At 69.3% G+C, this 56,386-nt stretch carries 54 protein-coding genes and 1 tRNA gene (2 of these 55 only partly in view); 28 read left to right on the top strand and 27 right to left on the bottom strand.

Annotated features, from left to right (window positions below):
- A protein-coding gene (locus D3230_RS02855) for an ABC transporter substrate-binding protein (RefSeq protein ID WP_202343475.1) crosses the window boundary here: on the bottom strand, window positions 1-287 show its 5' end (the start). Its footprint begins 919 nt before the window's first position; 287 of the gene's 1,206 nt are visible here — the first part of the coding sequence; it begins with the start codon at window positions 285-287; the stop codon falls past the left edge of the window.
- A gap of 362 nt (window positions 288-649) precedes the next feature.
- Between D3230_RS02855 and D3230_RS02860 the strand changes: the two genes are divergently transcribed.
- Window positions 650-1,117 (top strand): AsnC family transcriptional regulator, encoded by a 468-nt coding sequence (locus D3230_RS02860; protein WP_202343476.1) that lies wholly within the window; start codon window positions 650-652, stop codon window positions 1,115-1,117.
- 2 nt (window positions 1,118-1,119) lie between these two features.
- Window positions 1,120-2,514, top strand: a complete 1,395-nt coding sequence (locus D3230_RS02865; RefSeq protein ID WP_202343477.1) for an aspartate aminotransferase family protein — start codon at window positions 1,120-1,122, stop codon at window positions 2,512-2,514.
- Between the two features lie 347 nt (window positions 2,515-2,861).
- On the opposite strand, the gene D3230_RS02870 is transcribed toward D3230_RS02865, so the two are convergent.
- Both D3230_RS02870 and rpsO read right to left on the bottom strand, forming a co-directional pair.
- Window positions 2,862-3,875 (bottom strand): hypothetical protein, encoded by a 1,014-nt coding sequence (locus D3230_RS02870; protein WP_202343478.1) that lies wholly within the window; start codon window positions 3,873-3,875, stop codon window positions 2,862-2,864.
- Window positions 3,876-4,373: 498 nt separating this feature from the next.
- A complete protein-coding gene (gene rpsO / locus D3230_RS02875) occupies window positions 4,374-4,643 on the bottom strand; it encodes a 30S ribosomal protein S15 (RefSeq protein ID WP_202343479.1) in 270 nt (89 codons plus the stop codon).
- A gap of 295 nt (window positions 4,644-4,938) precedes the next feature.
- On the opposite strand from rpsO, the gene D3230_RS02880 reads away from it, so the two are divergent.
- The 3 genes from D3230_RS02880 to D3230_RS02890 all read left to right on the top strand — a co-directional run bounded on the left by D3230_RS02880 (window position 4,939) and on the right by D3230_RS02890 (window position 8,339).
- Complete coding sequence (locus D3230_RS02880; RefSeq protein WP_202343480.1) at window positions 4,939-6,165, top strand: ammonium transporter; 1,227 nt, start codon at window positions 4,939-4,941, stop codon at window positions 6,163-6,165.
- A gap of 9 nt (window positions 6,166-6,174) precedes the next feature.
- On the top strand, window positions 6,175-7,044 hold the full coding sequence (locus D3230_RS02885; RefSeq protein ID WP_202343481.1) for an inositol monophosphatase family protein: 870 nt from the start codon (window positions 6,175-6,177) through the stop codon (window positions 7,042-7,044).
- 95 nt (window positions 7,045-7,139) lie between these two features.
- Complete coding sequence (locus D3230_RS02890; RefSeq protein WP_202343482.1) at window positions 7,140-8,339, top strand: ABC transporter substrate-binding protein; 1,200 nt, start codon at window positions 7,140-7,142, stop codon at window positions 8,337-8,339.
- A 19-nt stretch (window positions 8,340-8,358) separates the two neighbouring features.
- On the opposite strand, the gene D3230_RS02895 is transcribed toward D3230_RS02890, so the two are convergent.
- From D3230_RS02895 to D3230_RS02905, 3 genes are read right to left on the bottom strand one after another with little or no spacing between them, the layout of a single operon-like run.
- Window positions 8,359-8,637 (bottom strand): DUF6457 domain-containing protein, encoded by a 279-nt coding sequence (locus D3230_RS02895; RefSeq protein WP_202343483.1) that lies wholly within the window; start codon window positions 8,635-8,637, stop codon window positions 8,359-8,361.
- On the bottom strand, window positions 8,634-9,284 hold the full coding sequence (gene mobA / locus D3230_RS02900) for a molybdenum cofactor guanylyltransferase (RefSeq protein ID WP_202343484.1): 651 nt from the start codon (window positions 9,282-9,284) through the stop codon (window positions 8,634-8,636). The genes D3230_RS02895 and mobA overlap by 4 nt, the downstream gene beginning before the upstream one ends.
- Window positions 9,281-10,609, bottom strand: a complete 1,329-nt coding sequence (locus tag D3230_RS02905) for a molybdopterin molybdotransferase MoeA (RefSeq protein WP_202343485.1) — start codon at window positions 10,607-10,609, stop codon at window positions 9,281-9,283. The genes mobA and D3230_RS02905 overlap by 4 nt, the downstream gene beginning before the upstream one ends.
- Window positions 10,610-10,677: 68 nt before the next feature.
- On the opposite strand from D3230_RS02905, the gene fdhD reads away from it, so the two are divergent.
- From fdhD to D3230_RS02920, 3 genes are read left to right on the top strand one after another with little or no spacing between them, the layout of a single operon-like run.
- Complete coding sequence (fdhD, locus tag D3230_RS02910; protein ID WP_202343486.1) at window positions 10,678-11,595, top strand: formate dehydrogenase accessory sulfurtransferase FdhD; 918 nt, start codon at window positions 10,678-10,680, stop codon at window positions 11,593-11,595.
- On the top strand, window positions 11,592-13,916 hold the full coding sequence (locus D3230_RS02915; protein ID WP_202343487.1) for an FdhF/YdeP family oxidoreductase: 2,325 nt from the start codon (window positions 11,592-11,594) through the stop codon (window positions 13,914-13,916). The genes fdhD and D3230_RS02915 overlap by 4 nt, the downstream gene beginning before the upstream one ends.
- A gap of 30 nt (window positions 13,917-13,946) precedes the next feature.
- On the top strand, window positions 13,947-14,594 hold the full coding sequence (locus D3230_RS02920) for a helix-turn-helix domain-containing protein (RefSeq protein ID WP_202343488.1): 648 nt from the start codon (window positions 13,947-13,949) through the stop codon (window positions 14,592-14,594).
- On the opposite strand, the gene D3230_RS02925 is transcribed toward D3230_RS02920, so the two are convergent.
- The 3 genes from D3230_RS02925 to D3230_RS02935 all read right to left on the bottom strand — a co-directional run bounded on the left by D3230_RS02925 (window position 14,595) and on the right by D3230_RS02935 (window position 17,623).
- Entirely contained in the window at window positions 14,595-15,809 is a 1,215-nt protein-coding gene (locus D3230_RS02925) for a globin domain-containing protein (protein WP_337249056.1), read from the bottom strand.
- Between the two features lie 176 nt (window positions 15,810-15,985).
- Window positions 15,986-17,248, bottom strand: coding sequence for a formamidase (gene fmdA / locus D3230_RS02930; protein WP_202343489.1), 1,263 nt, complete (start codon window positions 17,246-17,248; stop codon window positions 15,986-15,988).
- 87 nt (window positions 17,249-17,335) lie between these two features.
- Window positions 17,336-17,623: a zinc ribbon domain-containing protein gene (locus D3230_RS02935; RefSeq protein ID WP_202343490.1), complete on the bottom strand. Its 288-nt coding sequence runs from the start codon at window positions 17,621-17,623 to the stop codon at window positions 17,336-17,338.
- A gap of 229 nt (window positions 17,624-17,852) precedes the next feature.
- Here D3230_RS02935 and D3230_RS02940 point away from each other — a divergent pair, with 229 nt between their 5' ends.
- Genes D3230_RS02940 through moaA form a run of 4 tightly spaced genes read left to right on the top strand, consistent with a single transcriptional unit; the run spans window position 17,853 to window position 21,027 of the window.
- Window positions 17,853-18,251, top strand: coding sequence for a TOBE domain-containing protein (locus tag D3230_RS02940; RefSeq protein WP_202343491.1), 399 nt, complete (start codon window positions 17,853-17,855; stop codon window positions 18,249-18,251).
- Window positions 18,248-19,075, top strand: a complete 828-nt coding sequence (gene modA, locus D3230_RS02945) for a molybdate ABC transporter substrate-binding protein (RefSeq protein WP_202343492.1) — start codon at window positions 18,248-18,250, stop codon at window positions 19,073-19,075. Before D3230_RS02940 ends, modA begins: the two co-directional genes overlap by 4 nt.
- A complete protein-coding gene (locus D3230_RS02950; RefSeq protein WP_337249057.1) occupies window positions 19,072-19,884 on the top strand; it encodes an ABC transporter permease in 813 nt (270 codons plus the stop codon). Before modA ends, D3230_RS02950 begins: the two co-directional genes overlap by 4 nt.
- Window positions 19,885-19,929: 45 nt before the next feature.
- Window positions 19,930-21,027 (top strand): GTP 3',8-cyclase MoaA, encoded by a 1,098-nt coding sequence (moaA, locus tag D3230_RS02955; RefSeq protein ID WP_272928969.1) that lies wholly within the window; start codon window positions 19,930-19,932, stop codon window positions 21,025-21,027.
- Window positions 21,028-21,033: 6 nt separating this feature from the next.
- On the opposite strand, the gene D3230_RS02960 is transcribed toward moaA, so the two are convergent.
- Together D3230_RS02960 and D3230_RS02965 are read right to left on the bottom strand one after the other, a co-directional pair.
- Complete coding sequence (locus D3230_RS02960; RefSeq protein WP_202343493.1) at window positions 21,034-21,450, bottom strand: molybdenum cofactor biosynthesis protein MoaE; 417 nt, start codon at window positions 21,448-21,450, stop codon at window positions 21,034-21,036.
- Window positions 21,451-21,500: 50 nt separating this feature from the next.
- Complete coding sequence (locus D3230_RS02965) at window positions 21,501-22,673, bottom strand: ThiF family adenylyltransferase (RefSeq protein ID WP_202343494.1); 1,173 nt, start codon at window positions 22,671-22,673, stop codon at window positions 21,501-21,503.
- Window positions 22,674-22,753: 80 nt separating this feature from the next.
- Here D3230_RS02965 and D3230_RS02970 point away from each other — a divergent pair, with 80 nt between their 5' ends.
- From D3230_RS02970 to D3230_RS02985, 4 genes are read left to right on the top strand one after another with little or no spacing between them, the layout of a single operon-like run.
- The gene (locus D3230_RS02970) at window positions 22,754-23,002 is read left to right on the top strand and encodes a MoaD/ThiS family protein (RefSeq protein ID WP_202343495.1); all 249 of its coding nucleotides are present in this window, start codon (window positions 22,754-22,756) and stop codon (window positions 23,000-23,002) included.
- A 2-nt stretch (window positions 23,003-23,004) separates the two neighbouring features.
- Entirely contained in the window at window positions 23,005-24,270 is a 1,266-nt protein-coding gene (locus tag D3230_RS02975; RefSeq protein WP_202343496.1) for a molybdopterin-binding protein, read from the top strand.
- Window positions 24,263-24,745 carry a cyclic pyranopterin monophosphate synthase MoaC gene (gene moaC / locus D3230_RS02980; protein ID WP_202343497.1) on the top strand — a complete coding sequence of 161 codons (483 nt, stop codon included), beginning with the start codon at window positions 24,263-24,265 and terminating at the stop codon, window positions 24,743-24,745. Before D3230_RS02975 ends, moaC begins: the two co-directional genes overlap by 8 nt.
- On the top strand, window positions 24,742-25,281 hold the full coding sequence (locus D3230_RS02985) for a molybdopterin-binding protein (protein WP_202343498.1): 540 nt from the start codon (window positions 24,742-24,744) through the stop codon (window positions 25,279-25,281). Before moaC ends, D3230_RS02985 begins: the two co-directional genes overlap by 4 nt.
- Window positions 25,282-25,367: 86 nt before the next feature.
- Here the strand turns inward: D3230_RS02985 and D3230_RS02990 are convergent, their stop codons facing one another.
- Window positions 25,368-26,840: an NCS2 family permease gene (locus D3230_RS02990; protein ID WP_202343499.1), complete on the bottom strand. Its 1,473-nt coding sequence runs from the start codon at window positions 26,838-26,840 to the stop codon at window positions 25,368-25,370.
- Window positions 26,841-27,072: 232 nt separating this feature from the next.
- Here D3230_RS02990 and D3230_RS02995 point away from each other — a divergent pair, with 232 nt between their 5' ends.
- The 5 genes from D3230_RS02995 to D3230_RS03015 all read left to right on the top strand — a co-directional run bounded on the left by D3230_RS02995 (window position 27,073) and on the right by D3230_RS03015 (window position 33,744).
- Complete coding sequence (locus D3230_RS02995; RefSeq protein WP_202343500.1) at window positions 27,073-27,828, top strand: IclR family transcriptional regulator; 756 nt, start codon at window positions 27,073-27,075, stop codon at window positions 27,826-27,828.
- Window positions 27,829-28,196: 368 nt separating this feature from the next.
- Window positions 28,197-29,678, top strand: a complete 1,482-nt coding sequence (locus tag D3230_RS03000) for an FAD binding domain-containing protein (protein WP_202343501.1) — start codon at window positions 28,197-28,199, stop codon at window positions 29,676-29,678.
- On the top strand, window positions 29,675-32,047 hold the full coding sequence (xdhB, locus tag D3230_RS03005; RefSeq protein ID WP_202343502.1) for a xanthine dehydrogenase molybdopterin binding subunit: 2,373 nt from the start codon (window positions 29,675-29,677) through the stop codon (window positions 32,045-32,047). Before D3230_RS03000 ends, xdhB begins: the two co-directional genes overlap by 4 nt.
- A 3-nt stretch (window positions 32,048-32,050) precedes the next feature.
- Window positions 32,051-32,971 carry a xanthine dehydrogenase accessory protein XdhC gene (gene xdhC, locus D3230_RS03010; RefSeq protein ID WP_202343503.1) on the top strand — a complete coding sequence of 307 codons (921 nt, stop codon included), beginning with the start codon at window positions 32,051-32,053 and terminating at the stop codon, window positions 32,969-32,971.
- Complete coding sequence (locus tag D3230_RS03015) at window positions 32,968-33,744, top strand: SDR family NAD(P)-dependent oxidoreductase (protein WP_202343504.1); 777 nt, start codon at window positions 32,968-32,970, stop codon at window positions 33,742-33,744. Before xdhC ends, D3230_RS03015 begins: the two co-directional genes overlap by 4 nt.
- Before the next feature lie 42 nt (window positions 33,745-33,786).
- Here D3230_RS03015 and D3230_RS03020 read toward each other — a convergent pair whose 3' ends face one another.
- On the bottom strand, window positions 33,787-34,320 hold the full coding sequence (locus tag D3230_RS03020; RefSeq protein WP_202343505.1) for a nucleoside deaminase: 534 nt from the start codon (window positions 34,318-34,320) through the stop codon (window positions 33,787-33,789).
- A 362-nt stretch (window positions 34,321-34,682) separates the two neighbouring features.
- Between D3230_RS03020 and D3230_RS03025 the strand changes: the two genes are divergently transcribed.
- On the top strand, window positions 34,683-36,791 hold the full coding sequence (locus tag D3230_RS03025; RefSeq protein ID WP_202343506.1) for an S-layer homology domain-containing protein: 2,109 nt from the start codon (window positions 34,683-34,685) through the stop codon (window positions 36,789-36,791).
- Between the two features lie 220 nt (window positions 36,792-37,011).
- On the opposite strand, the gene D3230_RS03030 is transcribed toward D3230_RS03025, so the two are convergent.
- Window positions 37,012-37,383 carry an FKBP-type peptidyl-prolyl cis-trans isomerase gene (locus tag D3230_RS03030; RefSeq protein WP_176387125.1) on the bottom strand — a complete coding sequence of 124 codons (372 nt, stop codon included), beginning with the start codon at window positions 37,381-37,383 and terminating at the stop codon, window positions 37,012-37,014.
- Window positions 37,384-37,505: 122 nt separating this feature from the next.
- Between D3230_RS03030 and D3230_RS03035 the strand changes: the two genes are divergently transcribed.
- Window positions 37,506-38,372: a fumarylacetoacetate hydrolase family protein gene (locus tag D3230_RS03035; RefSeq protein ID WP_202343507.1), complete on the top strand. Its 867-nt coding sequence runs from the start codon at window positions 37,506-37,508 to the stop codon at window positions 38,370-38,372.
- A gap of 98 nt (window positions 38,373-38,470) precedes the next feature.
- Here D3230_RS03035 and D3230_RS03040 read toward each other — a convergent pair whose 3' ends face one another.
- The 7 genes from D3230_RS03040 to D3230_RS03070 all read right to left on the bottom strand — a co-directional run bounded on the left by D3230_RS03040 (window position 38,471) and on the right by D3230_RS03070 (window position 45,909).
- A complete protein-coding gene (locus tag D3230_RS03040) occupies window positions 38,471-39,955 on the bottom strand; it encodes an aspartate ammonia-lyase (protein WP_202343508.1) in 1,485 nt (494 codons plus the stop codon).
- An 85-nt stretch (window positions 39,956-40,040) separates the two neighbouring features.
- The gene (locus D3230_RS03045; protein ID WP_202343660.1) at window positions 40,041-41,492 is read right to left on the bottom strand and encodes an MFS transporter; all 1,452 of its coding nucleotides are present in this window, start codon (window positions 41,490-41,492) and stop codon (window positions 40,041-40,043) included.
- A gap of 59 nt (window positions 41,493-41,551) precedes the next feature.
- Entirely contained in the window at window positions 41,552-42,424 is an 873-nt protein-coding gene (locus D3230_RS03050) for a M48 family metalloprotease (RefSeq protein ID WP_202343509.1), read from the bottom strand.
- A 12-nt stretch (window positions 42,425-42,436) separates the two neighbouring features.
- On the bottom strand, window positions 42,437-43,006 hold the full coding sequence (locus tag D3230_RS03055) for a LemA family protein (RefSeq protein WP_202343510.1): 570 nt from the start codon (window positions 43,004-43,006) through the stop codon (window positions 42,437-42,439).
- Window positions 43,007-43,099: 93 nt separating this feature from the next.
- Window positions 43,100-44,404 (bottom strand): D-arabinono-1,4-lactone oxidase, encoded by a 1,305-nt coding sequence (locus tag D3230_RS03060; RefSeq protein ID WP_202343661.1) that lies wholly within the window; start codon window positions 44,402-44,404, stop codon window positions 43,100-43,102.
- A gap of 23 nt (window positions 44,405-44,427) precedes the next feature.
- Entirely contained in the window at window positions 44,428-45,678 is a 1,251-nt protein-coding gene (locus tag D3230_RS03065; protein WP_202343511.1) for an alanine racemase, read from the bottom strand.
- A gap of 78 nt (window positions 45,679-45,756) precedes the next feature.
- Complete coding sequence (locus tag D3230_RS03070) at window positions 45,757-45,909, bottom strand: hypothetical protein (protein ID WP_202343512.1); 153 nt, start codon at window positions 45,907-45,909, stop codon at window positions 45,757-45,759.
- Window positions 45,910-46,146: 237 nt separating this feature from the next.
- Between D3230_RS03070 and D3230_RS03075 the strand changes: the two genes are divergently transcribed.
- The 4 genes from D3230_RS03075 (at window position 46,147) to D3230_RS03090 (ending at window position 48,588) form a co-directional block, all read left to right on the top strand.
- Window positions 46,147-46,995, top strand: a complete 849-nt coding sequence (locus tag D3230_RS03075) for a transporter substrate-binding domain-containing protein (protein WP_202343513.1) — start codon at window positions 46,147-46,149, stop codon at window positions 46,993-46,995.
- A 66-nt stretch (window positions 46,996-47,061) separates the two neighbouring features.
- Window positions 47,062-47,730 carry an amino acid ABC transporter permease gene (locus tag D3230_RS03080; protein ID WP_202343514.1) on the top strand — a complete coding sequence of 223 codons (669 nt, stop codon included), beginning with the start codon at window positions 47,062-47,064 and terminating at the stop codon, window positions 47,728-47,730.
- On the top strand, window positions 47,727-48,461 hold the full coding sequence (locus D3230_RS03085) for an amino acid ABC transporter ATP-binding protein (protein WP_237466664.1): 735 nt from the start codon (window positions 47,727-47,729) through the stop codon (window positions 48,459-48,461). Before D3230_RS03080 ends, D3230_RS03085 begins: the two co-directional genes overlap by 4 nt.
- Before the next feature lie 53 nt (window positions 48,462-48,514).
- Window positions 48,515-48,588, top strand: a tRNA-Leu gene (locus D3230_RS03090).
- Window positions 48,589-48,656: 68 nt separating this feature from the next.
- Here the strand turns inward: D3230_RS03090 and D3230_RS03095 are convergent.
- Window positions 48,657-48,962 (bottom strand): hypothetical protein, encoded by a 306-nt coding sequence (locus D3230_RS03095; protein ID WP_202343515.1) that lies wholly within the window; start codon window positions 48,960-48,962, stop codon window positions 48,657-48,659.
- Between the two features lie 129 nt (window positions 48,963-49,091).
- A complete protein-coding gene (locus D3230_RS03100; protein ID WP_202343516.1) occupies window positions 49,092-50,939 on the bottom strand; it encodes a phosphoenolpyruvate carboxykinase (GTP) in 1,848 nt (615 codons plus the stop codon).
- Window positions 50,940-51,060: 121 nt separating this feature from the next.
- Here D3230_RS03100 and D3230_RS03105 point away from each other — a divergent pair, with 121 nt between their 5' ends.
- Complete coding sequence (locus tag D3230_RS03105) at window positions 51,061-52,530, top strand: helix-turn-helix domain-containing protein (RefSeq protein ID WP_202343517.1); 1,470 nt, start codon at window positions 51,061-51,063, stop codon at window positions 52,528-52,530.
- 57 nt (window positions 52,531-52,587) lie between these two features.
- Here D3230_RS03105 and D3230_RS03110 read toward each other — a convergent pair whose 3' ends face one another.
- The 4 genes from D3230_RS03110 to eno form a co-directional block, all read right to left on the bottom strand.
- Complete coding sequence (locus D3230_RS03110; protein WP_202343518.1) at window positions 52,588-53,928, bottom strand: FAD-dependent oxidoreductase; 1,341 nt, start codon at window positions 53,926-53,928, stop codon at window positions 52,588-52,590.
- A 217-nt stretch (window positions 53,929-54,145) separates the two neighbouring features.
- A complete protein-coding gene (locus D3230_RS03115; RefSeq protein ID WP_202343519.1) occupies window positions 54,146-54,628 on the bottom strand; it encodes a DUF501 domain-containing protein in 483 nt (160 codons plus the stop codon).
- Window positions 54,625-55,191, bottom strand: coding sequence for a septum formation initiator family protein (locus D3230_RS03120; RefSeq protein ID WP_202343520.1), 567 nt, complete (start codon window positions 55,189-55,191; stop codon window positions 54,625-54,627). The genes D3230_RS03115 and D3230_RS03120 overlap by 4 nt, the downstream gene beginning before the upstream one ends.
- 32 nt (window positions 55,192-55,223) lie before the next feature.
- Window positions 55,224-56,386, bottom strand: partial view of a phosphopyruvate hydratase gene (eno, locus tag D3230_RS03125; RefSeq protein WP_202343521.1) — the 3' portion only. Its footprint extends 118 nt past the window's final position; 1,163 of the gene's 1,281 nt are visible here — the last part of the coding sequence; its start codon lies beyond the right edge, outside the window; it ends in the stop codon at window positions 55,224-55,226.

The raw sequence follows: 56,386 nt of genomic DNA on the forward strand, positions 1-56,386 counted from the left end.
TCGATGTAGTCGACGCTGAATCCCGCCTGATCCACGAAATTGTCGAGCGAGGTGAAGCTGCCCGTGGACTCATCGAAGTCGAGGTAGTACGTCCAGTTTCCCCAGACGATGCCCTCGCCCCCGCCGCCGCCACCGCCGGAGTTCGACGCACACGAGGCGAGTCCGAGCGCCCCAGCGCCCGCGGCCCCCACCGCGGCACCGCGCAGCAGCTGCCGCCGGTTCATCTGCGCGCCGCGAAGCAGCTGCACGATATTTCGGACAATCGGGTCTTCTGGACGACGGACCATGAGAGATCTCCCTTGGTTTCTCAGTGGCGATCCGACACGCGCACAAACGGCGACTCTGCCGGGTGGTGATCATGAGAATGGCACAGACACTCCCCCACCGCAACGACCTGAACCTCTGGAACCAGAATTCTTCACGGAACAGTTACCGAAGCAGGGAAAACTGCGAAAAATTCGACAATCACCACGAATGTCACCGAAACTGACACTGGTCGTTCCGGGGCCGCACTCGACCAGACTTCGCCGCCGGACGCGCCGAGGCGAGGGAGCGCGCCGAGTGCAAGAAGGGGGAAAACCTCAGGTTTGCCCGCCCGTAACTTCGGATTCCTTTGCTTTTTCAGGTTCAGACTGCAAGAATCAGTAACGTGAGCACCAAACGCCCGTCGCAAACTCTCGACACCACGTCGAAAGCGATCATCGAGCAACTTCAGCGCGATGGCCGCCGTTCGTACGCAGAAATCGGGAAGGCTGTCGGCCTCAGCGAGGCCGCCGTCCGGCAGCGGGTGCAGAAGCTTACGGATACCGGGGTCATGCAGATTGTGGCAGTGACCGACCCCATGCGCCTCGGCTTCACCCGCCAGGCCATGCTCGGCATCCGGGTCTCCGGCGACACGCGTGTCGTCGCCGATCAGCTCTCCGCGATCCCCGAGATCAGCTACGTCGTCCTCAGCGCGGGCTCCTTCGACATCATCGTCGAGGTGGTCTGTGAGGACGACGACGGCCTCATCGAACTGCTCAACGAGAAGATTCGCGCGGTCGAAGGGGTCTCGGCGACGGAGACCTTCGTATACCTCCAACTCACCAAACAGAAATACGATTGGGGAACCAGATAACCATGTCATACGATCCCACTGCGGCGGTTGACACCGCGGCGCTCCAGGCTTCGGCCAAGCGCCACATGTGGCCGCACTTCACCAACCGCAAGGTGCTCAACGACGGCATCCCCGTCATCACCCGCGCCGAGGGCCACCACATCTACGATGCTGCTGGCAAGGAGTACATCGACGGCCTCGCAGGTCTGTTCGTTGTGAACGCCGGCCACGGCCGCGAGCGCATCGTGCAGGCAGCTGCCAAGCAGATGCAGCAGCTCGACTTCATGCCGATCTGGTCCTACGGCCACCCGGCTGCGATCGAGCTCTCGGAGCGCCTCTCCTCGTACGCGCCCGGCGAGATGAACAAGGTCTTCTTCACCACCGGTGGTGGCGAGGCTGTGGAGTCGGCGTTCAAGCTGGCAAAGCACTTCTGGAAGATCAAGGGCCAGCCCATGAAGCACAAGGTGATCTCGCGGTCCGTGGCATACCACGGCACCCCGCAGGGCGCCCTGGCGATCACCGGCATCCCCGACATGAAGAAGTTCTACGAGCCGCTGACCCCCGGCGGTCACCGCGTGCCGAACACGAACTTCTACCGCGCTGAGGAAATGGGCGCTCCGTCCAACGACCTCGAGGCATTCGGCCAGTGGGCGGCAAACCGCATCGAGGAGGCGATCCTCTTCGAGGGTCCCGAGACCGTTGCTGCCGTCTTCCTCGAGCCCGTGCAGAACTCGGGCGGCTGCTTCCCGCCGCCCCCCGGGTACTTCAAGCGCGTCCGCGAGATCTGCGACCAGTACGACGTGCTGCTCGTCTCGGATGAGGTCATCTGCGCCTACGGCCGCGTCGGCGAGTTCTTCGCATCGAAGGCACTCGGCTACGAGCCCGACATCATCACCTCGGCGAAGGGCATCACCTCGGGCTACGTCCCCCTCGGTGCCATGATCGTCTCGGACAAGGTGTCGGAGCCCTTCAACTCGGAGGACAACACCTTCTACCACGGCTTTACCTTCGCTGGTCACCCGGCGGCGGCGGCTGCGGCCCTCGAGAACCTCGACATCTTCGAGGAAGAGGACCTCAACGGCCGCGTGCGCGAGAACAGCCCGCTGTTCCGCGCCGAGCTCGAGAAGCTGCTCGACATCGACATCGTCGGTGACGTGCGTGGCGAGGGCTACTTCTTCGGCATCGAGCTTGTCAAGGACAAGGCGACCAAGGAGACGTTCAACGAGGAAGAGTCGAACCGACTCCTCCGCGATTACCTCTCCCCCGCCCTGTGGGACGCCGGCCTGTACTGCCGCGCCGACGACCGGGGAGACCCCGTCATCCAGCTCGCTCCGCCGCTGACCATCGGTCCGGCTGAGTTCGCTGAGATCGGCGGCATCCTGCGCAGCGTCCTGAAGGACGCTTCGTCGAAGATCTAATCTTCGTGCCCTGAACGGCCCCCGCGCTTCGGCGCGGGGGCCGTTCTGCGTGTGCGGCCCCCGCTCGCCCCGCCCCTGCGGCCCCCGCTCGCCCCGCCCCGCCCCGCCCCGTCCGCCCGGCCCCGTCCGCCCCGCCCGCCGCTCCCAGGTTCGCCCTCCCCGAGCCAAATTATCTGCACCGAGGGGTTCTGGCCCGAATTTCCCTCCCGATATCGAATTTCCCTCGGGGAGGATGCCGCGTTCGCTCCCTGCGGCGCCCGTTCGGCGCCCGTTCGGCGCCCGGCCGACCGTACCCTGCGCGAGTGCAGTTCGGTCTCGGTTGTAGCTCGGTCTCGGAGGTCCGGGGGTCACGGGAGCCCGGGCACCCGGACCCCAAAACGGCGCAGCCGCGCTCCTAGTTCGCGTGCACTCGTCAGGTGCTCTGGCGTCCACCGCACGACCCGTTTCCCCGTCACACCGCGCACCTCGTCCTCACGGACCTTCTCGGCGAGCACCACGTCCGCCGACGTGCGCGCCCCCAGCAGCGCCGGATCGCGGTACTTTGCCAGCCCATCCACCTCCCCAAACGCCGCCTGCCCGGGGAACTCGAAGTCCATCCAGACGGTACGACCATGATCCAGCGTCACAGGAACCTGCACCTGGTACGGGATGCCCAGCCGCTCGAGTTGCAGCCGGCTCAGACTTTCCACCGGCGAATCGGATCGCGGATCCGTCATGTTCACCACGGCCCGCGCGCGCCGCACGCCCGGGCGGAAACTGCGACGCAGTCGCTGCGTCTGTGCGTGCCGCCATTCGGCGATCACCTGCTCCGGTACATCCCGCGTGCAGCCCCAGAGCCGACGCAACCCCGCATCCGCGGCGGGAACCGCGAGCTCCGCGGGCGCGGAGTGGGCGAGGTCGAGGAGCGTGCGCTCCAGCGATGTCACGCGCACGCCTTCCACCACTGTGACTTCCCCTGCTTCGAGTTCCAGGAGATGTCTCCGGATCATTCGGGAGCTTTGACCGGGGGCTTTCGGGTCGGTGGCAATATGGACGAGTGCGTCCTGCAGCCCGACAAGCGGCAATCCCCACAGCGACGCCGCCGATGAATGCGTGAACACCCACCCGCGCTGCGCGTTGAGCTGTGCTGCCGCGAGGGTCCGCGCCAGCACGCGATCCTCGGGGTAGAGCGGCTGCCACTCGGCGCTTCGCACGTACGCCCCATGCAGGATGCGCACGAGGTCGCCGGCGGCGACCTGTGCACCGAGCTCGTCGTCACTGTGTTCGCCCCAGCCGACCGCATCGCGTCGCAGCACGAGACGGGCCTTCATGCGGTCGAGGTGGGCGAGGTGGGTCGGGTCGAGGTGTGCGCGCGCGTCCATGCGAGCCAGTGTCCTCTGCGTGGGGCCACTCCCACGGGTTCTCCACTGGATGCCGCGCATTCCGGCGCGTCACCCCGCCAAACGCCGCTTGTGAGCGACGCTTAGCGCGCAACCGGGCTCTCACGCTAGGCCCGGGGATCCAACTTCCCAGCCCCGGCACCCACGCCGGCCCCCGGCACCTGGCACCTGGCACCCGGCGCCTACGCCGGCCCCCGGCACACACGCCGGTCCCCGGCCCCTCCGGTCCCCAGCCCCTGCCCCAGCCCCCTGCCCCCGCATCCTCCCCGAGGGAAATTCGATAGCGCGAGGCAAACTCGGCCGAAAACGCCACCCGGCAGATAATTTGCCGGGTGTAGGCGGAGGGGCGTAGGCCGGAGGGTGGCTGGCGGGGGCAGGCGGACGGGGCAGGCGGGGGGGCAGAAGCGGCGGGGAACGCAGAAGCGCCCGACCCCTGGACGGGGGCGGGCGCTTCGCAGAGTGTCAGTAAGCGATCAGCGCTTAGCGACGCAGGCCGAGACGCTCGATGAGCGAACGGTAGCGGGTGATGTCGGTCGCCTGGAGGTAGCCCAGGAGACGACGGCGCTGACCCACGAGCAACAGGAGGCCGCGGCGCGAGTGGTGATCGTGCTTGTGCGACTTCAGGTGCTCGGTCAGATCCTTGATCCGCTGCGTCAGCATGGCGACCTGAACCTCGGGGGAACCGGTGTCGCCGGGCTTGGTTGCGTACTCGTCGATGATCGCCTTCTTGACGTCTGCTTCCAGTGCCATAGGGATCCCCTTCCTGTTGCTGCGCGGCGCCGTCAGCGGGATGCTGGGGCTCTCTTTATCCGCGGCCGTTGAACGGCAACCTTCACATACTAGCACCCTCACGGCCGCGCCTGCGCCCCGCGGCCCCGACACGAACGCGAAATCAAATGGTGACGCCCGGGAAACCCCGGGGTGACGGCCGCGAAACAGCGGCCCCGCACACTAAAACTCCGCACTCGGGAACTCCGCACCCGGGTGCCCTGCACACGCAGGCCACGACACCACCCCGGGGACACCCCGGAGGAAGGCGGCACCGATGGAACTCCTCACCCCGCACGACGTCTGGGTCCTCACGAGCGCGGCGCTCGTGCTGGTCATGACCCCGGGCCTCGCGCTCTTCTACGGCGGCCTGGTCCGCGTCCGTTCGGTCGTGAACATGATGCTGTTCAGCATCAGCGCGATGGGCGTCGTCGGGGTCCTCTGGATCCTCGTCGGCTACGGCATGAGCTACTTCGCGCCGGGCGAGAGCGGTTGGGCAGGCAGCCCAGCGAAAGACTTCGGCCTGATCGACACGGACCCCGCAAGCTTCATCGGGCTCGGCTTCGGCGTGACCTTCGCGATGATCTCCACAGCGCTGATCTCGGGCGCAATCGCCGACCGGGTCGGCCTCGGCTCCTGGGTCCTGTTCTCGGGCCTGTGGGCGACGCTCGTGTACTTCCCCGTCGCCGCCTGGGTGTGGGGCGGGGGCTGGATCCAGCAGCTCGGCAGCGTGCTCGGCACCCCCGAGGTCATCGACTGGGCCGGCGGCACGGCGGTGCACATCAACGCGGGGGCCGCGGCGCTCGCGCTGGCGCTGGTCGCGGGCAAGCGCGTCGGCTTCGCCCCGGGCTCGCACCGGCCGCACAGCCTCCCGCTCGTCACGATCGGAGCGGCGCTGCTGTGGTTCGGCTGGATCGGATTCAACGCCGGGGCGGCGGAGGACGCGGCGACCGCGGGCCTGATCCTGGTGAACACGCTCGCGGCACCCGCCGCAGCGATCCTTGGCTGGCTGCTCGTGGATCGGCTGCGTGGGAAGAAGCCGAGCGTGGTGGGGGCGACCTCCGGTGCGGTGGCGGGCCTCGTCGCGATCACCCCGTCGTGCGCGAATCTGGCACCGATCTGGGCTCTGCTGCTCGGGCTCACCGCAGGCGCCCTGTGTGCGATCGCGATCGACCTGAAGTACCGGCTCGGCTTCGACGATTCGCTCGACGTGGTGGGGCTGCACCTGGTCGCCGGCGTCTTCGGGACGCTCTATCTCGGCTTCTTCGCCACCGGCGACGGGCTGTTCATGGGCGGCGACGCCGGCCTGCTCCTGGTGCAGACCATTTCGGTGCTCGGCGTCGCCCTCTACTCGTTCGTGGTGTCCTTCCTCATCGCGCTCGCGGTGAAGGCGGTCACGGGGCTGCGCGTCCCGGTCCGTGTTGAGGAGGCCGGGATCGACGCCCACGCGCACGGTGAAGACGCCTACGCCTCCGAGGCGATGCTCGTGCCGGCCTCCCGTTAGGCTCGGAGCATGACCGGCACCCAGCATCCCGACCCGCAGCACACGCACCTCTCCCCCGAGACGCTGGCGGATCTCGCCCGGATCGCCGCCGACGTCGCACGCGTGGCGGGGGCGAAGATCCAGGAGCTCCGCGCGACGGGGGTCACGGTCGCGGCGAGCAAGTCGAGCATCACCGACGTGGTGACGGCCGCGGATCGTGCGGCCGAGGAACTCGTGGTGGCGGCGCTGCGGGCGGCGCGGCCCGACGACGCGATCCTTGGCGAGGAGGGCGCGGGCGTCGCGGGGACGAGCGGGATCACCTGGGTGATCGACCCGATCGACGGCACGGTGAACTACCTTTACGATCTGCCGGTGTACGCGGTGAGTATCGCGGCGACGGTGGCCGATCCGCTGGCGATGGCGGACGGCCGCCGCGCGGTCGCCGGGGCCGTGTACGCGCCGCGGCTCGACGAGCTCTACGAGGCGTGGGAGGGCGGCGGGGCCCGGCTCGGCGGGGAGCCGATCCGGATCTCCGGGAAGACCGAGCTGGCCACCTCGCTCGTTGCGACGGGCTTCGGCTACACGGTGGAGCGCCGGATCGAGCAGGCCGCGATGGTCTCGCGCCTCGTGCCGCGCGCCCGGGATATTCGCCGCATGGGCTCCGCCGCCTACGATCTCTGCGCGCTCGCGGCCGGCCGCCTCGACGCGTACTTCGAGCGCGGTCTGCAGCCGTGGGACTACGCGGCCGGTGCGCTGATCGCGCGCGAGGCCGGCGCCGCGCTGCTCGGTCGGGACGAGACGACCCCGCCCGGAGAGCCGCTGATGTTCGTGGCGGATCCGGCGCTGGTGCACGAGCTGCGCGACGTCGTGCTGGGGCGGGATCCCGACACACGTCAATGAGAATGACATGACCTCTTACTTTTGGGGTCTCGGGTGTGTGAGGATGGACCCGAGAGCGGCTCCACCGGAGTAGCCGCCTGTCTCGAGGAGGACCGATGCGTCGCCATTCACCCGATCCCCTGATTCACGAGCTCGTGCAGCGTGCCCGCGCCACGCAGCTGAACCGCCGCCAGGTACTGCGCGGTGCCGGCCTCGGGGCCGCGCTCCTGGGTGCCGGATCACTCGCGGCCTGCGCGGGGCCCAGCGGTCCCGGCGACGGTTCTGGCGGCACCGTCCGCTGGGCGAACTGGACCTACTACCTCGATTATGACGAGGAGACCGGGGACTGGCCATCGCTCAACGCGTTCATGGAGCGCAGCAACATCCGGGTCGAGTACTTCGAGGACATCGACGACAACAAGACGTTCATCGCCAAGATCAAGGACCAGCTCAAGCTCGAGCAAGATACGGGCTATGACGTCTTCGTGCCCTCGGACACCACGACGGTCCGGCTCGTCGAACAGAACCAGCTGCTCGAGTTCGATCGCTCGCTGATGCCGAACGTGGACGCGAACATGATCGACATGGTGACGCACGCGAGCTTCGATCCGGATCGGATCTGGTCGATCCCCTACCAGGCGGGCATGACCGGCCTCGTCTACAACACGCAGCTCTACCCGAAGGGCGTGCAGTCGGTGTCGGATCTGTGGGCCCCGGACCTGGCTGGCAAGGTGAACCTGCTCACCGAGCAGGACGACACCCTCGCACTGATCATGCTGGAGCAGGGCGTCGACATCGAGAGCAACTGGGGCGACACCGAGTTCGAGGCCGCGCTCGACGTGGCACGGGAGCAGATCGACAGCGGCCAGGTGCTCACGGTGAAGGGCAACTCGTACACACAGGATCTGGAGCAGGGCAATGTGTGGGCGGGCATGGCCTGGTCCGGCGACATCGCGATCCTCAACGAGGAGGCGGGCGAGGAGATCTGGAAGTTCGTGGTCCCCGAGGCCGGTGCCTCGGTGTTCATCGACTCGTTCTCGATGCCGCTCGCCGCGAAATCGGTGGATCAGGTGCACGAGCTCATCGACTACTACTACGAGCCCGAGGTCGCCGCGGAGGTCGCCGAGTACGTGCAGTACGTGTGCCCCGTCGCCGGCGCGCAGGAAGCCATGGCGAAGACGAACCCGGAGCTCGCCGAGAACCCGCTGATCTTCCCCGACGCGGACATGTCGAAGCGGATCTTCGACATGCGCTCGCTCAGCGCCGAGGAAGACAACCGCTACACGCAGGCGTACCAGAAGATCCTCGGGAACTAGGCGGGGCGGCCGAGCGCGGCTACTCGCGCTCGGCCGACCAGCGCGCGGCCCGCTCGCTGAGCCGCGCCGTCAGCCTGGCGAACGCGGTGGGATCATCGCCCGCGCGCCCCACCGCGATGCCGAGCAGGAACGTGGTGAGGGGCGCCGCGGGGCGCGCAACGTCGTGCGCGACATCGCGCGCGAGGTCCAGCAGCGCGCCGATCGAGATCTCGCTCGCGTCCAGTCCGAGCTCGTCGGCCGCGGCGATCAGCCAGGCGTCGAGCGCCTCGGGCGGGAGGTGCTTCGGGGAGGTCGTCATGGGGTGTCCTTTCCGGGGGTCGCCGCGCGGGCGCGGGCCAGGTCTGCGGGGGTATCGATGTCGGCGACGAGCGCGGCCGCCGCGGGCACGGCGCGGATCGTGAGCGCTCCGAACGCGGCCCGCAGCGGGCGGTTCGCGAGCTCGCCGAGCGCGGCGACGCTGGCGCGGAGTGCGGCTCCGCGGACCCGGCCCGCGAGCCACTGGGCGCGACCGTCCGGGTCGTGCAGGATCACGGCGTCCACGGGGGTGCCGTCCGCCGCGCTGAGCGGCTCCCGGGCGAGCGCCGAGACCACGGCCTCGGGGTGTTCGAGGTCGCAGGACAGCAGAAACACGGTGCCGTCGGTACCGTCACCGTCACCATCTCCGTCACCGAGCGCCACCAAGCCGGCGGCGAGCGCCGCGAGCGGACCACCGAACGGCGGATCCTCGCGCGCGGGGAGACAGCCGGCGGGCACCGCGTGATCCGGCCCGACCACGACGATCCGCGTCACGCCGCGCAGGCGCACGGCGGCGACCACGCGGTCGATGAGTCGGACGCCGCCGAGCCGCAGCTCGGCCTTGTCGATTCCCCCGAGGCGGGAGCCGCGCCCCCCGGCGAACAGGATCGCGGCGGGCGCGAGTCCCCCGGTTCCGGCCGCGGCGCTCATGTCCCCACCAGGATCACGTCGACCCGCTCCCCCGGCGCGACGTCGCCACGTTCCGCGCCGACGAGCGCGTAGCCGTCGGCGCCCCCGTGCCCGCCGACGGCGTGCGACACCCCGCGGGGGTCCACGGCCGGCCGGCAGCGCAGCTGGCCCGCCTCCGTAGCGATGCGTACGGGGAGCACCTGCAGCCGCCCGGCCACCCCGCGCCAGCCGAGTTCCGCGGTGGCGGCGAGGCGCGGCCGTTCGAGCTCGTGGGCACCCTGCACGTGCCGCAGAGCGGGGACCACGAACAGTTCGAAGCTCACGGCGGCGCTCACGGGGTTCCCCGGGAGCGCGAAGATCCAGGCCCCGCCGCGCAGCGCTCCCGCGCACTGGGGCTGTCCCGGGCGCACCGCTACGCGCACCGCGCGCACGTCCGGCTCGGACTCGAGTGCGATGCGCGCGATGTCGTGGCGACCGGGTCCGACGCCCCCGGTCGTAATGATGACGTCCACGGTCGGCGCGAGTGCGGCGAGCCGCGCCCGGAACGCCGCCGCGTCGTCGGCGCTGACCGTGACCGACTCGGCCACGATGCCGTGCTCGGCGAGCAGCGCGGCGAGCAGCAGGGAGTTCGACTCGGGGATCTGGCCGCGGGTCAGTGGTTCCCCGGGGCCGCGCAGCTCGGAGCCGGTGGCGATCACGGCAACGCGGGGACGGGCGCGGACCCGCGCCGATGAGACCCCGGCTGCGGCGAGCGCGGCGAGGCGACGCGCCCCGAGCGGGTCGCCGGCCCGGGCGAGGATGCTGTTCGCCGCCACGTCCTCGCCGCGCACGCGCACGTTCGCACCGCGGACGGGCGCGCGGAGGATCTCCACAGTGTCCCGGCCCCACGGGTCACCCGGCTCCTCACCCCGCGTGTGTTCGACGGGGACCACGGTGTCGGCGGCGCTCGGAATCGGGGCACCCGTCATGATGCGCACGGCGGTTCCGGGGGGAAGCTCGGGATCGTCGGGGCTCCCCGCGGCGACCTCCCCGACGACGCGCAGCGACACCGGGGGGTCGAGCACCCCCGGGGCGGCCGCGGCGAGGTCTGCGGCGCGCACCGCGTAGCCGTCCATCGCCGAGTTGTCCCAGAGCGGGAGGGCGTGCGGGGCGGCAACATCCGCGGCGAGGATCAGACCGTGCGCATCGCGCAGCGGAACCTCGGCGGGGGCGAGCCGCGGGATCCGCGCAAGGATCCACGCGAGGTGCTGATCCGGCGCGATCGTGCGCTCCCCCGCGGGCTCCGCTGTCGGCTCGGCCGCCGGTGCCGCCGTCGGCTCTCCTGCCGGTCCCGCCGTCTCCGCCATCGCGACTCCGCTCCGCGCACTTCGTGCGCATCCTTGCCCTCGAACTGATTCGATGCTATCCAAGAAGCATGTCTCGTATTGCTGCACGACGTCGTGTCACCAGAGTTACCGCGGGGGTGCGCACGACCCAGCGGGCGGACTTTCTCTCCGTGGAAGAGCCCCTCGAAATTCGGGTGCTCGGCTCGTCGCTCGCGGTGACGATGCGTTCCCCGGGACACGACGTGGAACTTGCGGCAGGCTTCCTGGTGTCGGAGGGGGTGATCCACGACGCCGAGCATTTCTCCACGGCGCGCTACTGCGCGGGGGCCACATCCGACGAGGGAAATACGTACAACGTGCTCGACATCACGCTCGCTCCGGGGGTCGCCCCGCCGGATCCGAGCCTGGCCCGAAACTTCACGACCACGAGCGCCTGCGGACTGTGCGGCAAGGCAAGCATCGAGGCGGTGCACACCCAAACCCAGTTCGAGGTGTCGGACGATCCGCTCGTCATCGACGCGAGCACCATCATCGAGTTCCCGGACAAGCTCCGTGCCGAGCAGGCCGTGTTCGAGCGCACGGGCGGGCTCCACGCCGCGGCGCTGTTCGACGGGAACACGGGCGAGATGCTCGTGCTCCGTGAGGACGTGGGCCGCCACAACGCGGTCGACAAGGTCGTCGGCTGGGCGCTCATGCGGGGTCTCCTACCCGCCCGGTCCTGCGTGCTCATGGTCTCGGGGCGCGCAAGTTTCGAGCTCACGCAGAAGGCGCTCATGGCGGGGATCCCCATGCTCACCGCGGTCTCGGCCCCCTCCTCGCTCGCGGCGGATCTCGCCGAGGATGCCGGGATCACCCTCGTGGGCTTCCTCCGCGGCGACTCGATGGTCGTGTACACTCGCCCGGATCGCATCACCAATCTCGGCAGCGTCGACGAGACGGACGCTCCGGCGCCCGACCGCACCGGCGCGCTGCCTGTTTCCTCCCTCGAGAAAGTAGCCCTGCCATGACGCCCGAAGCTCCGATTGAGGATTTCTCCGACGCCGACATTGAGGTGACCGAGCCGAAGGACTACGCGGCCGGCATGGGGGGCGTATTCCACTCCATGCTGCCGTCGCTGCAGACCCTGGGGGTGGCGCGGTCGGCGAAACTGCTGACGAAGATCAATCAGAAGGACGGCTTCGACTGCATGAGCTGCGCGTGGCCCGATCCGGGGCACCGCAAGATCGCGGAGTTCTGTGAGAACGGCAGCAAGGCCGTGACCTGGGAAGCGACGCCGGTCACCGTGCCGCGCGAGTTCTGGCAGGAGCACTCCCTCACCTCGCTCGAGGACAAGACCGAATACTGGCTGGGGATGCAGGGCCGCATCACCGAGCCGGTGTACCGGCCGAAGGGCAGCGATCACTACGAGCCGATCACCTGGGATCGGGCGTACGGGATCGTTGCGGAGCACCTGAACGCGCTGGATCACGCGAACGAGGCGGCGTTCTACACGAGCGGCCGCGCCTCGAACGAGGCCGCCTTCCTGTACCAGCTCTTTGCGCGCATGCTGGGCACGAACAACCTGCCCGACTGCTCAAACATGTGCCACGAGTCCACGGGAACCGCCATGCAGTACACGGTGGGCATCGGCAAGTCGACGATCGCGTACGACGATTTCGCGAAGTCCGATCTGATTATCATCATGGGCCAGAACCCCGGGACGAACCACCCGCGGATGCTCACCGCCCTGCAGGAGGCGAAGGAGCACGGGGCGCAGATCGTCGCCGTGAACCCGCTCCCCGAGGCCGGCTTGAAGGGCTACAAGGATCCGCAGCGGGTGCGCGGCTACCTCGGCAAGGCCACGGAGATCGCCGATCAGTTCATGAAGATCCGTCTGGGCGGCGATATGGCGCTGCTGCAGGCAATCTCGAAGCGCGTGCTCGAGGCCGAGGGCCGCGCCCCCGGCACAGTGCTGGATCAGGAGTTCATCGCACAGCACACGGACGGCTTCGAGGCGTTCGCCGCACACATCGCGACGGTCGACGACCGCGAGGTGGAGCAGGCCACCGGGCTGACCACCGCAGAGATTGACGAGCTCGCGGAGCGCTACCTGAACGCGGAGCGCGTGATCATCGCCTGGGCCATGGGGATCACCCAGCACCGGCGCGCCGTGGACACCATCAAGGAGATCATGAATCTCCTGTTCTTGCGCGGCAACATCGGCAAGCCCGGCGCGGGCGCCTCCCCGATTCGCGGGCACTCGAACGTGCAGGGTGATCGCACCATGGGGGTCTGGGAGAAGATGCCCGACTCCTTCCTCGACGCGCTCGGCGCGGAGTTCGGTTTTGAGCCGCCGCGGGATCACGGCCTCGACTCGGTCGACGGGATCCGCGCGCTCGATCAGGGCAAGGTCAAAGTCTGGATGGGCCTCGGCGGGAACCTGCTCGGCGCGATCTCGGATACGAACCTCGCCGAGTCGGCGATGCGGAAGACGCGCCTCAGCGTGCAGCTCTCCACGAAACTCAACCGCTCGCACGTGATTACGGGTGAGGAGGCGCTGATCCTCCCCGTGCTCGGCCGCACCGAGGTCGACATGCAGCGCTCCGGCCCGCAGTACATCACGGTCGAGGATTCGGTGTGCGCCGTGCACGGCTCGCACGGGCAGATCGATCCGATCTCCCCCGAGGTGCGCTCCGAAACCGCGATCGTCGCGGGGATTGCCCAGGCGACGCTCGGCGATCGGTACGACGTCGACTGGCAGGGCATGATCGACAACTACGATGTGATCCGCGATCACATCTCGCGGGTGGTTCCGGGCTGCGAAAACTACAACGAAAAGACGCGCCGGCGGGAGGGCTTCGTGCTGCCGAACGGCCCGCGCGACGAGCGGCGCTTTGACACCGAGACCGGAAAGGCCCGGATCACCGTCAATGAGCTGGAACCGGTCGAGTGCCCGCCGGGGCGGCTGCTGTTGCAGACGCTGCGCTCGCACGATCAGTTCAACACGACGATCTACAGCCTCAACGACCGCTACCGCGGCATCAAGAAGGGCCGCTCGGTGGTCTTCGTACACCCGGACGATCTGGCGGACCTCGGGCTCGAGGACGGGCAGACCGTCGACATCTTCAGCGAGTGGAAGGACGAGCCGGATCGGGTGCTGCGCGGGTTCCGCACGGTCGCCTATCCCACGGCGCGCGGCTGCGCGGCCGCGTACTTCCCCGAGGCGAACGTGCTCGTCCCGCTCGAGAGCACGGCGCTCGAGAGCAACACACCGGTGTCGAAGGCCGTGGTGATCCGGCTGGAGCCGTCGAACACCCCGGTGGGGGTGGGGCGGCCCGTCGTCGTGTAGCGGGTCTCACGGCGCGGCTAGGCTGGCAGTATGCCGCGTCGCGTCGAGGATTTCCGGGGGCTCACCCGCGTGAGCCGGTTGCGGCTGCTCCACGCGGTGCATCGGGGTCCGGGGCGGCGACTCCCCGAGCTGGCCGCCGAGGTCGGCCTGCACCCGAACACGGCTCGCGAACATCTCGGGGTGCTGGAGCGCGAGGGGCTTGTGCAGCGGTTCACGCTCACGACCGGCGGCCGCGGCCGGCCTCCGGTCGTGTTCCACCCGGTCGAGGACGCCGACGAGAACCCCGCCGCGCGCCGGCGCGTCGACGGGGCGATCGAGCGCGGCGAGATCCTGCGTCGGCTCGCCCCGGACCTCGACCGCACGGGCGAGCTGGGGGCGGCGGCGGTGCGGCAGATCGACGCGCTCACCGAGCACCTCGACGACATCGGCCTCGAACCGCGACCTGACGATTCGCAGCTGCGCATCGATCTGGCACCGTGCCGATACGCGTTCGCGATCGAGACGGATCGCGCGCTCGTGTGCTCCGTGCACATCCAGCTGCTGAAGCAGCAGCTGCGCCAGTTGCCCGGACCCGTCCGGCTGCACGGCGTGCGCCCCTTCGTGACGCCGACGCAGTGCACCGTCACCCTCCGCGTCCTCGAGGAGGCCGCGGAGGGTGACGGGTCAGCAGCCGACTAGCTAGGCCGGATTCTGCGCCCACATGTCGGGCCCGAAGACCTCGTAGTGGATGTTCCCGGCCGCGACGCCCTGCCCCATGAGCGCGCGCCGCGCGGACTGCATGAACGGCAGCGGGCCGCACATGAACACCTGCGCGCCCGCGGGCACGTCGATCTGGGAGAGGTCCATGAATCCGCTGCGGGCCGGTGCGAGCGTCGGTGCCGTCGCCGCGTCTTCTTCGTACCAGTTCTGCGCCCGCGCATCCGCCATGGTGAGCACCTGCTCTCGCAGCTCCGTGTACAGCGGATGGTGCGCGTGCGAGCGGTCGGCGTGGAAGAGCCGCACCGTGCGTTCCGGTCGGTTCTGCGCCACATCGGACATGATTGCCGCGACCGGCGTGATCCCGATTCCCGCGGAGACGAGCACGAGCGGAGCCGCCGTGTCGTCGAGGACCACATCTCCCGCCGGCTGCGAGACGTCAAGCACGGTGCCCGGCTGCGCGTGTTCGTGCAGCCAGCCCGAGACCACCCCATCTGGGGTGCCGCCGATGCCCCGCACCCGCTTGATCGTGACGCGCACCGCGTCCGCGTCCGGGCCGTTGGAGACCGTGTACTGGCGCGGCTGGCGCTGCCCGTTCGGGAGATCCACGGCGAGCGCGACGTACTGGCCCGTGCGCACCTCCGGAAGCGCGCCCGACACCGGGGTGAGGAACAGCGAGAACACGTCCGCCGAGTGCTCCTGGCGTGCGGTGACCCGGTACTTGCGCCAGGGCTGCTCGGGATCGGTGCCGCCGAGCGCGTAGAGTCGCGCCTCCTCCGCGATCAGCTGCGTGGCGAAGAGCCAGTACACCTCGTCCCACGCCGCTGCCACCTCCGGGGTCACCGCCTCCCCGAGCACCGTACCGATCGCGGCCATGAGGTGCCTGCCCACGATCGTGTACTCGGGGGCGCGAATGCCGAGCGACACGTGTTTGTGGGCGATGCGCTGCAGCACCGGTGTGAAGTCGGGGGCGTCCGGGTCGATGAGCTGCACCGCGAACGCCACCACCGATGCGGCGAGCGCCTTCGGCTGCTCCCCGACCGCCTGGTTGGCGGCGTTGAACACGTTCCGCAGTTCCGGGTGGGCGGCGAACATCGCCGGGTAGAACGTCGCGGTGATTTCGTCGGCGTGCGCCGCAACGACCGCCGCGGTGGCGGCAACCCTGGCCTCGGACTGGGGGGACAACTGCATCGACATACTGCCTCCTGAGGGGTGGTGATCTCAGTGTTGATCCTCCCGCGCGGGGGCGGATCGAGGCGCGGTCTTTCACCGTGTTTATTCGGGGGCGCGGGGTGAACAGCAGCACCACCGCGGGGCCGCCGGCTCGTGCCGACGGCCCCGCGGTGGTCCTGAAGCGCGGGATCGCGGGAGTGCTACGCGAGCGCGGATGCCGCGCGCGGTGCCCCCATCCCCGGATCGATCTGGACCGGACCGGACGCCGACGGGCGCAGATCGAAGTCGAAGATCGCCGTCGGCAGGTACACGGTGGAGCACGAGTTCGGGATGTCCACGACGCCCGAGAGTCGGCCCTCGATCGGGGCGGCCCCGAGCAGCAGGTAGGCCTGCTCCGGGCTGTAGCCGAACTTGGTCAGGTAGTCGATCGCGTGCAGGCAGGCCCGCTGGTAGGACAGGTGCGAGTCCAGGTACCGCTGCTCGCCATCGAGCGTGACCGAGGTGCCCGAGAATGCCAGCCACTCGCTGTACCGCGGCTCCACGTTGCCCGGCATGAAGATCGCGTTCTCGGAGACGCCGTAGGTCTCCATCCCGCCGCGGATGATGTCGACGCGCAGGTCGATGAACCCGCCCATCTCGATGCCGCCACAGAACGTGATCTCGCCGTCGCCCTGCGAGAAGTGCAGGTCGCCCACCGAGAAGTTCGCGCCGTCCACAAACACCGGGTAGAAGATCCGGGTGCCCTTGCTGAGGTTCTTGATGTCCTGGTTGCCGCCGTTCTCGCGCGGCGGGGCGGTGCGTGCGGCCTCGGATCCGACGCGCCCCCATTCCTCACGCGGGAGGCCGCCGAGAATCGCGTGCTCGGCCTCGGGCGGGAGCGCCAGGGGCGGCACGCGCTGCGGATCGGTGGCGATCAGGGCACCCTCGCGGGCGTTCCACTTTGCGAGCAGCTCGGCCGAGGGCGCGGTGCCCATGAGCCCGGGATGGATCAGCCCCGTGAACGAGACGCCCGGGATGTGCCGCGACGTCGCGGTCTGCCCCGTGAAATCCCAGATCGCCTTGTACGCGTCGGGGAACTGATCGGTGAGGAAGCTGCCGCCGTTCTCCTTCGCGAAGATGCCCGTGTAGCCCCAGCCCTGACCGGCGAGCGGGCCCGAGTCCTCCTGCGGGATCGGACCGACGTCGAGAATATCGACGACGAGCAAATCGCCGGGCTTGGCACCCTCGACCGCAAACGGGCCGCTCAGGGTGTGGACCGACAGCAGCGGCGCGTCCATGATGTCCTGCGCGGAGTCGTCGTTCTTGATCGCGCCATCGAACCATTCGCGGCAGTCCACCCGGAAACTCTGCCCCGCCTTGACCGTGGCGACCGGCGGAATTTCCGGGTGCCAGCGGTTGTGTCCCAACTGCTCTTGCTCGGTGAACTTTTTGGTGGAATCCAGGGTAAACAGATGCTCTGGCATTGCTTTATTCCTCACTCATTCATCGGTCTCGCCGACGGGCTCCCCGTCAGCCGGGTGCAGGCGGCGCAACGCTGCGCCGCCCGGGGTTCAGGGACGCGGCAGTTTCGCGTGGAGAGGGTTCCGCGTCACGGGCTGCGCGGTGCCGGGACCGCGCGAGGGCAGGCTGCTCACCACGGCGGGCTCGTGGGCGCTCGTCGCGGCGCGGTCGATCAGCCCGAAGGCCGCGCTGCCGGCGGCGGAAAGATACGGCGCAGTGATGGTGCGACGGGCGGCCGCCCCGCAGCTGCGGCACTCCAGCTCTGCGGGGACCTCGGCCATGGCGAAGAGCGCGTCGAACTGGCACCCCTCTGCACAGGTGTACCGATAGTTGGGCATGGTTCCGGCCTTTCTCGTCGTCGCAACACTGCGAGAGGAGGGGGTCGTGCCCAGACGGCACGACCCGGATCCGGCGGGAGATCTCTCCGAGCATCCCCACCTGTCTGGGACGCTATCGGCATCACCGCGGCGGCGTCAACGGGTGCGCATTCGGTCCCGAAAACACAAATCCGCAGCCGCGAAACAATTGTTTGCTTTTCGCCGCAGATGCGTGGTTAAACTGCCAGGTATGACAGATTTCAGGATTAGCGAGGCGGCACGCCTCATCGGGGTCAGTGACGACACCGTCCGACGTTGGGCCGCGGACGGCCTGCTCGATGCCCGCGATGACGAGTCCGGACGGAAGGTGGTCACCGGGGCCTCACTGGCGCGGCGCGCCGTGGAGCTCGCCCCGCACCCCGACGAGAGCGGCACCGTGCGCGGCAGCGCGCGCAACCGCTTCACCGGGATTGTGACCGCCGTGGAACGCTCCGGGGTGGTCGCGAAGGTGGATCTCCAGTGCGGCCCGAACCGCGTGGTCTCCCTCATGACGTCCGAGGCGCTCGACGACCTCGGCATCGACGTGGGATCGCGGGCCACCGCCGTCGTCAAGGCCACCACCGTCATCATCGAAACGGGGCGGCGATGAGCCGGCGCGCGCGGCCCACCGCGCTGATCTGGGCGGGCCTCGCCGGCGCCGCGCTCCTGCTCGCCGGCTGCAGCGCTGCGCCCGCGGCGGATTCCAGCCCGAGCGCGGAGGAGACGTCACCCGAACTGAGCGGCACGCTGAACATCGCCGCCGCGGCCTCGCTTCAGCCCGCGTTCGAAGAACTGACCGAGGCGTTCACCGAGCTCCACCCCGGGGTCACGATCGACCAGCTCACCTTTGATGGATCCTCCGGGATCGCGACGCAGATCCTCGCCGGCGCTCCCATCGACGTGTTCGCGTCCGCGGACGAGGCGAACATGGAGAAGGTCGTCGCCGCAGAACTGACCGCCGCACCGCCCATCGCGTTTGCGACGAGCAGTCTGCAGATCGCCGTCGCGCCAGAGAACCCCCTCGGCATCACGAAGCTCACGGATCTCACGGACCCGGCCCTCGGCGCGGATGGACCACCCGTGGTGGTCACCTGCGCGCCGGAGGTGCCCTGCGGTGCCGCGTCGTGGCAGCTGCTGGATCGTGACGGCGTGAAACTCGTCCCGGCAAGCGAAGAGCAGAACGTGACCGCGGTCCTGACCAAGGTGGCCGCGGGCGAGGCCGACGCCGGCCTGATCTATCGCTCGGACGTGCTGCGCTCGGACGGCGCCGTCGAGGGCGTCGACATCAGTCGCGCCGAAGACGCGGCCGGAACCTACGTGATCGCCCCGATCGCCGACACCGCGGCGCTCGATGCGGCGTCAGCGTTCACGGAGTTCATGCGGTCTGAGCGGGCGCAGAAACTCTTCGCGCAGCTCGGGTTCGGCCCGGCGTGAGCAGTCGCGCGGGGAGCATTCCCGCCGGGTTGTTCGTCCCGGCGGCGGTGGGTGGTGGGCTCCTGCTGCTCCCGCTCCTCGCGCTGCTCTCCCGCATCGAGTGGGCGGCGATCCCGGCCCTGCTCGTGGCCCCGGCGACCGCCAACGCCCTCGGTATCTCCCTCATCACGGCGCTCACGTCGACGCTGCTGTGCCTGATCCTGGGCGTTCCGTTGGCGGCCGTCATCGCCCGCGCCCGGGGCTGGGCCGCGACGCTGCTCCGCGCCCTCGTCACCCTGCCGCTCGTGCTGCCGCCGCTCGTCGGGGGCCTCGCGCTGCTGTCCTTGCTCGGGCGCGGCGGTCTCCTGGGCGACGCGCTCGCGGAGCTGGGCATCCGGATCCCGTTCACGACGGTCGCGGTGATCGTGGCGCAGACCTTCGTCGCGCTCCCGTTTCTGGTGATCTCGGTCGAGGGTTCGCTCCGGAGTCTCGATCCCGTGTACGGGGAGGCCGCCGCCACGCTCGGCGCGTCCCCCACGAGCGTGCTGTTCCGCATCACGCTTCCCCTGATCGCCCCCGGCCTGCTGGCCGGGACCATCCTGAGCTTCACCCGCGCGCTCGGCGAGTTCGGTGCCACCGCCCTGTTCGCGGGCAACGCGGAGGGCACGACCCGCACGGTGCCTATGGCGATCTACACGGCGTTCAACGGCGCGGGGGTGAGCCAGGACACCGCGCTCGCGCTCTCTCTGATCCTGATCACCGTCGCGGTGACCGCGCTCGCCGTACTGCGCGGCAGGACGGGAGGCGAGCGGACCGCCGCGTCGGCATGAGCTGATGCCCGGGTGCTAGGGTGAGCACCACAAGGAGGTGTCGGCATGACCGCTCGCAGTCGCGTCGTGACGACGCTCCCCATGCGCGCTCGCGCGCGGGCCGCGCAGTTGCCGTCGACGGGGGTGCGTGACACCCGCGATCGCGCGCTGCGCGACCTCCGGATCTCCGTCACCGACCGCTGCAATTTCCGGTGCGTCTACTGCATGCCCAAGGAGATTTTCGGCCGCGACTACGCGTTCATGGAGCGTTCCGAGCTCCTCAGCTTCGAGGAGATCGAACGGCTCGCCGCGGCCGCGGTGTCCCTCGGCGTCGACACGCTGCGGATCACGGGCGGCGAGCCGCTGTTGCGACGCGGGATCGAAGATCTGATCGCGCGGCTCGCCGCCCTGCGCACCCCGGACGGGCGCCGGCCCAACCTCGCGTTGACCACCAACGGCTCGGCCCTCCGGGTCAAGGCTGCCGCGCTCAAGACGGCCGGACTCGACCGCGTCACCGTCTCGATCGATTCCCTCGACGACGCCCGATTCCAGGCCATCAACGACGTCAACTTCCCGGTGTCCCGGGTGCTCGACGGGATCGCGGCCGCGGCGGACGCCGGGCTCGGACCGATCAAGGTGAACGCGGTGATCACCCGCGGCATCAATGACGACGAGATCGTGCCGCTCGCGCGGTATTTCCGGGACCGGGGCACCACGCTTCGCTTCATCGAGTACATGGACGTCGGTTCGTCGAACGGATGGGTGCTCGACGAGGTCGTTCCCTCGGCCGAGATCGTCGCGATGATCAACGCGGTCTTCCCGCTCGAGCCCGTCGCCGCGAGCCGGCCGGGCGAGACCGCGAAGCGGTGGCGCTACCGCGACGGGAGCGGGGAAATCGGGGTCATTTCAAGCGTGACCAGCGCGTTTTGCGGGGACTGTTCCCGCGCCCGCGTGTCCGCCGACGGCAAGCTCTACACGTGCCTCTTCGCGCGCGAAGGCTTCGACCTGCGCGCGCTCATCCGCTCCGGGGTCGACGACGCCGAGCTCCGGGCGACGCTCGCGCGGCTGTGGTCGGTGCGCGACGACCGCTACTCCGAGCTCCGGGCCAGTCTTCCGAACGTGCCGCAGCCGGAGCGCATCGAGATGTCCTACATCGGCGGATAGCGCCGGCTAGAGCCCCACCCATTCGCTCGCGCCGTCGCCGAAGTGCTGCCGCTTCCAGATCGGCACTTCCCGCTTGATCCGCTCCACGAGCCGCTCGATCGCGGCGAACGCCTCGGCCCGGTGCGGGGCCGCGGCCGCAGCAACGAGCGCCGCGTCCCCGATGGTGAGCGCCCCGACACGGTGCACGGCCGCGAGGGTCAGGCCGCTGGCCTGTTGCTCCTCCACGACACAGGCGCGGATGAACTGCTCGGCGTCCGGATGCGCGCGGTAGTCAAGCGCGCGCACCCCGCGCCCCCCGTCGTGATCCCGCACGATGCCGTGGAACATGACGAGCGCCCCGCAATCCGGGGCGTCGACTGCGGCGCGGATCTCCGCGTCGTCAATCGCTTCGGTGACGATTCGGGCGAGCGGGGTGGTCGACATGGGGCTCCTCAAGCACAACAACGATGGGACGTACGGGGGGGATCGCGACCCTAGGCGTCGCGATCAACGAGATCGGGGGCGCGCCGCGCAAGGGCGTCGATCCCGCCGCGCAGGAACACGACCTCGGTGTTCCCCTGCGCGCGCAGCGCAGCGACGGCACGGATCGAGCGCGGGTCGCGCTCGCAGTAGAGCAGGGCGGGGCCGGTCACCGTGACCGCGCCTGCCTCGATCTCCTCGACAGGGAGGAGCTCGGAGCCGCGCACCCGGCGCTCGGCGTGTTCCGCGGGCGAGCGCACGTCGATCCACCGCGGCGCCGATCCGGCACGCACCGCGGCGAGTGCGGCATCGATCTCGACGCCCTGCGGTTCGGCGGCCTGCGGCGCGGTGGACGATCCGGTGACGCCGCACAGCAGGGCGTAATCGACAAGCTCCGTGACGGGAGCGGCCGTCGGATCGGGGTTGATCCGCAGCTCTCGGGTCCGCGCGGCCAGTGCGTCGTAGAGCAACACCCGGCCGATCAGCGGTTCGCCGATGCCGGTGATGAGCTTGATCGCCTCGGTCGCCAGCAGCGACCCGACGGTGCCGCAGAGCCCGGGGAGCACCCCGCCCGTGGCGCAGTCCAGAACGGTGTCCGGATCGGGGGGCACCGGGAAGAGATCGCGGTAGCCGGCGCCGTGCGCGTGCCAGGCCACGCCGACCTGCCCCGAATACTGCAGGATCGCGCCCCACACCAGGGGAATCCCGACGAGCTGGGCCGCGTCGTTCGCGAGGTACCGGGTCGGGAAATTGTCGCTGCCGTCGATCACGAGATCGTAGTTCGCGAAGACGTCGAGCGCGTTCTCGGACGTGAGCCGGAAGGCCAGGCGGTCCACGGTGACGTGCGGGGTCTGCGCGGCGACGGACTCCGCGATCGAATCCACCTTCCGCCGGCCGATGTCGGCGGTGCCGTGCACCACCTGTCGGTGCAGATTCGAGCGCTCCACCACGTCGTCGTCGACGATCCCGATGCGACCGACGCCGGCACCGGCGAGATACGGCACGAGCGCGGAGCCGAGACCGCCGGCACCGATCACGAGCACCCGCGCGGCCCACAGCCGCGCTTGGGCGGTCTCCCCAAAGCCGGGGAGGGTGATCTGGCGGCGCGCACGGGCCGCGACATCTCCCGGGAGCCCCACCGCCGGGGCCACGAGCGGCGCGGGCCGCTCGCTCAACGTTGAGTCCATGTGCCCATTGTAGGAGCAGCCACAGACACCGCGGCCCGAGCGCTCGCCCGCAAACCCCGCGCACGGTCTAGCATGGCGGTATGGACCGCATCACTGTCAGGTACTTCGCCGCTGCCGCCGAAGCCGCTGGACGCGAGGAGGAGCCTTGGGAGCTCCCCGCACCGGCCACGCTCGAGGCGTTGCGCAGCGATCTTGCCCACCGCTACGGGGCCGACATGCAGCGGGTGCTTCGCAGCGGCTCGTTCCTCGTGGACGGCACCGTACGCCGCGACGGCGGGGCGATCAGCGGCACCACCGTCGACGTCCTCCCCGCATTCGCCGGGGGGTGAGCGTGCGCACGCACCTGGACCACACCGAGCGCGTCCGTGCCGTGCTGGATCCGGCGTTCGCCGCGCTCGCGGACGAGACCGAGCTGATCGCCGTCCACGATCCGGCACTCGCGGGCCGCGTCGCCGCGCACGCGGTGGTCAGCCCCATCCCGCTGCCCCCCTTCGATAACTCGCAAATGGACGGCTACGCGGTGCGCGTCGCGGATTTCGGGGAGTTCGGGCCCGGCGCACGCGGCGTCACCGAACTGCGCATCGGCCGCACGACCGCGGCGGGCGATGCCGCGGCGAGCCACGAGGCGGGCACGGCAGCGCCCATCATGACGGGTGCCCCGATTCCCGCCGGTGCCGACGCCGTGATCCCGATCGAGCAGGCCGATCCCGCGCGGTTCACGGAGCTGCGTCGTGCCGATGACCCCGCCCCGCGAGGCACCGTGCGCTTTCGCGCGGCCCCGGCTCCCGGTGCGTTCGTGCGCCCGCGCGGATCCGACCTCGCTGCCGGCGCGCCACTGATCGCCGCGGGCACCCGGCTCACCCCCGCACGCATCGGCCTGCTCGCGAACGCCGGTGTCACCGAGCTCGCAGTGCACCGGCGGCCCCGGGTGCTGCTGCTGTCCACGGGCGATGAGGTCGCGGCGCCGGGGACCCCGCTCGGCCCCGGACACGTGGGCGACGCGAACACCCCCATGCTGACCGCGCTCATGACCGGGCTCGGGGCCGAGGTCTCCGCGCATCGCGCCCCCGATCTCCCGGACGCGGTCGAGCGGGTGCTCGCCGCGCACGGCCCCGCGGCGGATCTGATCGTCACCTCGGGCGGGATCAGCGCCGGCGCCTTCGAGGTGGTCCGCGAGGTCCTCACCGACCACGGGGTGGAGTTCGGCGGCATCGCGTTGCAACCCGGGGGACCGCAGGGACTCGGGTACTGGGATCCCGACGGCGCGCGCGTTCCCGTGCTCTGCTTCCCGGGGAATCCCGTCAGCTCGGCGCTGTCCGCGGAGCTGTTCCTCGCCCCGGCGCTCCGGGCCGCGGCGGGGCGTCCCGAGCGGCTCCCCGTGGACACCCGCGAGCTCGCGCACGCCGTCGACTCCCCCGCGCAGAAACATCAGGTGCGACGGGGCCGCTTCGACGCCGCGGGCCGGGTGCACCTCACGGGACCCAGCTCCCACCTGCTCGCCGACCTCGCGGCCGCCGAGCTTCTCGCCCATATCCCGCTCGGCGTCGACCATCTGCCGGCCGGTTCCCCCATTGAAATCTGGAGACTCGATGTCTGACGAGACCCCCCGCCTCACGCACATTCGCGCCGACGGCAGCGCCCACATGGTGGACGTCACCGAGAAGGCCGTCACGAAGCGCACCGCCCGCGCCGAGGCGTTCCTTGACACGCGCCCCGAGGTGATCGCGCAGCTCGTGGCCGGTGAGCTCCCGAAGGGTGAGGCGCTCGGCACCGCCCGGATCGCCGGCATCATGGCCGCCAAGCGCACCTGGGAGCTGATCCCCCTGTGCCACCCGCTCCCCCTCACGAAACTCGCGATCGACTTCGAGCCCGCGGCCGATCGGATCCGGATCATTGCCACCGTCACCACCCGCGGGGTCACCGGGGTGGAGATGGAGGCGCTGACGGCGGCGAGCGTCGCCGCGCTCACGCTCTACGACATGATCAAGGCGGCGGACAAGCACGCCGTGATCACGGGGACACGGGTGCTCGCGAAGTCGGGCGGGAAGAGCGGCGACTGGGAGATCGAGTGACGCACGACGTCGCCGCGGGCACCGCGGGCACCGCAGGCACCGCGGGCACCGCGCGGGTGATCGTCGTCTCCACGAGCGCCGCCGCCGGAGACGCGCCCGATCGGACCGGCCCCGGTATCGTGCAGTGGCTCCGCGATGCGGGGTTCACCGTCGACCCGCCGCGGATCGTCGCAGACGGCGATCCGGCGGCCGAGGCGGTGCGGGAAGCTCTCGCAGACGGCCCCAGCGTGATTCTCACGACCGGCGGCACCGGTGTCGCCCCCTCGGACCGCACGCCCGAGGCCGTCGCACCACTCCTTGAGGTCCAGCTTCCCGGGGTGATCGAGGAACTCCGCCGCCGCGGTGCCGACACCCTGCCGCACGCGATCCTCACCCGCGGCGTCGCGGGGTTCGCCGGGGACACATTCGTGATGACCCTGCCCGGATCCCCCGGCGGGGTCCGCGACGGGCTCGCGATCCTCGCACCGGTGCTCCCCCATCTCCTGGCGCAGCGCACGGGCAGCCAGGATCCGGCACCCCACCCGCCGCGAGACTGAGCTCAGGAACGTAGACGAACGCGGCCCGTCCGCGCGCCGGCCGAAGCCGGAAGCGCACGGACGGGCCGCGTTCGGTGTGTGGAGCGTTACACTCCGAGCATGGCCTCGATCGGGCCGCGCGCGAAGAAGATCACGAAGCCGGCCGACACGATCCAGAGCAGCCAGTGCACCTGCTTCGCCTTGCCGGTGAAGGCGTGGACGAGCACCCAGGACACGAAGCCCGCGCCGATGCCGTTGGCGATCGAGTAGCTCAGCGGCATGACCGCAGCCGTCAGGAACACGGGCAGCAGCACGCGGAAGTCCGTCAGGTCGATGTGCGCGATCTGCGACATCATCATGGCGCCCACGATCACGAGAGCCGCGGCCGCAACCTCGGTGGGGACGATCTCGGTGAGCGGCGTGAAGAACATCGCGAGCAGGAAGACCAGGCCGGTGACCACGTTCGCAAGGCCGGTGCGCGCACCCTCACCGATGCCGGCACCCGACTCGACGAAGACCGTGGTGGACGAGGAGGACGTGCCACCGCCGACGATCGCGCCGACGCCTTCAACGACCAGCGCCGACTTGATGCGGGGGAAGTTACCCTTCTCATCGGCAAGACCCGCCTCACGCGAGAGACCCGTCATGGTGCCCATCGCGTCAAAGAAGTTCGTGAAGAGCAGCGTGAAGACGAGCATGACGACGGTCACGAGGCCGACCTTGCCGAAATCGAAGCTCACTGCGCCGACGAGGCTGAGATCCGGCACCGCGAACGGCTTGTCGCTCAGCACGGGCTCGGTCAGGCTCCAGCCCCCGGGGTTGACGGCACCATCGGCACCGAACTTCGGGCCGATCTTCCAGATCGCCTCGACGATCACCGCGATGATGGTGCCGGTGACGAGGCCGATGAGGATACCGCCCTTCACCTTCTTCGCGACGAGGATTCCGGTGAGCACCAGCGTGACGACAAAGATAACGGTGGGGACGGTCGTGATGAAGCCGACGCCCGACGGGCCGAGGCCCACGGGCGGCGAGGACTGGCCGGTCGCATCGACGAAGCCGGAGTTCACGAAGCCGATGAATGCGATGAAGAAGCCGATGCCGACGGTGATCGCGAGCTTCAGCTGCACGGGGACCGCGTCGAAGATCATGCGGCGCAGGCCCGTGGCCGCGAGCAGCACGATCAGGAGTCCGTTGATGACCACGATCGCCATGGCTTCCGGCCAGGTGACTTCCTGGACGACGGAGAACGCGATGAACGCGTTGATGCCCAGTCCGGCCGCAAACGCGAACGGGAGGCGCGAAACGATGCCGAAGAGGATCGTCATGACGCCGGCGGCGAGCGCGGTGACCGCGCTGACCTGGCCGAAGTCGAGGATGTTCCCCGCGACGTCTTCCTTCCCCGACAGAATGATCGGGTTGAGGATCACGATGTAGGCCATCGTCACGAAGGTGACGAGGCCTCCTCGGATCTCGGTACCGATCGTGGATCCGCGCTCCGAGATCTGGAAGAAGCGGTCGAGACCGCCCTTCACCCCCGGCGTGCGTTGGTAATTCGTCTCCTGCTGGCCCTCTGCCATGGGGTGCTCCATTCCCTCAAACTGGGCGTTTCCTGAACGGATCTACGTTATACCACTCTCCGAGTTACCGCATGGGGCCGATCGGGGCCCGATGCGACTCCGGCGCCCTCCGGAACCGGGTGCGCCGGCCGGGTGCGTGCGCGCAGGTGCGCCGAATCCCCGGATGAGATAGCCTGTTCCGCAGATTCTTTCCGCGATGCGGAACACTTCTGGCACGCGATAAGGACTCTTCATGGCCGCAGCTCCCTCCGACGCCGTCAAGTCGGTTGCCCGGGTTTTCAATCTGCTCGAACTCATCGCGGACGCGGGCGGCGATGTCGCGCTCAGCGAGCTCGCGGCGACGACGGACCTGCCGCTCCCCACGATCCACCGGCTGCTCCGGACCCTGGTATCGCTCGGCTACGCTCGCCAGCTCGCAAACCGGCGATACGCGCTCGGCCCGCGCCTCGTCCGGCTCGGCGAGGTCGCGAACCGCAAGTTTGGGCAGATCGCGATGCCCCAGCTGAAGGACCTCGTGGCCCGCCTGGGCGAGACCGCCAATCTCGCGACCATCGATGGCGATCGGGTGATCTACGTGTCCCAGGCACCCTCGCCCCACGCGATGCGCATGTTCACGGAGGTCGGCCGCCGGGCCTACCTGCACTCGACCAGCGTCGGCAAGGCGATCCTGGCGCAGCTCGGAGATGACGCGGTGCGCGAGATCATCGGCCGCACCGGGACCCCGCGCCTCACCGATTTCACGATCCGTTCGTCTCAGGCGCTCCTCGCCGACCTGGAGCTGACCCGAACGCGCGGCTACGCGATCGACGACAGCGAGCAGGAGATCGGCGTCCGCTGCTTCGCGATGGCGGTGCCCGACATGCCGACGCCCACCGCGGTCTCGATCTCGGGGCCCACGACCCGCGTCGACGAGGCGTTTATCGAGCGTGCGATCCCGGTACTCACGGAGGCCGTCGCGGAGATCTCCGCCGCCGCGAACGCGGCCTAGTCCCCCGCTTCGTGCTCCCGTACCCTTGACCGGGAAGGGGATTCGACCTATCCTTTCCATAGTTCAAGAAATTATTTCCGAATTATGGAATTTGAACGCCGCTGCTCAATGATGAGAGGTGACCATGTCGATCCACCCCACTCCCGCCTCGGATGATATCCAGCCGAAATACCTCCCGGCTGGCAACGATCCCGATTTCCATTTCCCCGTTCGCGCGCGCCGCCGCGCCGGATTCTGGCACACGCTCCGCGCGTTGTTCCTCCGGAGGCAGTAGCCCGCGCCACGGCCAGCCCCACCCGCACGCACCCACCGAGTGACGGCGCGGGGCAGCGCTGCCCCGTCCTCACGCAGACTGAGGAGATTCCCTCGTGAATGACAACGTTGTCACCGTCAACGGAACACGCCGTCCGCTGACCGGAACCTCACCCCACACCACCGCGCTCGATTGGCTCCGGAGCGCCGAGCTCACGGGCAGCAAAGAAGGATGCGCGGAGGGCGAGTGCGGCGCCTGTGCCATCCTCGTCGCGACGCCGAACGGCGACGGCGGGACCGAGCTGACCCCCGTCAACGCCTGCCTCGTACCGGTCTACGCGCTCGACGGACAGGAAATCACCACCGCCGAGGGGCTCGGCACCCCCGGGCGCCTCCATCCGGTCCAGGAAGAACTCGCAGCGGCGGGCGGTTCCCAGTGCGGCTACTGCACCCCGGGCTTTGCCTGCAGCATGGCGGGCGAGTACTACCGGCCCACCCGGACCCCCTCCGCCCCGAAGCCGGACGCGACGGAGCGCGTCACCGGCTGCGCCGCGCGGGACGCGGAGCACGGCCCCAACGGCTTCGATCTGCACGCGCTCAGCGGCAATCTGTGCCGGTGCACCGGCTACCGGCCGATCCGCGACGCCGCCTACGCACTCGGCGCGCCAGATGCGGCGGACCCGCTCCAGCAGCGCCTCGGCGCTCCCGCGCCCGCGGCCGCTCCGACGGACGTATCGCTCGACGGCGCGCGCTTCGTGCGCCCGCAGTCCCTCGCCGACGCGCTCGCGCTGATCCGCGACGAGCCGGACGCCCTGCTCGTCGCCGGCTCCACGGATTGGGGCGTCGAGGTCAACATTCGCGGCCGCCGCGCACCCCTCGTCGTGGCAATCGAACAGCTCGACGAGCTGCGCACGCTGACCGTGACCGACGAGGTCATAGAGATCGGCGCGGCGCTCCCGCTCACGACCGTCGAACGCCGCCTCGCGGGGCGGGTCCCGCTGCTCGCCCAGCTCTTCCCACAGTTCGCCTCCCGGCTCATCCGCAACCGCGGCACGTTCGGGGGAAACCTCGGAACCGGCTCGCCCATCGGCGATACCCCGCCAGCGCTCCTCGCGCTCGATGCCCGCATCGTGCTGGCGGCAGCGGACGGCGAGCGTGAGATTCCGCTGGCCGAGTACTTCACGGGATACCGGCAGACGGTCCGCCGCTCCGACGAACTCATCCGGTCGATCCGGATCCCGCTGCCGCTCGCCCGGGTGACCGCGTTCCACAAGATCGCGAAACGCCGCTTCGACGACATCTCGAGCGTCGCACTCGCCTTCGCGTTCGACGTTGACGGCGGGATCGTGACCCACGCTCGGATCGGTCTCGGCGGCGTCGCCGCGACGCCGCTCCGGGCGACGGACGCCGAGCGGGCGCTGCTCGGCGCCCCGTGGACCCCGGCCACCGTCACCGACGCCGCACAGATCCTCGCCGAATCAGGGACGCCGATGTCTGATCATCGAGCCAGCGCGGCGTACCGCGCCCGCATGATGGGTTCTGCGCTGCTGAAGTTCTACCACACGACCACAGCCGCATCCGAGGAGGTCTCAGCATGAGCACGCTCGCTGATCGCCCGGCGCTTCCCGTCGTCGGGATCCGGGTCCCGCACGAGAGCGCGCAGCTCCACGTCACGGGCACCGCGATGTACACCGATGACGTCGCGGCGCACACGCCCGGCGTGCTCACGGCGTGGCCGGTGCAATCGACACACGCGCACGCACACGTCCGCATCGACGTGTCGGGTGCCTACGACGTTCCGGGCGTCGTGCGCGTGCTCACCGCGGACGATGTCCCGGGCGTGAACGATGCCGGCGTCCACGAGGACGAGCCGCTCTTCCCGAGCGTCGCGCAATTCTTCGGCCACGCCCTCGTGTGGGTGCTCGGCGATTCAGAGGAAGCCGCGAGGCTGGGGGCCGAACGCGTCACCGTCGAGTACACGCCGCTGCCCTCGCTGATCACGGTGCGGGAAGCGCTCGAGGCCGGATCGTTTCAGGGGAACGAACGCACCGTCTCACGCGGGGATGCCGCCTCCGCGGTGCGCGACTCACCTCACGTGTTCGAGGGCGTCACCGAGTTTGGCGGCCAGGAGCATTTCTACCTTGAAACGCATGCGGCGCTCGCACTGCGGGATTCCGAGGGCCAGTATTTTGTGCAGAGTTCCTCGCAGCACCCCTCCGAAACGCAGGAGATCGTGGCCCACGTGCTCGGCATCACGGCAAGCGAGGTCACCGTGCAGTCCCTCCGCATGGGCGGCGGCTTCGGCGGCAAGGAGATGCAACCGCACGGCTTCGCCGCGATCGCCGCGCTGGGGGCCTCACTGACCGGCCGGGCCGTGCGGCTCAGGCTGAACCGCACCCAAGACCTCACCATGACCGGCAAACGCCACCCGTTCCACATCACCTGGAAGGCCGGTTTCGATGACGCCGGACACATCCTCGGCCTGGAGGCGGCCCTGACCTGCGATGGCGGGTGGAGCCTCGACCTGTCGGAGCCGGTACTTGCGCGGGCGCTCTGCCACGTCGATAACGCCTACTGGATCCCGAATCTGCTCGCGCACGGGCGCGTCGCTCGCACCAACAAGGCCTCAAACACCGCGTTCCGGGGGTTCGGCGGACCGCAGGGCGCGTTCCTCATCGAGGACATCCTGGGGCGCGTCGCCCCCCGCCTGGGCATCGACCCGCTCGAGCTGCGTGCACGAAACTTCTACCAACCGGGGCAGACGGCACCGTACGGCCAGGTCGTCAAGGATGCGGAGCGGCTGGACGACATTTGGACGCAGCTCCGCGCGGAGTCGGACCTCGATGCGCGGCGCGCGGAGATCGCAGCATTCAATGCCCGCAGCCCGCACGTCAAGCGGGCCCTCGCGATGACGCCGGTGAAGTTCGGGATCTCCTTCAATTTCGCCGCGTTCAACCAGGGCGGCGCGCTCGTGCACGTGTACAAAGACGGCTCGGTGCTCGTGAACCACGGCGGCACCGAAATGGGGCAGGGGCTCCACACCAAAATGCTCCAGGTGGCCGCAACCGCACTCGGACTCGGACTGCACCAGGTGCGCCTGGCCCCGACCCGCACGGACAAGGTACCGAACACCTCCGCGACCGCGGCATCCTCCGGTGCCGACCTCAACGGAGGCGCCGTCAAGAACGCCTGCGAACAGATCCGCGATCGTTTGGCCCGGGTGGCCAGCCGCATGCTGGACGTCGACGCCGAGGACGTCCGGTTCGGCGGCGGGTACGTGACCGCGCTCGGCAAGCCCACCCAGCGCTTCAGCTTCGCCGAGGTGGTCGGTTCCGCGTATCTCCAGCGCGTGCAACTCTTCGCCGCGGGCTACTACCGCACCGAAGGGATCCACTGGGATGCCCGGGTGATGCAGGGCTCACCCTTCAAGTACTACGCCTACGGCTGCTCCGCGACCGAGGTGGAGGTGGACGGGTTCACCGGGGCCACCCGCGTGCGCCGGGTCGACATCGTCCACGATGTGGGCGATTCCCTCTCCCCCATGCTCGACATCGGACAGATCGAGGGCGGATACGTGCAGGGCGTCGGCTGGTTGACCCTCGAGGAGCTGCGCTGGGACACGAGCGACGGCCCGACCCGCGGCCGCTTGGAGACGCAGTCCGCGTCGACCTACAAGCTGCCGAGCTTCTCCGAGATGCCGGAGGATTTCACCGTGCGCCTCTACGAGAACGCCCGGGAGACGGGGGCCGTGTACGGTTCCAAGGCGGTCGGGGAACCGCCGTTTCTGCTCGCGTTCAGTGCCCGCGAGGCGATCCGGGAGGCCGTTGCGGCCTTCGGTCCGGCCGGGCGCGCGGTGGAGTTGCCGTCGCCCGCGACCCCGGAGGCCGTGTACTGGGCGGTGCGCGCGGCGCAGCAGGGCCACGCAGACGGTGCCGATCCCCGGCTCGCCGCCGCCGGAGCGGAGTAACCGATGGATTGGATCGATGCGCTCCAGGAATTCCGGTCCCGACGCGAACCCGCCGTGATCGTGACGCTCGCCAGCGTGCGCGGGCACGCACCCCGAAACGGCGGGGCCAAGATGGTCGTCGGGGCCACGCGACTCGTCGGCACCGTCGGGGGCGGAAATCTCGAGGCGACCGCCATCGAGCGTGCACGCGCGATGCTCGAGTCCGGCACCGCCGAGCCCGATCTGCTGACCCTACGACTCACCGACAAGGCCACCGCGGAGTACGGGGTGCAGTGCTGCGGTGGAGAGGTGACCATCATGCTCGAACCGGCCCCGGTGGTGCCCGCGGTCGCGATATTCGGGGTCGGCCATGTAGGCCTCGAGCTCGCGCGCGTCCTCGCCCGCCACGACCTCGAACTCACCCTGATCGATTCCCGCGCAGAGATGCTCGATCCCGCGCGCCTCGGTGTGCCCGGAGCGGCGGGCATCCTGAGCGACGCGGTCGCTCGCGTGCGGGTGATCCACGCCCCGTTTCCCGAGGCCGCCCTCGCGGATCTCCCGCCGGGGACGCATGCGCTCGTGATGACGCACGATCACCATGAGGACCTCGCCGTGATCGACCAGACCCTGCGCACCCCGCACCTCGGGTCGATCGGGCTGATCGGCTCCCATTCGAAGTGGGCCCGGTTTCACCGCAAGCTCGCCAGCCTCGGGCACTCGGATGCCGATCTGCTGCGCGTGACGACCCCCATCGGCATCCCCGAGGTGCGCGGCAAGCAGCCCGCGGTGATCGCGGTGAGCGTCGCGGCGAGGCTGCTGCAGCTCATCGAGGCTGCGGCCCCCGTTGCGGTGGCGTCTCCCGAGCCGTCCGGACCCGGTGGCACTGCGGTGCCGGGGCGGGCACCGGGGCGGGCACCGGAGCCGGCACCGGAGCGCGCCCGGTGACCGCGGTCGCGCCGCGGACGGCGCTTGTCACCGGGGCCGGCAGCGGGATCGGCCGCGCCATCGCTCGTGCGTTGCTCGGCGACGGTTTCGCGGTCACGCTGGCGGGACGGCGAATCGATCAGTTGCGCGACACGAGCACGGATGTCCCGGGACACCCGGGCGCGCCGCATCCGCGGGCCCTCCTCTGCGCGGCCGACGTGACGGATCCCGCACAGGTCGAGCGCCTCTTCGCCGCGCACGTCGCGGAGTTCGGCCGCCTGGACGTGCTGGTGAACAACGCCGGCGTGTTTGGCCCCACCGCGGACGTCGGCGATCTCACGCTCGCCGAGTGGGAAGCGACGCTCGCCGTGAATGTCACCGGTGCCGTGCTCTGCGCCGGTGCGGCCTTTCGGCAGATGCGCGCGCAGGACCCCCAGGGCGGCCGGATCATCAACAACGGCTCCATCTCAGCGCAGACGCCGCGCCCCCGCTCGGTGGCCTACACGACGACGAAGCACGCGATCGCGGGACTCACGAAGTCCATCGAGCTCGACGGACGCGCGCACGGGATCACCGCCACCCAGCTCGATATCGGGAACGCACAGACGGGACTCCTTGACGCCCTCGTGGGGCCGGGGGCGTTGCAGGCGGACGGGTCACACCGACCCGAGCCCGCGTTCGATGTCGCCCACGTCGCCACAACGGTGCAGCACCTCGCCCGCCTGCCGCTCAGCGTGAGCGTGCCGCAGCTGACGCTCACCGCTGCCGGCATGCCGTTCATCGGCCGCGGCTAACCTCGCGGGGTCGTCGTGCTGCGGTCGTCGTGCTCGGGGCCGTCAGTACTCCGTCCGGGCGGAGTTCTGGTGCCACTCCGTGAACGGTTCGATGCGCTGGGCCGGCGGCAGCGATTCCTGCGCCACGGGCATCACCGCTCGGTCCTCGGGCCCGCCCTCGAAGTAGCGGTAGAACACCGCGTCGTCGAAGCCCGCGTCGGCCGCATCGTGCCGATCCGCCGCGAAGTACACCCGCTCGATGCGCGCCCAGAGTGAGGTCGCGAGGCACATCGGGCAGGGTTCGCAGCTGGTGTAGAGCACGGCACCCGTCAGGTCGAAGGTGCCCAGCCCCTGGCAGGCGTTCCGGATGGCGGTGACCTCGGCGTGGGCGGAGGGGTCGAGGTTCGCGGTAACGCGGTTGAGGCCCTCGAACACACGGCCGTCCGCTGCAACGACGATCGCACCGAAGGGCCCGCCCGCGTTGCGCACGTTCTCGGTCGCGATGCGGACAGCCCGCGCGAGGTACTCGGCCGGCGTGGGTGCGGGGGTCGAGGTCGCGTCCGGGAGGCCTGACGGAGTGGAACCGAGGTGATCCATAGTTGAGAGCTTCCTTGCGTTCAGCGCGGCATCCGTGAGCGGTCGTCGGTCGTGTGTGGGTCCGCGGTGATCTGCGAACGGCCGATCAGCCACCGCGGGCCGGAGCGCCCGCGCGGGGTGCCCAGAGACTAGCAGCGAACACTTCGCCCGTCCACACCATTCGGAATCTGACTTCCGCACCATGGGAGTATTCCGCTCGGATCCGCGGGCGAGGGGGCCCGGCGCCGAGCGGATCGCAGGCTCGGGTCACGCAACGACCCCAATTCACCACAGATAGAACATAGGCAGCATTTTGCTTTGGCACAGCTTGACCTATACTTCGCTCGATGTATCCGCCACCCTCCGCTGAGAAGGAACCTCGTATGCACCCCACTCCATCGCGCCGCTCCCGGCTCTCCCGTTCGCTCGCGTCATGCGCTGCGATCGCAATCCTGGCCTCAGGAATCGGCCTCACCACCGGTGCCGCGGCGCACGCCGAACTGCCCCGGTCCGGCCCCGCCGCGCACCAGATCGAGGGGCCCGTCGCGGACCCCGCAGATGCAGCCGACGCCGTTTCCGAGCCCACTTCGGAAGAGCAGGAAACCCCGGAAACGCCGGAACCGGGCGAAACGGTGCCGCCGACGCCCGGAGCGGGTGACGACACCTCGGTCGTGCCAGCCGCGCCCGAGGCCCCCGGCGAGCCCGACCCGAGTGCGGTGACGCCCCCGGCCGAGGAGTCCGTGGAGACTCCCGCTCCGGCACCCGAGCCGTCAGCCGAAACACCGCCGACTTCCTCCGCACCCTCGATCCGCACCCAGGAGCCTTCCGGCCCCGTCACGCATTCCGCCGGGAGCATCCCGGAGGTAGAGCCCAATGGATCGACCGCCCGCGCACAAGACCTCCCGTTGGGCACCCAGGTCAACGCGAAGTTCGGCCCTTCCGCGGACTGTGACAACTTCTCCGACTGCGATGTCTTCCGCATCAACGCTCCGAGCGCCGGCCGCCTCACGCTGGACCTGCGCTTCGCCAGCACCCTCGGAACCAATGCAGCCCTGCTCGTGACGATCACCAACGCCGCCGGCACGGTAACCCACAAGGCAGAACTCTCCTCCGCAGACTATTCGGGGGCCAAGCTCCGAAATACCTTCCTCTCCGTGAGTGCAGGCGTGAGCTACATCACCGTGAAGGCACGAGTCGAATCGTTCGGGGCTACTCCGGTCTGGCGCAATCAGCCCTACACTCTGGTCGCGCAGGTCGCGCCAGCACTCGTGGAACTCGAGCCCAACTCAAGCACCTCACGCGCAACCCCGCTCCCCCTCGGCCGCACCCTCACCGGGGCCACGCTGACCCCGGATTGCAGCAACAACTTTTCCGACTGCGACTTCTACCGCGTCACCGTCCCGAGCCGCACCAGCATGACCGTCGATTTTCGTGCGTCCTGCAAGATCGGCACCGCGCGGCCCTACGAAGTCGCCGTTCTCGACAATGCCGGGTCAACGGTTCGGAGCATCAAGCTCGGTGGGCCGGACTGCGCGGGTGCGCCGTTCGCCGTCACGCTCCCCGCGGGCAATGCGTACATCATGGTGGCTGCCCACGCAGACGCGCGGGGGAAGGCGATCAGTGGCGTCCCCTACACGCTCACGGCAAGCATGAAGGTCACCGCGTCAACCCCCACGATCTCGGGCGGCACATCGGTCGGGTCCACGCTCACGGCGAAGCCCGGGAAGTGGGGGCCGGGGACCATGAAGTTCGCGTACCAGTGGAAGCGCGACGGCACAGCAATCGCCCAGGCCACCGGGACCACGTACCGGCTCACGAAGTCCGATGTGGGCCGCAACATCACCGTCACGGTCACCGGGTCCCGGGAGGGCGTGGGCTCCGCGAGCCGCACGTCCGCGAAAAAGTTCATCCCGACCACGTTCATCGACGTGGGCCGCGGCCACAAGTTTTACACCGAGATCCAGTGGATGTACGACACGAAGCGCACCACCGGTATCCGGACCGCGAAGGGCCTCGCGTACCAGCCCAAGTCCGGGGTGACCCGCGAGGCGATGGCCGCGTTCCTGTTCCGTCAGGAGGCGAAGAAGGGGTACACCCCACCGAAGAAGTCCCCGTTCCGGGATGTTCCGACGAGCCATAAGTTCTACACGGAGATCGCCTGGATGTATGAGCAGGGCATCTCGACCGGCAGCAAGACGAGCGCGGGCCGAGAGTACCGCCCGAAGAGCGGAGTGAGCCGCGAGGCGATGGCGGCGTTCCTGTTCCGGCTCCGCGCACCCGAGTCGACCCCCGCACCGAAGGCCGCCCCGTTCGCGGACGTCGGCACGGGTCACAAGTTTGCGCGCGAAATCGCGTGGATGAAGAGCAGCAAGCTTTCCACCGGCTCGCAGATCGGCGGCCGGATCGTGTACCAGCCGGGCACCACCGTCTCGCGTGAGGCGATGGCGGCGTTCCTGTACCGCATGGACCGCTCCGTGCCGCCGAAGCGGTAGAGCAGCACTCCACGGTGAGGCTCACGGGCAGGTGGCGCAGTATCCGTGTGCGAGTCACGGGATTCGGGGCCACCGTGACCGTGCGGAATGACCGCAACCTCGTGATCTACGCGGGTGGGCGCGCCGTGTGGGACCGGGTCACCAAGGGCTAGGCCCCGCCACAGACGAGTGCCCCCGCCCGGAATCCCGGGCGGGGGCACGCGTCTGTGGCGCAGCTGGCTTAGCTGACGCCGAGCAGGTCGATGACGAAGATCAGGGTCTTGCCGGAGAGCGGGTGCCCACCCGAGGTGCCGTAGGCCTGCGCCGGGGGCACGATGAGCTTGCGGCGGCCGCCGACCTTCATGCCGGGGATGCCAACCTGCCACCCCTGGATGAGGGCGCGCAGCGGGAAGTTGATCGACTCGCCGCGGCTCCAGGACGAGTCGAACTCCTCGCCGGAGTCGTATTCGACGCCCAGGTAGTGCACGTCAACGGTGGAGCTCGCCAGAGCTTCCTCGCCGCTGCCCTCCACCACGTCGACGATCTGCAGCTCCGCCGGGGCGGGCCCGTCGGGGAATTCGATCTCGGGCTTCGTCATCGGTGTTTCAGTCATGCCCCCCATTCTCCACGATTCGCGGCACCGCACACCTCCGAGTTCGCTCAGAGGAAAGCTTCGGCGCGTCCCGACCGCCCGTATGCCCCACGCGCACCCCCGGGTTCGGATACCCTGGAGGGGTGAGATTCGCACACTTGTCCTCTGCCCCCACGTCTGCCCCAGAGCTCGTCGTTGTACAGGACGAGCGGTATCTCGAAGTTCGCACGCTCGGCGCGGAATACGCGACCCTGCAGCAGCTCATCGAGGCTGGCCCCGAGGCCACCGAACGGCTGCGCACCGCGGCTGCGGCCGCCCCGGCTGATGCCTGGCAGGAGCTCGCCGATGTCACCTACGCCCCCGCGGTCATCATGCCGCCGATCGTGCTGGCCGTCGGCCTGAACTACGATGAGCACGCCAGCGAGCTGAGCCTCGACAACGATTCGGGCCCCGTCCTCTTCTCGCTGTTCCCGAACTCGCTCGGCGCGCACCACGGCGAGGTGCCGATCCCCGTGCACATCAGCGAAGAGGTGGACTACGAGGGCGAGCTCGGCGTGATCATCGGCCGCCCGGCGAAGAACGTCACCCCGGAGGACGCCCTCGACTACGTCTACGGCTACACCACGATCAACGACATCACCGCGCGGAACGTGCAGTTCCAGGAGCCGCAGTGGTCGCGCTGCAAGTCGTTCGATGGCTTCACCCCGATCGGCCCCGTGGTGGTCACGGCCGATGAGATTCCCGATCCGCAGGCGCTCGCGATCACCACGGACGTGGATGGCCTGCGCGTGCAGGATTCGACGACCGGTTTCATGGTGCGCACCGTGGCCGAGCTGATCTCCTCGATTTCCCAGTCGCTGACGCTTCTCCCCGGCACGGTCATCTCGACAGGCTCCCCCGGCGGCGCGGGCCGCTCGCGCAAGCCGCCGCTGTACCTGGTGCCCGGCACCGAGGTGACGGTGACCATCGAGAACGTGGGCACGCTGACCTCGCACTGCGTGCAGGCGTAGTCGGGCGTGCGGGGGGGGCGCGTCCACGCGCCCCCGCACGCGGCACAACGACGAAGGGCCCGGCGAGAATATTCTCGCCGGGCCCTTCGTCGTGTGCGCTATTCGACGTCGGAGTCGGATCCCGCCTCGAGCTTCTGCGGCGCGCCCGGGACGATGTCGATCGTGCCCGTCTCGGGAGCGAGGCCCGCGAGCTTCTGCGGCTGCAGGATGTCGTCCAGCTGCGCCTGGTCCAGGAGACCCCGGGACACGACCAGCTCGGAGACCTTCGCGTTGGTGGCCAGCGCCTCCTTGGCGAGCTTCGACGCCTCGGCGTAGCCGATGACCGGCGCGAGGGCCGTGATGACGGTCACCGAGCGGGCGACCATGTCCTCGAGGCGGTCCTCGTTCGCGGTGATCCCGTCGACGCAGTTCACGCGCAGCGTCTGGCAGGCGCGCTCAAGCCACGTGATCGACTGGAACAGCGAGTGGGCGATGATCGGCTCGAACGCGTTCAGCTGCAGCTGGCCCGCTTCGACGGCCATGGACACCGTGACGTCCGATCCGGCGACCGCGTACGCGACCTGCGAGACGGCCTCGGGGATCACGGGGTTGACCTTGCCCGGCATGATCGAGGAGCCGGCCTGGCGCGCGGGGAGATTGATCTCGCCGAGACCCGCCTGCGGACCCGAGGACAGAAGACGCAGGTCGTTCGAGATCTTCGAGAGCTTCAGCGCGCTGCGCTTCAGCGCCCCCGAGAACGTCACGAACACGCCCGTGTCGCTCGTGGACTCGACGAGGTCGCCCGCGGTCTCGAGGTTCAGCTCGGTGATGTCGCGCAGGTGGCGGATCACCGCTTCCTTGTAGCCCTTGGGCGCGTTGATGCCGGTGCCGATCGCGGTGGCACCCATGTTGACCTCGCCGAGCAGCGAGACGGCCTCCTGGAGGCGCTCGATGTCTTCGCGCAGCGTCACGGCGAAGGCGTTGAATTCCTGGCCGAGGGTCATCGGCACGGCGTCCTGCAGCTGCGTGCGACCGACCTTGATGATGTGCGAGAACTCGCGGCCCTTGGCGGCGAACGACTCCGAGAGCAGGCGCAGCTCTTCGAGCAGGCTGCCCAGCGAGAACGCGAGCGCGATCTTGATCGCGGTCGGGTAGGTGTCGTTCGTCGACTGGCTGTGGTTCGTGTGATCGTTCGGGTTGATGAACCCGTAGTCGCCCTTGGGGTGGCCCGCCAGCTCCAGCGCGCGGTTCGTGATGACCTCGTTCGCGTTCATGTTGCTCGAGGTGCCCGCACCCCCCTGCACGACGCCGACCACGAACTGGTCGTGCAGCATGCCGGTCTTGATCTCTTCGCAGGCCCGGTCGATCAGCGTGGCGCGCTGCTCGTCGAGCGCACCGATCTCGAGGTTGGCGCGCGCGGCGGCCTGCTTGACGCAGGCGAACGCGCGAATAAAGTCGGGGTACACCGAGATGGGTCGGCGCGCGATCGGGAAGTTCTCGTGCGCACGGGCGGTGTGCACGCCCCAGTATGCGGATGCGGGAACCTCGACGCTGCCGAGCGAATCCGTTTCAGTGCGAGTCTGGGCGGACAGGAAGTCACTCACCGGTTATCTTGCTCCAGTTTTGGAAGGGGTGCGGACCAGCCGCTGGGACGCACCCAGCCTACCCCGCAACGGGGCGCGGAGCCACTTAGCGGCCCCGCCGTGTGGAGGGGTCCTGATCCTCGTCTTCATCAGGACCAAGCGGGGGCGCGTCCGGTCCCTCGACGCGCGGGATCATGCCCGTGGGGACCTCCTGCGGGGCGGACTCCCCCACGGGTTCCGGTTCGCGTCCCAGCACGGCGATGGGCGCGGTCAGCGTTTCCGACTGGCGCGCCCGGTCGTCCCCGAGGCCAGGCCGGCCTGCGTGGGTGACCCGCCACCTCCCGCCGGCGCGGTGAAACCTGAGCTGGCGCTCCGTGAGCAGCCAGGTCATGCCCACTCCGAACGCGACGAGCGAGGCGGCGGCGCTGATGAACAGCGTCGATCGTGCACCGAGCGCGTTTGCCGCGGCCCCCACCAGGGGTGCCCCGATCGGGGTTCCGCCCATCAGGATCGCCATGTACAGCGCGAGTACCCGGCCGCGGACGGCCGGGTCCGCCGTCGTCTGCACAAATCCGTTCGCGGTCGTGAGCATGGTGGAGATCGCGAGCCCGAGGAACACGAGCATCGCGGCGAAGGTCCAGAAGGTCGGCATCACCGCGGCGATGAGGCTGACCACGCCGATCCCGCCGACCGCGATGATCACGACGCGCATCCGCGCCGCGGGCCGCCGGGCCGAGAGCAGCGCCCCGGACAGCGAGCCGATCGCCAGGATCGAGGACAGGAGTCCGTAGTCGCCAGCGCCGCGACCGAATTCGACGGCCATCGTCGAGGACATCACCGGGAAGTTCATGCTGAACGCGCCGACGAGGAACACGATCACAAAGATCACCAGCAGGTCATGCCGCTGCTGCACATACCGGAACCCCGCGAGGAGCTGGGTGAGCTGCCCCTCCCGCGGCCCGCTCGAGACCGGGGCGACGCGGCGGGTGGTGATGAGCAGCAGCGCCCCGATCACCGCGAGGAAGGAGACGCCGTTGATGATGAACACCCAGCCCGAGCCGACCACCGCGATCAGCACGCCCGCCACGGCGGGACCGATCAGGCGGGCGGAGTTGAAGGACGCGGAGTTCAGGGCGACGGCGTTCGACAGCTGTTCGGTCCCGACAAGGTCGGAGACGAAGGCCTGGCGCGAGGTCGTGTCGAAGGCGTTCACGATGCCGAGCGCGAGGGCGAAGCCGTACAGGTGCCAGATCTCCGCGGCACCGAACACGAGCAGGGTGCCGAGCCCGAATGCCAAGAGCATCAGCAGCGACTGGGTCACGAGCAACACTTTGCGCCGGTCGAAACGATCCGCCACCGCCCCGCTGAAGGGGACGAGCAGCAGCTGCGGACCGAACTGCAGCGCCATCGTCGTCCCGACCGCGGCCGCGTTGTTCGCGGTGAGTTCGGTCAGCACCACCCAGTTCTGCGTGGTGGCCTGCATCCACGCGCCAATGTTCGAGACGAGCGCCCCGACGAACCAGATGCGGTAATTGCGCACGGACAGGGAGCGGAACATGTTCGACACGGGTGCGGGCAACCTCCTTCGGCTGCCTCCACCCTACTCGTGTGCGGCGACTAGAACTTGTCCCCCATGTCGAGCAGGCGGCGGATCCGATCCGGAATGGGCGGGTGCGTCGCGAACAGGCGCTGCATCATGCCGGGCTTCAGCGGATCCGCGATCCACAGGTGCGCCATGCTGGACTGTTGCTTCTGCAGCGGCTGGCCATACGTCGACAGCTTGTGCAGCGCGCTCGCGAGCGCCTCCGGGTGCCGCGTCGTGAGCGCACCCGTCGCATCGGCGAGGTATTCGCGCTGGCGGGACACCGCGAGCTGCACCAGGCTCGCCACGAGCGGGGCCACGAGCATCGCGACGAGGCCGAAGATCATGACGACCGGGTTGCCGTTGTTGTTATTGCGGCCGAAGAACGCCATGCGCACGAGCATGTCCGCGATCATCCCGACCGCGACGACCAGGCCGTACACGATCATCGAGACGCGGATGTCGTAGTTGCGTACGTGTCCGAGCTCGTGCGCCATCACGCCCTCAAGCTCCGAGTCCGTCATGAGATCGAGCAGCCCGGTGGTCGCGGCGACCATCGCGTGTTCGGGATCACGCCCCGTCGCAAACGCGTTGGGGGCGGGATCGTGCACGATGTAGACCTCGGGCATCGGCGTGCCCGTCGTGATCGCAAGGTTCTCCACGATCCGGTACAGGCGCGGATTGTCAGCCTCGGTGATGCGCTGCGCGCCACTCATCGCAATGGCCTGCCGGCCGGCCATAAAGTACTGGATCAGGGCGTAGCCGAGCGATACCACCATGACGGTGATGACAATCCCGGGCGATTGGTAGATTGCCGAGGCCAACCACCCGAGTCCACCGACGATGCCGATGAACAGCAGGACAATGAGGAAGCTATTGACCTTGTTGCGTCGTATGGCGCGGTACACGGTCCTCCGAGCTTAGAACTGGATGCGGGGCGGCTCGGAGATCGCGGCGACGTCCGACACCTCGAAGAAGTCGCGCTCCGTGAAGCCCATCCCGCGGGCGAAGATGGTGTTGGGGAACACCTGAATCTTGGTGTTGTACTCCCGCACCCCACCGTTGAAGAACCGGCGCGATGCCTGGATCTTGTTTTCCGTGTCCACGAGTTCGCTCTGCAGCTGCAGGAAGTTCTGGCTCGCCTGGAGCTGCGGGTACGCCTCCGCCACGGCGAAGATGCTCTTCAGCGCGGACTGCATGTGGTTCTCTGCGAGCGAGGCCTCTGCCGGTCCCTGGGCGGAAATGGTCTCCGCGCGCGCCTTGGTGACCGAGTCGAACACGCTCTTCTCGTGCGCCGCGTACCCCTTGACCGTCTCGATCAGCGAGGGGATCAGATCGGCCCGGCGCTTGAGCTGCACCGTGATGTCACTCCACGCCTCATCGACTCGGACGCGCAGCGTCACCAGAGAGTTGTACGTCGCCCAGACGTACACACCAAGAATCACGAGGACGCCGACGACAATCAGCGTGGCAATCAATCCACCAGACATATGTGCATCCTATCCAGCATTTCCATGAATCCGCTGAGATCGGTGGATCCGTGGCTTCGGGCCTGCGGCACCGCGCGTTCGGTGCCGCACGGGTCACTCCCCGAGCACCCGATCCAGATACGGATTCGTGAAGACTCGCGCCGGATCCAGCTCCGCGCGAACGGCCGCGAACCGTTCGAACTCTGGGTAGCGCTCCCGCAGCGCGTCCGCGTCGAGCGTGTGCATCTTGCCCCAGTGCGGTCGGCCACCGTGCGCGGCGAGGATCGCTTCGGCGTCCCGGAAATACCCGAGGTCCCGGTCGCGGTGGTAGCGGTGCACGGCGATGTATCCCGAGTCGCGGCCGTGCGCGGTGGAGAGTAGCAGCTCGTCGCCGCCCGCGGCGCGCACCTCGATCGGGAACGAGACGCGGTAGCGACGCCGCTCGATCATGGCGCGGAGCTCTCGCATCGTGTCCGCGACCTCCGCGAGGGGCACCGCGTACTCCATCTCGCGAAAGTGGACGCGCCGGTGCGTGACGAACACCCGGTGTGACTCGTCGATGTAGCGGCGTCGGCTCGACAGCGTCTCCACGAATCGGTTGATTGCGGGGGTGGTGCGCGGGGCAAACGCGCCGAGGTTCACGCACGCCCCGAACGCGAGGTTGTTCGCGAGTTCTTCGTCGACGAAGCGGGAGAGTTTCCCGAGCGGGGCACGCTCATGATCCAGCGGGAGCCGGGTGTTGGTCTTCGTGCGCACCGTATCCGTGTGCGGGAACCAGAAGAACTCGAAGTGGTCGGCGGCGCGGGAACGATCCTCGAACTCGGCGAGCACGAGGTCGAGCTGGTCCGGCGCTTCGTCGGCCTGCAGCAGGAACCGCGGCACGCACTGCAGGGTGACTTCGGTGACGATCCCCAGCGCCCCGAGACCGAGCGCCGCGGCGGGCAGGAGCTCCGCGTGGTGCGCCTCGTCGATCCGGATCGTGCGCCCCGTCCCGGTCACCAGCTCCACCCCGACAATGCCGGTCGCGATGCCGCCGAAGCCGAGACCCGTGCCGTGCGTCCCGGTCTGGGTGGCACCGGTGATGGACTGCCGATCGATATCGCCCATGTTCGGCAGCGCGAGGCCGAGCGGGCCGAGGATCGCGGGGAGCTCCCACAGGCGCGTCCCGCCGCGGAGGGTCACCCGCCCGCGGGCCGGGTCCGCGGAGACCAGGCCACGCATCCGGTCCATGCTGAGCTGCACGCCGTCGGTCGCCGCGATCCCGGTGAAACTGTGTGAGGCACCGATGGCCTTCACGGTGTGCCCGGTCTCCGCGGCACGCTGCACCGCGAGCGCCACCTGTTCCGTCGAGCGCGGGGCCAGCACCAGCGCCGGATCTGACGACTCTGTGCGCGCCCAGTTGTGCCAGCGCGGCGGCATGGCTCGGCGCGATCCTCGTTCGCTCACAGGAAGCATTTCCCCTCACCTCGGTAGCTCAGCACGGGATCCCCCGCGGTTCCATCGGCCCCCACGGGCACCAGCTCAGTGGTGTGCTCCAGCGGTTCTCCCGCCTTCGTGTGGCGCAGCCACACCCGGTCGCCCACGTGCAACGCTCGGGCCGTCGCCCCGCGCACCGGGGTCTGCACCTCCCCCGCGCCCTCGCGCGCCTCGTAGCTGAGCCCCGCGGGCCACACGGGTCGGGGCAGCCGATCCGGCGCGGCGGGCCCCGAGGCGATCCAGCCGCCCCCGAGCAACGTCGCCCGATCCGGCGTCGGTTTCCGCACCACGTCCAGGGCGAAGGCCAGCGCCGGCGCGACCGTGAACGCGCGGTAGCCGTCGAACAGGTGCGGGCCGTAGAGCCCGCTGCCCGCGGCGACCTCCGTGATCGCGGCTTCCGCGGCGGTCCGCTCGATCGACCCGGTCCCGCCGCCGTTCACGAACTCCAACTCGGCAACGTCCCGCACCGCCGCCACCGCGGCCCCACGCCGCTCCGCGAGCTCCGCGCCGCTCACCCGCTGCATGGTCCGCAGCAGCGCCGCCTCGGCGGGGTTCGCCGCGCGATCCCCCACCCCGGCGATCTGGGCTTCGTACGCCATCACCCCGACCAGCCGGAACCCCGGCCGCGCCACCACGCGGCGGGCGAGATCTCGCAGCTGCTCAGGGGTGTGGATCGGAGAGCGACGCACGCCGACGTGCCCGAGCGCTCGGCTCCGCCACGAGGCGTCGAAGTCCAGGCACACGCGAATATGCGCGCGAGATCCCGGCGCGACCGCGGCGTCGATGAGGTCGAGCTGTTCCTCGCTGTCCACCATCACCGTGACGCGGGCGGCGAGCTCCGCTGACTCCCCCAGCCGGCGCAGCCCGCTCCGGTCCGCGCTCGGGTACGCCACCACCACGTCGTCGATCGTCTCGGCCAGCCACAGCGCCTCGGCCACGGTGTAGGCGAGCACGCCCCGAAACCCGGGGAGCGCGAGCACCGCCTCGAGCACGGCGCGGGAGCGCACCGATTTGCTCGCCACGCGGATCGGGATCCCGCCCGCGCGGCGCCGTAGATCGTCAGCGTTGCGACGGAGCGCCGGCACGCTCAACGCGACCACCGGCGCCGGCCGATCCCGCGTCGCGGCATCGATTCCGGCCCAGTACCGATTCGGGTCGCCCCACGGGGCCCGTCCGGCGGCCGCGACGGTGTCGGCCCCGGTCACATCGAAAGTCATACCCGCAGTGTATGCCGCAGCCGTTCCTGAGACGGCACACACGCGCGGGCGCTGCGCGCCGCGAAACGCCCCCGCGCGCTATGACGCGTCGCGGAGCGCAGCGTCGACCTCGGCTTGCCAGGCTCGCCGTGCCGCCGCGCGCCGGGCGCGCCACGCCCGGACCCGAAGCCAGAGCCCGAGCACCACGGCCCCGAGCACGAGCAGCAGGAGCAGGATCTTCGCAAACGTCACGCGTGCAGCCTAGCGGCTTCGGGCCGGGCCGCACGCACCCCGCCTCTACCGGGGGCCACGAGTCGATACCAGACTGTGATGTCCGGGGCTCCGCTGCGGCACATCGAGCCCACCAGGGCGGTCGAGCGCGACGTCCCCGGCACCCGCGGCACCGCTCGGCGGTCCCCACGGTTGACCCGGGACACCGGCACCGCATACCGTGGCACCGGGGGGCCACGCTAGTGAAAGGCCGCAGAGTTGCTGCACCTATCTCGCACCCGACCATCGTCCATATTTCCCGCGGCCGCAGCCGTCCTCGCGCTCGCTGCCGGGCTCATCGGCTGCTCCACGACCGCGTCTGACACGGCAGATGCGGGCCCGGAACCCGACACCTCGGGGCTCGCCGACTCCTACACCGTCGCCACCGACAACTCGTTTGTCCCGTTCGCGTTCGACCGTGACGGCGCACACGTCGGATTCGACGTCGACCTCATCACCGCGATCGCCGAAGAGGTCGGGTTCGAGATGCGACTCGAGACCACGAACTTCGACGGCATCATCCCCGGCCTGCAAACCGGGGCGTTCGACCTCGCCATCGCCGGCATCACGATCACCGAGGAGCGCCGCGCCACGGTCGACTTCTCTGACCCGTACTACCGTTCCGGCATCATCGTGGGCGTGCCCGTCGCGTCGACGGACATCCTCGGCGTCGCGGATCTCGCCGGGCGCACCGTCTCAACTCGGCTCGGCTCGGCTCCGCTCGAATACCTCACGGAGCACGTCCCGACCGCCACCCCGCTCCCCTATGAGCAGCTCGACCAGGTGTATCTCGCCGTCGAGGGCGGCACCGCCGACGCGGTGCTCTACGACGCCCCGAACGTCGAGTACTACATCAGCACGCAGGGTTCCGGCAAGCTGAAGACCGTGGGCGACCTGCTCGAAGCGCAGGAGTACGGCATCGCGGTGTCCCAGGGCAACGAGGACCTCCTCGCGGCCGTCAACGAAGCGCTCGCAACCCTCATCGCGGACGGCCGCTACGCCGAGATCTCCGAGACCTGGTTCGGTGAGGTGCCGCCGTGGCTCGACGAGCTCGGGACGCTCGAGTGATCGCGGGCGCACCCGGCCGGGCGGGCGCACCAGCGCCCCCGCCCGGCCACCCCGGCGAGGAGTCGCATGCACGCGTTCGCACGATTTGATTGGGCCGGGGTCGTCCAGTTCCTCCCCGCGCTCGCGACCGGACTCGGCTACACCCTGCTCGTGTCCGTGGTCGGGCTCGCGATCGGTTTCACCCTCGGCGCGGTTGCCGGGCTCGGGCGACTGAGCCGGATCCGGCCGGTCGCCTGGCTCAGTATCGCGTACATTGAGGTGTTCCGGGGCACCCCCGTGCTCGTGCAAGCGATCTGGATCTACTTCGCGCTGCCCCTGCTCATCGGGTACACCTTCCCGTCCCTCGTGGCAGGCATCATCGTGATCGGCCTGAACTCCGGGGCCTACATCGCGGAGATCGTGCGCGGTGCCGTGCAGTCGATCTCTCGCGGCCAGACCGAGGCCGGGCGCTCGCTCGGCATGTCCCGCGGACAGACCGCGCGGCACGTCGTCTGGCCGCAAGCATTCCGCCGCATGATCCCGCCGCTCGGCAACCAGTTCATCATCAGCATCAAGGACACGTCGCTGCTCTCGGTGATCCTCGTCCCCGAGCTCATCTTCCAGGGCCGCCTGATCGCCGCCAGCCACTTCAACGCGGTCGAGATCTACACGACCGTCGCGGCCTTCTACCTCGTGATCACGCTGACCCTGTCCCGGCTCCTCACCGTGATCGAACGCAGAATGGACCACCCATGATCCCCATCATCGAGACGCGGGGGCTCCGCAAATCCTTTGGCTCCGCGGACGTGCTCCGCGGCATCGACCTCGCCGTCGCGCCCTCCGAGGTGGTGTGCGTGATCGGCCCCTCCGGCTCGGGGAAGAGTACCCTGCTGCGGTGCCTGAACCGGCTCGAACGCGCGACTGCGGGGACCGTGACGGTGGACGGGACGGAGCTGACCGCGCCGCGGGTGGACCTGGACGCCGTGCGCACCGAGATCGGCATGGTGTTTCAGCAGTTCAATCTCTTCCCACACCGCACCGCGATCCAGAACGTCGCGCTCGCCCCCCGCGTGGTGCGCCGGATCGGGCGGGCCGCCGCCCTAGATCGCGCGCGGTCGCTCCTCGCCAAGGTGGGGCTGGCCGAGCGGGCCGACGCGTACCCGGCGGCCCTCTCGGGTGGGCAGCAGCAGCGCGTCGCCATCGCCCGCGCGCTCGCGATGGAACCGAAGATCCTGCTGTTCGACGAGCCCACCTCCGCGCTCGACCCGGAGCTCGTGGGCGAGGTTCTCGAGGTCATGCAGAACCTCGCGGAGGAGGGAATGACCATGGTCGTGGTCACCCACGAGATGGGCTTCGCCCGCCGCGTCGCCGACCGGGTCCTGTTTATGGACGACGGCGTCATCGTCGAGTCCGGCCCCCCGGAACGGGTATTCGAGGCGCCCGAGCGTGAGCGCACCCGCGATTTCCTGCGCCAGGTGACCGGCTAGCGCGCCCGCGGGCGCGGCTCTCGGTGCTTCGAGTGTGGGAGTATGGTCCGCAGCCCCCCATAGCCCAACCGGCAGAGGCAGTCGACTTAAAATCGATTCAGTCTGGGTTCGAATCCCAGTGGGGGGACGCTGTATTCCTGGTGACGCGCCCGTTCAGGAGAGCCAGCCTGCGACAACGTGCCGTCACGTCGGCGTTTATTCGGCGTTCCGGCTCCCGCTTTCGCGGCGGAGCCGCCAGTTGTGCACGCCGATCACCCCCACCATGACCCCGACGGCGAGGGCGTAGAGCACGATCGGCCAGTACCGTTGTCCCGCCGCCATGAACATGCCGCTGAAGATCACGCAGCCGCTCCCCGCGGCGAGCCACCAGGTGTACGCGGCGGGCACGTGCGCCGCCCGTCGCCACATCGATACCCGCTGTCCTCGGTTTGCGCGGACCAGGAGGACCGCAGATCCCGCGGCGAGCAAACTTCCGAGGCCCGCGAGGATCCAGCCGATCACGTGCATACCGTCCAGCCCAGCAGGCCAGCAGGTGCCTGTCAAGCGGTGTCCGGTGGAAAAGAGTAAGCCCCGTCGTTGGGCAGAACGACGGGGCTTACGGACTGTGAGGCGCCTGAGCGGCGCCGGGCGCTACGCGCTCAGGCGTGCGCGGAGACCCGCGAGCTGCTCCTGCAGTGCCGCGGGGATCCGGTCACCGAACTGGGCGAAGAACTCCTCGGTCAGGTCGGCCTCGGCGAGCCACGAACTCGGATCGATCGCGAAGAGTTCGGCAAGGTCGGCCTCGGGGACTTCGATCCCGTCGAGGTTGAGCTCGCCCTCGGCGGGAACGGTGCCGATCGCGGTCTCGCGGCCGGTGACCTCGCCCTGAACGCTGCGGATCACCCAGTCGATGACGCGGGAGTTCTCGCCGAATCCGGGCCACAGGAAGCGGCCGTCGTCGCCCTTGCGGAACCAGTTGACCTGGAAGATCTTCGGCGCGTTGTCGCCGAGCGTCTTGCCCATCTCGAGCCAGTGGCCCCAGTAGTCGGCCATGTTGTAGCCGCAGAACGGGAGCATTGCGAACGGGTCGCGGCGCAGTTCACCCACGGTGCCCTCCTGCGCGGCCGTCTTCTCCGAGGAGATCGTGGCACCGACGAACACGCCGTGATCCCACGACAGCGACTGCGCGACAAGCGGCACGTTGGTCGCGCGGCGGCCACCGAACAGGATCGCGTCGAGCGGCACGCCGTCCTGCTCGTACCAGTCCTGCGCGAGGGTCGGGGTCTGCTGGATCGGCACCGTGAACCGGGAGTTCGGGTGCGCGGCGACGCGGCCCGACTCCGGGGTCCACTCGTTGCCCTGCCAGTCGATCAGGTGCTCGGGGACCTCGTCGGTCTTGCCCTCCCACCACACGTCGCCATCGTCGGTCAGCGCCACGTTCGTGTAGATCGTGTTGCCCCAGAGGGTCTCCATGGCGACCGGGTTCGTCGACTCGCCCGTGCCCGGTGCCACGCCGAAGAAGCCGGCCTCGGGGTTGATCGCGTACAGACGCCCGTCGGTGCCGGGGCGAAGCCAGGCGATGTCGTCGCCGATGGTCTCGACCTTCCACCCCGGGATGGTGGGCTGGAGCATCGCGAGGTTCGTCTTGCCGCAGGCCGAGGGGAACGCGGCAGAGATGTGGTACGCCGTATTCGTGTTGGTGTCCGTGAGCTTCAGGAGCAGCATGTGCTCGGCGAGCCAGCCCTCGTTCTTGCCCATGACGCTCGCAATACGCAGCGCGAAGCACTTCTTCGAGAGCAGCGCGTTGCCGCCGTATCCGGAACCGAACGACCACACCTCGAGCGTGTCCGGGAAGTGCGTGATGTACTTCGTGTCGTTGCAGGGCCACGCGTCATCGTCCTGGCCGGCCTCGAGCGGAGCACCAACGGAGTGGACGGTGCGCACCCACTCGCTGCCGGGCGTAATGCCGTCGAGGGCGGTCTGGCCCATGCGGGTCATGATGCGCATGTTGAGCACCGCGTAGGGCGAATCGGTGATCTCGATGCCGAGCTGCGTGATCGCGCCGCCCACCGGGCCCATCGAGAACGGCACGACGTACATGGTCCGGCCGCGCATGACGCCGTCGAACAGCGGCATGAGCTCGGCCTTCATCGCGTCCGGGGCCACCCAGTTGTTCGTGGGGCCGGCGTCCGCTTCGTCCTCGGAGCAGATGAAGGTGCGGTCCTCGACGCGCGCCACATCGGCCGGGTGCGAGCGGGCCAGGAAACTCCCGGGGCGCAGATCCTTGTTGAGCGGGATCAGGGTCCCCGCCTCAACCATCTCGGAGGTGATGCGGTTCCACTCGTCCTGGGAACCGGTGCACCACACCACGGCGTCCGGCTTCGTGAGCTCCGCGACCTCGGTCACCCACTGCAGGATTTCCGGATTGGTCGTGGTGGCTTCCGCGGCTACGAGGTCAGAAATCGACTGCGCGGCCTCGACGGTCTGGCTGATGCCCATGCGTGCTCCTCAGGATCACTCTGGTGAAGAATCGGTGACATCTCCATTCTGGAGAACAAATTCACCCCAAGTTTACCAAACCCACTGTAAATTTTCGGGATTTTTGCCGTATTGTCAAGTTATGGCTCCGAACAGCACTTCTCCCGCCGCCGAGGCCGATCTCGATCGCTTGGTCCTCGGCAAGCGGCTCCGACACTTCCGCACCCGCGCGGGTTTGACCCTCGAACAGCTGGGCGAGCGCGTCGGCGTGGTCGCCAGCCAGCTCTCCCTGATCGAGAACGGCCGCCGCGAACCGAAGCTCACCCTGCTCCAGGCGCTCGGGCGTGAGTTCGGCGTCGATCCTGCCGAGTTCCTCACCGGCGAGGCACCCGACCACCGCAGCTCGCTCGAAATCGAACTCGAGCGCGCCCAGAACGCCCCCGGCTATCAGCGCCTCGGACTCCCCCACGTCCGCACCCCGCGCACGCTTGGGGACGAAGCCCTGGAATCGCTGGTCGGACTGCACCGCGAGCTCGCCCGTCGATCCCGGGCCGCGGCCACCACCTCGGAGGAGGCCCGCCGCGTCAACACCGCCATCCGCATGAAGATGCGCGAGCACGACAACTGGCTCCCCGACATCGAGCTTGTCGCATCCGATCTGATGCGCAGGATCGGGCACGGAGCGGGGGCCGTCACGCACCGCCAGGTCGCCATGCTCGCCGAGCTCCTCGGCTTCACACTGATCTTCGTGGACGACCTCCCCTCCAACACGCGGAGCATCACCGACCTCGAGAATGGCCGGATCTACCTGCCGCCCGCATCGATTCCCGGCGGTCACGGCCTGCGTTCTCTCGCCCTCCAGGCCATGGCGCACCGCGTCCTCGGCCACGCCGAGCCGGCAAGTTATGCAGAATTTCTCGAGCAGCGGCTGCAGATCAACTACTTTGCGGCGGCCTGCCTGATCCCGGAGGCGAAGGCCGTCGACTTCCTCCAGCAGGCGAAGCGCAACCGCAATCTCGCGATCGAAGACTTCCGTGACGCCTTCGGGGTCACGCACGAGGCCGCGGCCCACCGCTTCACGAATATCGCCACCCGGCACCTCGACCTCCGCGTCCACCACTACCGCGCCGACGGTGCCGGTTCCCTCGTGCGCGGCTACGAGAACGACAACCTGCCGTTCCCGAGCGACGACTCCGGCTCCATCGAGGGCGAGGTGCTCTGCCACAAGTGGGGTGGGCGCACGGCGTTCGACCGCACCAACCGCACCAGCGAGTTCTACCAGTACACCGACACTCCGAACGGCACGTTCTGGACCAGCGTGCAGACCGGCGACGCCGAGCACGGGCCGTTCGCGATCGCCTGTGGCGTGGCGTTCGACGATGCGAAGTGGTTCCGCGGCCGCGACACCACGGAGCGGATGGTGTCCACCTGTCCGGATCCCACCTGCTGCCGCACCCCGGCCCCGGGACTGCTGTCGCGGTGGGAGGGGAAGGCCTGGCCCAGTGCCCGGATGCACGCGCACGTGCTCGCTCCGCTCCCCTCCGGCACCTTCCCCGGTGTCGATGACACCGAGATGTACCAGTTCCTCAGCAAGCACGCACCCGAGGCGTAACCAGAGAACGCCCCGGCAGCGCAGGCTGCCGGGGCGTTCTGAGGGTCACCCGAGTGGTTACTCGGCTGCGGGCTTCGGCCGCGAGGCGAACTCCTCGAAGATCGCCCGGGGCTGCTGCGTCGCCTCAATGTTGACGATGTCGCGGCCCAGGAAGAAGTGGCCCACCCAGCCACCGAACACGCGCCACTTGCGCTCCCACGTGGGGATCGCGAGGCCGTGGTAGAAGCGGTGTGCGAGCCACGCAATGTAGCCGCGCATGGCGAACTTGCCCGACTGGAACACGCCCGTGTTCATGCCGAGGCCGGCAACGGCACCCTGGTTCTTGTGGTTGTACTCGGCAACGCCCTCGCCGCGCAGCGACGCCGCGATGTTCTTCGCGAGCAGACGGCCCTGGCGCACCGCGTGCTGTGCGTTCGGCACGCAGAAGCCGCCGGGGCCGGGGGTCGACGAAATGTCGGGGGTCTGCGAGGTGTCGCCTGCGGTCCAGGCCCCTTCAACGACGTCGCCGTCCTCGGTGGTGACCTGCAGCGTCGGGCTACCGATCACGTGGCCGCGGGGACCGATCGGGAGGTCCGTGCCGCGCAGGAACGGACGGGGCATGACGCCCGCGGTCCACACGATGAGGTCGGACTCGTAGTTCTCGCCCGTCGACAGCTCGATCTTGCCATCGACCGCGGAGGAGAGCTGCGTGTCGAGGTGGATGTTCACGCCGCGACGGGTCTGGTCCTTGACCACCCAATCGGCGGTCTCCTGCGAGACCTCCGGCATGATCCGCCCCATCGCCTCGACGAGGTGGAACTTCGTCTCGTCGAAGGTGATCTCCGGGTAGCGACGCAGCAGGCTGGTCGCGAAGGAGCGAAGCTCCGAGATCGTCTCGATGCCGGCGAAGCCGCCACCGACGACCGTGATCGTCAGGAGGCGTGCGCGCTCAGCCGAACCGGCGGGCAGCGACGCGGCGCGCTCGAAGTTGCCGACGATGCGGTCACGCACGGCAACCGCCTCTTCGATCGTCTTCATGCCGATCGCGTTATCGGCGATGCCGGCGATCGGGAAGGTGCGAGACACCGAGCCGGTGGTGACGACGATCTGGTCGTAGGCGAACTCGTACGCTTCGCCCTCGTTCGGCGTGATGGTCGCCGTCTTGGTGGCGTGCGAGATGCCCGTGACCTTGCCCGCAACGTTTGCGGTGCGCTTCAGGTGGCGACGACGCGCGACCACCGCGTGGCGGGGCTCGATCGAGCCTGCAGCCACCTCAGGGAGGAACGGCAGGTACGCGAGGTACGGCAGCGGATCGACGATCGTGACTTCGGCCTCACCAGCGCGGAGAAGCTTCTCGAGCTTCCATGCGGTGTAGAAGCCGGCGTAGCCACCGCCAACGATCAGAATCTTCTTCGCCACTGGGCGGTCTCCTTGATGCTCTGTGCGGGAACTGTCCGAATTCCGGACACGACGGATGGGCACACGGGTGCCCCTGCCGTTCAGTCTACCGCGCATTCCGGCAGTCCCCAGCCACTTCGACGGGAAATCCTCGAAAAACAGTGGAATCTTCGACGGAACCAGCACTTTCCCGACTTGGGGGTCCCCACGGCATGCGCGGAGTTCGGCGGTCGCCCGGCTACGGCCGCCAGCCGCTGCGCTCGAGGGCGATATCACCGATCGGGTTCACGCCGGGCCCCGCGGCCAGGGCATGCCCGATCAGCGCGTGCAGGCACTTCACGCGAGTCGGCATGCCGCCGGCACTCACGCCCGCGAGCTCCGGAACCTCGCCGACGAGGTCGCGGTCCGCGATGTACTGTTCGTGCGCCCGCTGGTACTGAGCGCGCAGCTCTTCATCTTCCGCGAGCATCTCGTTGAACTCGACCATCATGCCGACCGCCTCGAGTCGTGAGGCCGCGGCGACCGCCTCCGGGTGGCAGAGGTAGTAGAACGTCGGAAACGGCGAACCGTCCGGCAGGCGAGGTGCTGTAGCGACGACCGTCGGACTCCCGTCCGTCGTGCGGCCGGCGATCCCGACCACGCCGCGCGCTTCGCGCCCCAGCTGCTCGCTCACGGCGACAATGTCGGCCTCGGTGGGGGCGGGGTACGGCGGGCGGCTCATTCGGTGATCTCCTCGGTGCCTTCGGGGGCGGTGTCGGGTGTCTCATCGCCCGTCGACGCGGTGTCGGTGGGCGCGGGGTCAGTGGTCGCGGGGTCGGTGGTCGCGGGGTCGGTCGTCGCTGCCGGATCCGTCGCCTGTTCTTCGGCCGGCATCGTTCCCGCGCTCAGGAACGAGGCGGCGAGGCCGTGCGCCCAATTGTCCTGGATCCGCGAGAGCGTGGCGCTGGTCTCCTCGGTCGACTCGATGGGGAGCACCACATCGTCGATCACGTTGAGCTGGGTCTCCCCCGGCAGCACGTAAAAGAGTCGATCTCGCGCCTGCGCGCGCACGTAGACCGGATCCTTCCACTTTGCGCGCTCCGCGTCCATCTCGGTGACCGCCTCCTGGTGGATCCGGACGCTCTCGCGCAGCTCGGCGATCTCGCGCTGCTGCTGCACGTACGTGGACAGGCTCGGACTCACGATGACCGCGCCCGCCAACACGAGAATGACCACGAGCACGGTGAAGCCGCTGAAGCGTAGGCTCGAGGCCCACGCCCCGAGGTCGCCCGTCCAGCGTTTCACCGTGCTCGTCGTTCTCTTCTGGGGTGGTTCAGTTACGCAGTGAACCGCGGGAAGGCCGCGCGGCCGGCGTACTTCGCGGCACCGCCGAGCTCCTCCTCGATCCGGAGCAGCTGGTTGTACTTCGCGACGCGGTCCGAACGAGCCGGTGCACCGGTCTTGATCTGGCCGCAGTCGGTCGCGACGGCGAGATCCGCGATCGTGACGTCCTCCGTCTCGCCCGAGCGGTGCGACATGACGGCGGTGTAGCCCGCGCGCTGCGCCATCTGCACGGCGTCGAAGGTCTCGGTCAGCGTGCCGATCTGGTTCACCTTCACGAGAATCGAGTTGCCGGTGCCGCGGGCGATGCCGTCCGCGAGGCGCGTCGGGTTCGTCACGAAGAGGTCGTCGCCGACGAGCTGCACACGGTCGCCGATCTCGTCGGTCAGGATCTTCCAGCCCTCCCAGTCGTCCTCGGCGAGGGGATCCTCGATCGAGACGAGCGGGTAGGTCGCCATGAGATCCGCGTAGTAGGCGCTCATCTCGGCGGCGGTGCGCTCCTTGCCCTCGAAGGTGTAGACACCGTCCGCGAAGAACTCGGTCGAAGCCACGTCGAGCGCGAGCGCGATGTCGGTGCCGGGGGTGAAGCCGGCGCGCGTGATCGCCTCGACGATCAGGTCCAACGCGGCAGCGTTCGTGGGCAGGTCGGGAGCGAAGCCGCCCTCGTCGCCGAGCGCGGTGGTGAGGCCGCGCTCCTTGAGCAGCGCCTTCAGCGCGTGGTAGACCTCGACGCCCCAGCGCAGTCCCTCGGAGAAGCTCTCGGCGCCCAGCGGCACTGCCATGAACTCCTGAATGTCGACGCCGGTGTCGGCGTGTGCGCCACCGTTGATGATGTTCATGAGCGGCACCGGGAGGGTGCACGCGGTGGGGCCGCCCAGGTAGCGGTACAGCGGGAGCTCCGCCGAGGCGGCGGCGGCGTGTGCGACCGCGAGGCTGACGCCGAGGATCGAGTTCGCGCCCACGCGCTGCTTGTTGTCGGTGCCGTCGACCTCGCGGAGCACCTCGTCGATGATGCGCTGATCGTCGGCGGCGAAGCCCTCGATCGCCGGAGCGAGATCGTCAAACACGGCGTCGACGGCCTTGAGGACGCCCTTGCCGAGGTACCGATCGGCGTCGCCGTCGCGCAGCTCGTACGCCTCGAACGCACCCGTAGAGGCTC

This window comes from Leucobacter chromiireducens subsp. solipictus (assembly GCF_016758195.1).
In the GTDB taxonomy this organism is placed as follows: Bacteria; Actinomycetota; Actinomycetes; order Actinomycetales; family Microbacteriaceae; genus Leucobacter; species Leucobacter solipictus.

Coding starts and splice junctions, on each gene's coding strand:
- D3230_RS02865 (WP_202343477.1), top strand. CDS start 1,120: ATGTCATACGATCCCACTGCGGCGGTTGACACCGCGGCGCTCCAGGCT.
- D3230_RS02870 (WP_202343478.1), bottom strand. CDS start 3,875: ATGGACGCGCGCGCACACCTCGACCCGACCCACCTCGCCCACCTCGAC.
- rpsO (WP_202343479.1), bottom strand. CDS start 4,643: ATGGCACTGGAAGCAGACGTCAAGAAGGCGATCATCGACGAGTACGCA.
- D3230_RS02880 (WP_202343480.1), top strand. CDS start 4,939: ATGGAACTCCTCACCCCGCACGACGTCTGGGTCCTCACGAGCGCGGCG.
- D3230_RS02885 (WP_202343481.1), top strand. CDS start 6,175: ATGACCGGCACCCAGCATCCCGACCCGCAGCACACGCACCTCTCCCCC.
- D3230_RS02890 (WP_202343482.1), top strand. CDS start 7,140: ATGCGTCGCCATTCACCCGATCCCCTGATTCACGAGCTCGTGCAGCGT.
- D3230_RS02895 (WP_202343483.1), bottom strand. CDS start 8,637: ATGACGACCTCCCCGAAGCACCTCCCGCCCGAGGCGCTCGACGCCTGG.
- mobA (WP_202343484.1), bottom strand. CDS start 9,284: ATGAGCGCCGCGGCCGGAACCGGGGGACTCGCGCCCGCCGCGATCCTG.
- D3230_RS02905 (WP_202343485.1), bottom strand. CDS start 10,609: ATGGCGGAGACGGCGGGACCGGCAGGAGAGCCGACGGCGGCACCGGCG.
- fdhD (WP_202343486.1), top strand. CDS start 10,678: ATGTCTCGTATTGCTGCACGACGTCGTGTCACCAGAGTTACCGCGGGG.
- D3230_RS02915 (WP_202343487.1), top strand. CDS start 11,592: ATGACGCCCGAAGCTCCGATTGAGGATTTCTCCGACGCCGACATTGAG.
- D3230_RS02920 (WP_202343488.1), top strand. CDS start 13,947: ATGCCGCGTCGCGTCGAGGATTTCCGGGGGCTCACCCGCGTGAGCCGG.
- D3230_RS02925 (WP_337249056.1), bottom strand. CDS start 15,809: ATGTCGATGCAGTTGTCCCCCCAGTCCGAGGCCAGGGTTGCCGCCACC.
- fmdA (WP_202343489.1), bottom strand. CDS start 17,248: ATGCCAGAGCATCTGTTTACCCTGGATTCCACCAAAAAGTTCACCGAG.
- D3230_RS02935 (WP_202343490.1), bottom strand. CDS start 17,623: ATGCCCAACTATCGGTACACCTGTGCAGAGGGGTGCCAGTTCGACGCG.
- D3230_RS02940 (WP_202343491.1), top strand. CDS start 17,853: ATGACAGATTTCAGGATTAGCGAGGCGGCACGCCTCATCGGGGTCAGT.
- modA (WP_202343492.1), top strand. CDS start 18,248: ATGAGCCGGCGCGCGCGGCCCACCGCGCTGATCTGGGCGGGCCTCGCC.
- moaA (WP_272928969.1), top strand. CDS start 19,930: ATGACCGCTCGCAGTCGCGTCGTGACGACGCTCCCCATGCGCGCTCGC.
- D3230_RS02960 (WP_202343493.1), bottom strand. CDS start 21,450: ATGTCGACCACCCCGCTCGCCCGAATCGTCACCGAAGCGATTGACGAC.
- D3230_RS02965 (WP_202343494.1), bottom strand. CDS start 22,673: ATGGACTCAACGTTGAGCGAGCGGCCCGCGCCGCTCGTGGCCCCGGCG.
- D3230_RS02970 (WP_202343495.1), top strand. CDS start 22,754: ATGGACCGCATCACTGTCAGGTACTTCGCCGCTGCCGCCGAAGCCGCT.
- moaC (WP_202343497.1), top strand. CDS start 24,263: ATGTCTGACGAGACCCCCCGCCTCACGCACATTCGCGCCGACGGCAGC.
- D3230_RS02990 (WP_202343499.1), bottom strand. CDS start 26,840: ATGGCAGAGGGCCAGCAGGAGACGAATTACCAACGCACGCCGGGGGTG.
- D3230_RS02995 (WP_202343500.1), top strand. CDS start 27,073: ATGGCCGCAGCTCCCTCCGACGCCGTCAAGTCGGTTGCCCGGGTTTTC.
- xdhB (WP_202343502.1), top strand. CDS start 29,675: ATGAGCACGCTCGCTGATCGCCCGGCGCTTCCCGTCGTCGGGATCCGG.
- xdhC (WP_202343503.1), top strand. CDS start 32,051: ATGGATTGGATCGATGCGCTCCAGGAATTCCGGTCCCGACGCGAACCC.
- D3230_RS03020 (WP_202343505.1), bottom strand. CDS start 34,320: ATGGATCACCTCGGTTCCACTCCGTCAGGCCTCCCGGACGCGACCTCG.
- D3230_RS03025 (WP_202343506.1), top strand. CDS start 34,683: ATGCACCCCACTCCATCGCGCCGCTCCCGGCTCTCCCGTTCGCTCGCG.
- D3230_RS03030 (WP_176387125.1), bottom strand. CDS start 37,383: ATGACTGAAACACCGATGACGAAGCCCGAGATCGAATTCCCCGACGGG.
- D3230_RS03045 (WP_202343660.1), bottom strand. CDS start 41,492: ATGTTCCGCTCCCTGTCCGTGCGCAATTACCGCATCTGGTTCGTCGGG.
- D3230_RS03055 (WP_202343510.1), bottom strand. CDS start 43,006: ATGTCTGGTGGATTGATTGCCACGCTGATTGTCGTCGGCGTCCTCGTG.
- D3230_RS03060 (WP_202343661.1), bottom strand. CDS start 44,404: ATGCCGCCGCGCTGGCACAACTGGGCGCGCACAGAGTCGTCAGATCCG.
- D3230_RS03065 (WP_202343511.1), bottom strand. CDS start 45,678: ATGACTTTCGATGTGACCGGGGCCGACACCGTCGCGGCCGCCGGACGG.
- D3230_RS03080 (WP_202343514.1), top strand. CDS start 47,062: ATGCACGCGTTCGCACGATTTGATTGGGCCGGGGTCGTCCAGTTCCTC.
- D3230_RS03085 (WP_237466664.1), top strand. CDS start 47,727: ATGATCCCCATCATCGAGACGCGGGGGCTCCGCAAATCCTTTGGCTCC.
- D3230_RS03100 (WP_202343516.1), bottom strand. CDS start 50,939: ATGGGCATCAGCCAGACCGTCGAGGCCGCGCAGTCGATTTCTGACCTC.
- D3230_RS03105 (WP_202343517.1), top strand. CDS start 51,061: ATGGCTCCGAACAGCACTTCTCCCGCCGCCGAGGCCGATCTCGATCGC.
- D3230_RS03115 (WP_202343519.1), bottom strand. CDS start 54,628: ATGAGCCGCCCGCCGTACCCCGCCCCCACCGAGGCCGACATTGTCGCC.